This is a genomic window from Shinella sp. GW821-FHT11G07, from assembly GCF_058808115.1.
Window position 1 is genome coordinate 113,152 of sequence record NZ_JBXARJ010000017.1, and the last position, 44,895, is coordinate 158,046.

Consider the following 44,895-nt stretch of genomic DNA (forward strand, 5'->3'; position numbering starts at 1 on the left):
ATGAACACGCATGCTTCCGCCATGCTCGATCCCTCTTCCGATACCCTCGACATCGATATCCTCGTGCTGCCCGAGACGAACCTCATCCTCGTCGCCTCGGTCATCGAGCCCCTGCGCGCCGCCAACCGCATTTCCGGCCAGGCGCTTTACCGCTGGCGGATTTTTTCCCCCGACGGCCAGCCGGTCGAGACGCGGAGCCGCATTCCGGTGCCGGTCGACGGCCTGTTCCGGCCGGAGCGGGAGAAAGAGCCGCTCTTCGTGCTTTCGAGCTATCAATGGCAGATGAGTGCGACGCCTCTGTTGCGGCGCCAGCTTTCGCAGACGGCGCGCCATCGCACGATGATGGCTGGTATCGAATCGGGGAGTTGGCTGCTCGCCGAGGCGAGCCTGCTGAACGGCCATTCCGTGACGATCCACTGGGAGGACATGGAGGAGTTCGCCTCCCGTTATCCGCAGATCGCGGTGATGCGCGAGCGCTACGTCATCGATGGAAAGCGCATCACCACCGGCGGTTCCTTGCCGACGCTCGACCTGATGCTGGAGATCATCCGCCGCCGGCAGGGTTATTCGCTGGCGCTCGAAGTGTCCCGGTTGTTCATCTACGAACACGAACGGACCGGCGGGCTGCTGCAGGTGCCGGCCCTTGGCAACATGCGCATCGCCGACCAGCGCGTCAGCCAGGCGGTGCGGCTGATGGAGGAGACGGTGGACGCGCCGTTGACGCTGACACGGCTGGCAAAACGCGTCGGCATCAGCGCACGCCATCTCCAGGACCTGTTCCAGGAATCGATGGGTGTCGCGCCGCACCAGCACTATCTGGCGCTAAGGCTGAACGCCGCCCGGCGGAAGGTCATTGAGACCAAGGCCGAGTTCGCCGATATCGCGGCGCTCACCGGCTTCAACTCCTCCTCCGCCTTTTCGCGCAGCTACCGCGCGCACTATCACGAAAGCCCGACGGAGACCCGGCGGCGGTTGCGGGCTGGGGCCAAAGGCTAAAGTTTCGAAAGGAGCGCGAAAATCGTTTCGGCTGCCTGCCGCGATAGCGCATCGCGTGGCCAGACGAGGCTCAGCGATTGCTGGTAGGCGGCATCCAGCGGCAACAGCGTCGGCGGCGGGTTGATGTTGGCCACGGAATGCTCCGGCAGAACGGAAAGATGGCCGTGGTCCAGCACGAGATTGATGATGACCGGGATCGAATCGACCTCGACAAGCGTCAGGCGTGCGCGTTCGGCTGTGGACAGCGTGGCTTCCAGGAAGCGGTCCGTCATCTGCCGCAGGCCGCTGCGGGGACTTGGCACGGCGATGGGGTGCCGACGCAAAAGTGCCGGGACATCCTGCCGCTCGATGTCATCCATCGTGCGCGGGCCGGCAAGTGCCAGTTGCGAACGGCCGATCAAACTGCCGTCGAATTCGGCGGGATACCGGTCCGTGTCGAGCAGGATCAGATCGAAACGGCGGTTTTTCAGGCCGGAGACAAGTTCGTCCGCCGTGGTGGAGGACAGGAAGAGCGGCTGGCGTGGTCGTGCTGAGCGCCATGCGACGGCAAGGCCCGCCAGCATTGCCGCAATCTCGCTTTCGTGGCCAAAGGGAATGATCGTGCCGAGGCGCCATGTGGCGGCACTGCGGCGGAAGCGTTCAGCGGAAGCGGCGAAAAGCAGGTCCCACGCGGCACCGATCTGTTCGGCGAGCGCCAGGGCCTCGAGGCCGGCGGGCGTGCAGCTTATGCCATTCGCCGAACGGTCGAGCATCTTGCCACCGATCGCCGCTTCCAGATGGCTGAGCTGGCGGGTGAGTTGCGGCTGGCCAAGGCCGAGGCTTTTGGCAGCGGCATTGATGCTGCCGGCCCTTGCTGTGGCCGCGAAGCGGGCGAGGGCAGCGAGCGAAATGGCGGGTCGTGTCCGTCCACCTTCGCCGAGGGCGGCCAGGGCGTCGGCAGCGCGGGCGATTTCGGCAAAGCGGGGCAGGCGCGCCTCGGCCTCCAGGGTGGGCACGAGCGCCTGGCCGTCGCGCCGCACAAGCGGCACGGAGAGAACGGCCTCGACGCGGCGGAGCGCGGCACTGGCGCTGGAGGCAGGGCGTCCCGCAACTGCCGCCGCCCTGCGGATGCCGCGTTCTTCGAGAATGCTGTGCACAAGGCAAAGCGTGGACAGATCCACAGGCGGCTCCTTTGGCTTGCGGCGAGTGTTCGGCTTATAGCATGAACCGTACGGACTTTGGGATATACGCTCGACCCGCGTTCCGCATAACATCCATCTTGAAAAACGGGTTCCTTTGAAAATGCTTGCTTCCGCCGACACGCTCTATTTGACCGGTCAACCGCTCGACTTCGCAACGCTGGAGGCGATCGGCGCCGCCACGCGCCGTCCGGTGGCCTGCGAGATCGGCATGGGGCGCATCGGCGCGTCGCGGCTCGTCATCACGGATCGCCTCGCCATCGGCCTGCCGATCTACGGCGCGAATACGGGCGTCGGCTCGATGAAGGACAAGCTCTGGACGGCCGACGACCTCGTCGAATTCAACAACAGCCTCGTCAGGGCGCACCATTTCGGCACCGGCGAGCCCTTTGCGTTGCCGATCGTGCGCAAGGCGATGGCGATCCGCGTCAACACCGCGCTCGGCGGCTATTCCGGCTGCAGCCCGGAACTGATCGATGCTTTCCTTGGCCTGCTCGAAAAGGATGTCGTGCCGGTCGTGCGCCGCCACGGCTCGATGGGCTGTGCCGATATCGGGCTGATGGGGCAGATCGCATCGGTCATGACCGGCGAGGGCGAAGCCTGGTATGGCGGCGAGCGCCTGCCTGCTGCCGAAGCGCTGAAGCGTGCCGACCTCAAGCCGTATCGCATGCAGCCGCGCGATGCGCTGGCAGCCCTCAGCGTCAACGCCATCTCGCATGCCGCCGCTGCCAACGTGGTGCGCGAGGCAGCCAAGGCGATCCGCAATCTCATGGTGACGGGGCTTCTCTCGTCGCTGGCGCTTGGCGCCTCTGCTGACCCGTGGCGGGTGGCCGCGCGGCTCTCGGCGCATGGCGAGGCGCTGGCCGGCACGTGGTTCGAGGCGCAGGCCTCTTCCGGCCATTGGCCAAAGCCGTCGGCGATCCACGATCCGCTCAGCCTGCGCATGACCGCGCAGGTCTTCGGCGCCTGCCTCGATACGCTGATGAACGCTGCCGAGCGCATCGTCGAGGCGACGGCGCAGTCGGATGACAACCCGGTTGTCATCGACAACCACGTCATGGCCTCCGGCGGTTCCCTGCCGCTGTCCACGACGCTCTACGTCGAGGCTGCGCAAACGGGTTTTGCGCATCTGGCGCGCAATGTGCTCAATCGCTGCGTCCTGCTCTCGAACGGCGTGCGTCGCAACCTTCCGGTCAACCTCGTTGCGCCCGGAGAGGCGGCGACGGGCTTCGGGCCGCTGTTGAAGCTCGCCGTCGAACTCTACATGCGCATCCAGTCGCTCGCCGTGCCGATCTCGGCGCAGTCGATCGTGGTTGCCGGCGGCCTCGAGGAAGAGGCGACCTTCCTGCCGCTGATCGTCGAGCGCATGGAGAGCCAGGTGCGGGATCTCCATCAGCTGGCGGCCCTCGAAGCCATGCTGTCCGCGCAGGCCATCGATCTTGCCGGCGACAATGCCGAGGGTGTTGCCGCCATCGTCTATCAGCGCACACGGGCGGTCAGCCCGTTCTATCGCAAGGATCGGCCGCTCTCCGCCGAAATCGAGGCGCTCGACCGTGATCTTGCGAGCCCCGAGGCGCTGGCCGCCTTCGTCGAGGCCGCGCCCATGGCAGGGTTCGATGCCTTCTTCGCCCTCACGCCGTAACGGAGACACGGGAATGGCCGATTTCGATCTCGTTCTGAAAGGCACCGTCGTTCTTGCCGACCGCATCGTCGAGGGCGGCCATGTCGCCGTGCGGGACGGCAAGGTAGTACATGTCGGACAGGGCGCGATGCCGGCGGCGAAGGAGCGGCATGACCTTTCCGGCACGCTGATCCTGCCCGGGGCGATCGACGCCCAGGTCCATTCCCTGTCGCAGAAGAACCAGGAAGATTTCATCTGGTCGACGCGTTCGGCCGCAGCCGGCGGTGTCACAACCATCGTCGACATGCCCTATGACGAGGGCAACCTCGTCTGCTCGGCGGAAGCCGTGAATATCAAGGTCGACCACGCCTCGCCGCAGGCGCACGTCGATTTCGCGCTTTATGGCACGGTCGATCCCGAAGAGGGGCCGGCGCGCATCGGCGAGATGGTCGAGGCCGGCGTCGCCGCCTTCAAGTTCTCCACCTTCGGTACGGACCCGAAGCGTTTCCCACGGATTCCGGCGGCTCTGCTGGAAGACTGCTTCCGCGCCATAGCGCCAACGGGGCTGACGGCCGGCGTACACAACGAAGACGACGAGGCGGTGCGCGCGGCAATCGCCAAGGTGAAGGCTGCGGGCATCACCGATTATCGCGCACACGGAATGTCGCGCCCGCCGCTGACGGAGCTGCTCGCCTCCAACCAGATCTACGAGACGGGCGCCGAAACGGGTTGCCCCGCCCATGTGGTGCATTGCTCGCTCGGCCGCGGCTACGAGATCGCTGCCGCCTATCGTGCACAGGGTTTTCGCGCGACGATCGAGTGCTGCATTCACTACCTGACGCTCGACGAGGAAAACGACGTCGCCCGGCTGGGCGGCAAGGCGAAGATCAATCCGCCGATCCGCCCGCGCGCCGAAGTCGAAAAACTCTGGCGGCATGTCGCCGAGGGCAATGTGACGCTCGTTTCCACCGACCATGTCAGCTGGTCGGAAGACCGCAAGACCAATCCAGACATGCTGGCCAATGCCTCCGGCGTGCCGGGGCTGGAGGTCATGGTGCCGCTCTTCGTCAAGGGCGCGCTGGAGCGCGGTATTCCGCTGACGCGTGCGGCCGAACTGATGACGTTGAACCCGGCGCGGCATTTTCGCCTCGACCATGTGAAGGGCGCGCTGGAAGCCGGCAAGGATGCCGACATCACCGTGCTGACGCCCGAGCCCTATACCTATGATGCGGCTGCAAGCGGCCACAACGTGGTCGGCTGGTCGCCCTATAACGGCATCAAACTGCCGTGGCGTGTCTCGGCCACTTATCTGCGTGGTGTGCTCGCCTTCGATGGCACCAGGGTGCTGGCCGAACCCGGCACCGGCGCGTTCGTGCGGCCGCTGCCGACGCTTGTTTCCTCCGGTGCCCACTGATGGCGGCACCAAAAACCAATCTGCCGGTCGATCCTGCCCGCATCGCGGATGTGATCGACGGGCTTGCCCGGCTTACCGAGCCCGGCCGGCCTTATACGCGGCGTGCCTTTACCGCTCTGTTCCCGGCGGGGCGGGATTTTCTTCTCGAAAAGTTTCAGGCTGCGGGGCTTGAGACACGCATTGATGCCGCGGGCAATCTCACGGCGCGTCGACGGGGAAAAAAGCCGGGCCTTGGCACGATCATGCTCGGCTCGCACTCCGATACGGTGCCGGATGGCGGGCGTTACGACGGCATTGCCGGCGTGGCGGTGGCGCTGGAAGTGGCCCGCGCTTTGGCCGACCAGGGCATCGAACTCGACCATGATCTGGAGGTCGTCGATTTCCTTGCAGAGGAGGTCTCGATCTTCGGCGTCTCCTGCATCGGCAGCCGCGGCATGGCCGGCGTGCTGCCGGAGGACTGGTTTTTGCGCGAGAGTAACGGGCTGACGCTGGAACAGGGCATCCGCGATGCCGGTGGCGATCCGGCACGCATCCAGACCGAGGCGCGCAGGGACATTGCGGCCTTCCTCGAATTGCACATCGAGCAAGGACCGGTGCTGGAAACCGAAAAGCGCGATATCGGCGTGGTGACGGCGATTGCCGGCATCACGCGCATCGAGATCATCGTGCAGGGCCGCGCGGACCATGCCGGCACGACGCCGATGGGCAACCGTGCCGATGCGCTTGCCGCCGCGGCGCGGCTGGTGACGGGCATTGAGGCGCTGGCGAAGTCGCTCTCCGACGGGCCAAATCATTTCACCGCGACGGTTGGCGAGTTCTCCATCGAGCCGAATGCCGCCAATGTCGTGCCGTCCCGCGCGCGCCTGCTGATCGATGCGCGGGCGGAGGATCGCACGGCGATGGAGCTGTTCGCGGCGTCGGTGGATTTGTTGGCGGAACAGCTTGCCCGTGAGACGGGCACCGTCATCGAGACGCCACGCCGCATCTCCGACAACATGCCGACACCTGGCGATCCGCTGCTGCTCGACGTGCTGGACATGGCCTGCGAAGCGGTGGGGGCAAGCCATCGCCGCATGGCCTCCGGTGCCGGGCACGACACGGCCTGGATGGCGCGGGTGACGCGGTCTGCGATGATCTTCGTGCCGTGCCTTGGCGGGCGCAGCCATGCGCCGGAAGAGTTCGCCGAGACGGACGATATCGCGCTTGGCGCGGCGGTGCTTCTTAACGCAGTGATTCAACTCGACGAAAAACTTCAGAAAGTGATTCAGGGAGACGTCTAATGGGCCGGATTCTAAAGGAAAAAGACGTCGAGGCGGCGGTCAAGGGCGGCTCGGTCTATGCGGCCGGTGGCGGCGGCTGGGCGGATCACGGCCGCATGCTGGGTTATGCCGCGGTGTCGATCGGCAAGCCCGAGCTTGTCTCCATCGATGAGCTTTCGGACGACGACTGGGTGGCGACGGCTGCCGCCATCGGCGCGCCAGCCTCGACCACGCCGTGGGAAATGCGCGGCGTCGATTATGTGAAGGCGGTGGAGCTTTTGCAGGAGGCGCTCGGCGAAAAAGTCGCGGCGCTGATGGTCGGGCAGAACGGCAAATCCTCGACGCTGAACGGCTGGCTGCCCTCGGCCATCCTCGGCACGAAGGTGCTCGACGCGGTGGGCGACATGCGCGCGCATCCGACCGGCGACATGGGCTCGATCGGCATGGCCGGCTCGCCCGAACAGATGATCCAGACCGCCGTCGGCGGAAACCGCGACGAGAACCGCTATATCGAGCTTGTCGTTCGCGGCGCGACCGCAAAAGTCTCGCCAATCCTGCGCACGGCCTCGGACATGTCCGGCGGCTTCATCGCCTCCTGCCGCAACCCGCTGCGCGCCTCTTACGTCCGCAGGAATGCGGCGCTCGGCGGCATTTCGCTGGCGCTGACGCTCGGCGAGGCGATCATTGCCGCGGAAGGCAAGGGCGGCTCGGCGATCATCGATGCGATGGTCAAGACGACGGGCGGTTCGATCCTCTCCGAAGGCACGATCACCGACAAATCGGTGGTCTACACCAAAGAGGCCTTCGACATCGGCACGGTGACACTTGGCACGGGCGACAAAGCGACGGTTCTGCATGTGATGAACGAGTATATGGCGGTGGAATCGGCCGAAGGAAAACGGCTAGCCACTTTCCCGGATGTCATCACCACGCTCTCGCCGTTCGGCGAGCCGCTGAGCGTTGGCCAGCTCCAAGTCGGCATGAACGTTTTCGTGCTGCATGTGCCGAAGACCATCATCCCGCTCGCCTCCAGCGTGCTCGACCCGACTGTCTATCCTTCGGTGGAAAAGGCGATGGGGATCGATCTGGTGAGTTATGCGCTCGCTTGAGGCAAAGCCGTACAGAGATTTTAGGAGATAGCGATGCCGAAGCCGAATGCGCGTCATCCGAACTACCCAATCCCCAGCGGTCCTACGCTGCGCGCCAAGGGCTGGCGACAGGAAGCTTTGCTGCGGCTTCTCGAAAACGTGCTGTCGGTCGGTGAGGATCCGGACAATCTCATCGTCTATGCCGCTCTCGGCAAGGCGGCACGCAACTGGGCGGCGCACAGGGCGATCGTCAAGGCGCTGACGGAAATGGACGAGGATCAGACGCTGGTCATCCAATCGGGCAAGCCGGTCGGGCTCTTGAAGACCCATGCCAAGGCACCGCTCGTCATCATGGCGAACTGCAATATCGTCGGGCAGTGGGCGAAGGCCGAGGTGTTTTATGAACTCCAGCGCAAAGGGCTGATCTGCTGGGGTGGGCTGACGGCGGGTGCCTGGCAATATATCGGCAGCCAGGGCGTCATTCAGGGCACCTACGAAATCTTCATGCGCATTGCCGAAAAGCGGTTCGCCGGCAGCCTTGCCGGGCGTTTCATCCTCACTGCCGGGCTTGGCGGCATGGGTGGCGCGCAGCCGCTCGCCGGCCGCATGGCGGGGGCAGCCATTCTCTGCGTCGATATCGATCCGGCACGCGCGGCGGCCCGCAAGGCCGTCGGCTATCTAGAACATGTGGCACCGGATCTCGATACGGCGCTCGCGATGGTCGATGAGGCCGTAAAGGACAAGCGGGCGACCTCGATCGGCCTTGTCGGCAATGCGGCGGAAATTTATCCGGAAATCGCCCGGCGCGGTATCGTGCCTGACATCGTCACCGACCAGACCTCGGCGCATGACCTCGTTTACGGCTATGTGCCGAAGGGCATGAGTATCGACCAGGTGAAGGGGCTGCGCGACGACGGGCAAGGGCAGTTGATGGCGGCAAGCCGGGCTTCGATTGTCGAGCATGTGTCTGCCATGCTGGACTTCCAGAAACGCGGCTCCGAGGTTTTCGACAACGGCAACCTCATCCGCACGCAGGCGCGGGAAGGCGGTGTTGCGAATGCCTTCGACATTCCGATCTTCACCGAAGCCTACCTCCGCCCGCTCTTTGCACGGGCCATAGGGCCGTTCCGCTGGATGGCGCTGTCCGGCGAGGAGAGCGATATCGCGCGTATCGACGACCTCGTCATGGACATGTTCCCGGACAACCAGATCGTCACCAACTGGATTCGCCTTGCCCGCGAAAACGTGCCCTTCGAGGGGCTGCCGGCGCGCATCGCATGGCTTGGCCATGGTGAGCGCACGCAACTGGCGCTGGCGGTCAACCGGCTGGTAGCGGCTGGCGAACTCAAGGGGCCGATCGCCTTTTCGCGCGATCATCTCGATGCCGGCGCCATGGCGCATCCGAACATCATGACGGAGCGCATGAAGGATGGATCGGATGCCATTGCCGACTGGCCACTGCTGGATGCCATGTTGCTCTGCTCCTCGATGGCCGATCTTGTCGTCGTGCATTCCGGTGGCGGCGGTTATGCTGGTTACATGACGAGCTGCGGCGTCACACTGGTCGCCGATGGCACGGAAGCCGGGGCAGAGCGGCTGGAACATGCGCTGACGAACGACACCTCGCTCGGGGCGATCCGCTATGCCGATGCCGGCTACGACGAATCGTTCGACGAGATCGAGAAGAAGCAGATCGGCCATGTCAGGATCGGCAACGCCTGAGGGGTGGAATGCTGTTCAAGGCGAAGATGCTTAAAAGGATCGGGAGAGGCGAGGTGACACTCGCCTTTCGGCGCTGGACGAAGCCCACCGTGCGGGCCGGCGGCACGCTGCGCACCGCGGCGGGCGTGCTTGCCATCGACAGCATTGAAAGGGTGGACCTCGATGCCATCACCGCAGGGGATGTCCAGGCGGCGGGTTACGTCTCACGGGAAGAACTCGCGCGGGATCTTCGGCCCGAGGGCGAGCTCTATCGGATCGCCTTTCATGTCGCCGGCAAGGACCCGCGAGAAAACCTGCGTGAAAACGATACGCTCGGCCCGGGTGAAATCGTGGCCTTGAAGGGGGTGCTCGCGAAGCTCGACCGGACGGGCGCATGGACGAGCGCGGCTCTTTGCATGATCGCGGAACGGGACGGTCGGACGGCCGCGGAGATGGCCGAACGCCTCGATATGGAGAAGCTGACGCTCAAGCGAAAGATACGCCAGCTCAAGGAGTTGGGGTTGACGGAAAGCCTGGCCGTCGGCTACCGGCTTTCGCCGCGTGGACACGCTTTCGTGAAGGGCAATCGTCAGGAATCGTGAGAGCTTTCGAGCCTAAGTACCTGAAATGTCGACTCCGCCGTAAACCTCGCATTTAACATTTCGCGGTAATCTTCCGTTAGTAATTCCGTCCATGTGTCGAAAGGGCGGGGCCTTCGGTTAGTTTTGCGTGCGAGTGCCTTATGCGTCTTTCGGTCCTTACAGCGGTCCTTCTTGGCTGTGCCTCCATGGCCGGCTGTGCGTCGAGCTCGAATCCCGAGGCGGTGCTATCCATAAAACCGTCGGCGGAAATCACCAGCTCCGTTTCCAAGGGCAATAGCCCCGTTCCTGAAGTCGCTGTCGGCGAAAGCCGGGTGACGGCGGATGGCGCGGAAATGCTGGCCTGGGCCGGGCCGGGGCCGGACGGCAAGGTCTTCGAATCCGTCACGAAACAATCGGCGGTTCCTTCCGAACGGCCGGAGGATGCGGTTTCTGCCATCGAGATGCCGTCCGAGGGGCGCTCGCGCAAGCGTTCGCGCGTCTACAGCCAGCAGTTCCGCGACGCGCACCCGATCAATTTCGGCAAGCGCGCGCCAAAACACTATCAGGTGCACGGCGTGGACGTCTCGCGCTGGCAGGGTGACATCGACTGGATGAAGCTGCGCACGCAGGGCGCCAACTTCGCCTTCATCAAGGCGACGGATGGCGGCGACCACCTCGACCCGATGTTCCAGAAGAACTGGCGCAAGGCCAAGGAAGCGGGCATGCGGCGCGGCGCCTATCATTTCTTCTACTGGTGCCGGGTCGCAAGCTCGCAGGCAGAATGGTTCATCCGCAACGTGCCGAAGGATCCCGATGCGCTGCCGCCGGTGATCGACGCGGAATACAATGGCGAATCGAGCTGCAAGAAGCGGCTGACGCGAGCGCAGTATGTCGAGAAGATCAAGGTCTTCTCCGACATGCTGGAACGCCATTACGGCAAGCGGCCGATCATCTATACGGCGCCGGATTTTTATGAGGACAACCTTTCCGGCGAGCTCCAGAACCATCCGTTCTGGCTGCGCTCGGTCGCCGCGCACCCGTCCAAGCGCTATCCGAACCGCCGCTGGATGTTCTGGCAGTATTCCGGCTCCGGCCTGTCGCATGGCGTCGAGGGCAAGATCGACCTGAACGTCTTCTCCGGCAGCGAGAACGACTGGCACAACTGGTTGAACGGCCAGTCCTGAGCGAACATAGGGCGGTCTATTTCTGCTTCTGCGGGTAGATCGTCTCGCCGCGCTTCAGCATGTCCACGAAGGTGTCGACGTTTCGCCTGCGCGCGGCATCCGTCTTGATGTTGTGCATGCGGAAGGCCAGCGCAAATCGGTTTTGCTCGGTGAGTTTGCCGAGCATCTCCTTCGCTGCTGGCTCCGCGTCGATGGCTGTCTGGAGGTCGGGCGGGATTTTCAAGTCCTTGCCGCTGCCATAGGCCTTGTCCCAGCGGCCGTCCGCCTTTGCTGCGTCCACCTGTTTGAGGCCGTGTTCGGTCATTCGGTTGTCTGTGATCAGCCTGCCGACGGTCTCGACATTCTTCTTGCTCCACACGCTCTTCTTGCCGCGCGGGCAATAGCGTTGGAAGAAGCTCTTCTCGTCCAGTCCCTTGCGGATGGCGTCGATCCAGCCCCAGCAGAGCACGGCCTCGATCGCCTCTTCAGGATTGATGGATTTCAGGCCGGAGCCGCGCTTGTGGATCTTGATCCAGACTTCGGGAGCGGAGTCATGGTTTTCAGCAAGCCAGCGGTAGAAGCTTTCCGGGTCGGTGAACTCCCGGACATGGGCGGGATTGGTTTCCACAGGTGCCATTGCGTTTTCCCCCTCATCGTTCTCCGGACGTGACTGCTTTGCATCGGTCGGGCGGAATGAATAACCGTTGCCGAAGATGTGATGCCGTTGCTTCTTGCCAGCCCGCTCACGGTCTGGCTAGCCATCACTCCTAACCAGTCTTTCCCATTGGAGTCTTATCGAGAATGCCTACGGTGTGCTCATTGTCGCGCAGGGCCTTTTTCCTCGGCGCTGCGGCGACGCTTGCGGGCTGCGCGACCACGGAACAAACGCCGGTCAAGATTGCGCCAGTCCCCCAGAAGGTCAGTTATCCCATCGTGCCGGCAGCGGACGAGGAACTGGTGGCGCGTTATGCGGCCGTCGAGGACGGCGGTCATCTCATCCCCGCCATCCCCTATACGAAGATCGACCCGAAATATTATCGCCAGCGCGTGAAGGACCCGACCGGCGAGGCGCCGGGCACCGTGGTCGTCGATACGCCCGGCCGCTTCCTCTATGTGGTGGAGCCGGGTGGCACTGCCATGCGCTACGGCGTCGGCATCGGCCGCGACGGCTTTGCCTGGGAAGGCGAGGGCATCATTCACTGGCGCCAGCCCTGGCCGCGCTGGAAGGTGCCGGCCGACATGATCGCGCGTACGCCGAGCCTTGCAAAGTACTCCGTCGAGAATGGCGGCATGGAGCCGGGCATCAAGAACCCGCTCGGTGCGCGCGCGCTCTACATCTTCCAGAACGGCAAGGACACGCTTTATCGCCTGCACGGCTCGCCGGACTGGGCGTCGATCGGCAAGGCGACCTCCTCCGGGTGCGTGCGGTTGATCAACCAGGACGTGCTCGATCTCTACAAGCGCGTGCCCTATCATGCCCGTATCGTCGTGCATCAGGGGCCGATGGGGGCTGCGGTCGGCGCTTAAAGCAATTCCAGCAAAAGTGCGTAGCGGTTTTGCGTCCGGAATTGCGTAAAAACAAAGAGATAGAGCTTTTCCGCGATTCGAAGAAAAGCGGAAATGTTCTAAGTGACGGTCTCGCCGCCGTCGACGACAAGGATCTGGCCGGTCATGTAGCTTGACCGGTCGGAGACGAGGAAGAGGATCGGTTCGGCGATCTCCTCCACATCGGCCCATCGGCCCATCGGCACCTTCTCCTTGATATAGGCCTCGATCGCCTCGCGCCCACCCATCTGGGTGATGAAGGGCGCGTTGAAGGGCGTGTCGACCCAGCCGGGGCAGAGCGCGTTGACGCGGATGCCGTGCCCGGCATAGTCGCCGGCCATCTGTTTCGTCATGGCGATGACGGCGTGTTTCGTCGTCGTATAGGCGATCATCTCGCGGTCGTAGAGCACGCCGGAGGACGAGGCGGTGTTGAGGATCACGCCCTTGCCCTGCGCCTTCATGGCCGGCATGACGAGGCGGGCGGCCATCAGATGGGCGCGCACGTTGAGGTTCCACGAAAGATCCAGCCCGTCGAGCGGCACGCTCTCAAGATCGCCGGCAACCTGGGCGCCGGCGTGATTGTGCAGGATATCGACCCGGCCATGGCGGGAGAGCACGGCAGCGATCGCCATCTTCAACTCCACATCGTCCGTCACGTCGACGATGACCGCCTCCGCCCTGCCGCCATCTGCGCGGATGAAATCGACAGTTTCTGCAGCGCGCGTCTCGTTGAGGTCGGCGACGCAGACCGTGGCGCCTTCGCGCGCCATGATGCGCGCGCCGGCCCGGCCAATGCCGGAGCCCGCTCCGGTGACGATGGCGACACGGTTCTTCAGGATCATCGGTCTCACTCCCCGGCAGTCGTTTTTCTGGTTTTTTCCCGCATCAGTAGGCGGGCGATCACGATCAACAGCAGCGATGCGACCAGCACCATGGTGGCGATGGCATTGACCTCTGGCGTCACACCGCGACGGATCGAGGCGAAGACGTAGATCGGCAGCGTCGTCTTCGAGCCCGCGACGAAGAAGGCCACGATGAAATCGTCGAAGGAGAAGGTGAAGGCGAGCAGGAAGCCGGCGAGCACCGAGGGCAGGATCTGCGGCAGCACGATCTGGCGAAACGTCGTCAGTGGCGTGGCATAGAGATCGGCCGACGCCTCGACGATATCGCGCCCGAGCGTGGCGATGCGGGCCTTCACGATCATGGTGACGAGCGCCATGGTGAAGAGGCCATGTGCGGCGATGATCGAGCCGTAGCCGAGGCCGAACTGCGGCGGCCTTTCGCCGGGCCACAGGCTGGCGATGGCCGGATTGATGACGCCGAAGACCGCGACGAGGGCGACGAGCGTGGCAATGCCGATGACGACGCCCGGCACGACGATCGCCGCGGCGAGCAGGCCGTCGAAGACGGCGCGGGCGCGGCTGCCCAGCCGTTCGAGGCCAAGCGCTGCCATGGTGCCGAAGACGGCGGCGAGCGTGGCGCTGGTGACGGCGATGATCAGGCTGTTCTGCAGCGCCGTGATGAGGAACGGATTGGCGAGCGCCTTGCCGTACCACTCAACGGAGAAGCCGGTGAACTCGCTCGCATTGCGGCCGGCATTGAAGGAGAACAGCACGACGAGTACGATCGGGGCATAGAGGAACAGATAGACGGAGGTGATCAGCGCGCGCATCAGACGAGATCCACCTGTCGTGTGCCGGAAATGCGCCAGGCGATGCGCATCGCGACCATCAGCACCACCACAACCACGGCGACGAGTGTCACGGCAATCGCCGAGCCAAGCGGCCAGTTGCGCGATTGCAGGAAGAGATCGACCAGCGCATTGCCGATGAAGAATACTTTGCCGCCGCCAAGTAGCTGCGGAATGAGATATTCGCCGAGCAGCAGGATGGTGACGAGTGCGACGCCCGTCATCACGCCCGGCAGCGAGAGCGGCAGGGTGACGGAGAAGAAGGTCGAGACCGGTTTTGCGCCAAGATCGGCGGAAGCCTCCAGCAACCGGAGGTCCAGCTTTTCGAGGCTGACATAGATCGGCATGATCATCAGCGGCAGGTAGCCGTAGACGATGCCGAGCAATACGGCGCCCGGTGTGTTGAGCAGGCGGACGTCGGCTATGCCGATCATGTCGAGCAGGTTCGGGAGGCCGCGCGAGCCGAGGATGTACATCCAGGCATAGGTCCGCACGAGCAGGCTCGTCCAGAACGGTACGACGACCAGCGAGACGAGCAGCAGGCGATACCGCGGGGGGGCCTTGACGGCGAGGTAATAGGCCGTCGGGTAGGCGACGATGAGGCAGACGAAGGCGCCGACCGGCGCCAGCATCAGCGTGTTCCAGTAGGCGGCGGCGCGGGCCGGCAGGTTGGCATATTGCGCGAAGGTGAAGGCCGGCTGATAGCCGCCCGCCGGTCCGCGCTCACCGACGGAAAACACCACCATGGCGATGAAGGGCAGGACGAGGAAGACGAACAGCCAGAGGGACGCCGGCGCCAGCAGCGCTGTCGTCACCAATCGTCTCTTCGTCGTCATCGTCAGGGGCATAACTTCGGGTCCTGTTGCGTATTCATCCGGCTAGCCGGTCATTTCTTCCCGCAGGCGGGGAGAGGAAACTGTGCTGCGCGCTCCGACCAATCTCCCCCCTTGTGGGGGAGATGTCGGCGAAGCCGACAGAGGGGGGTAGCGGCGGTACGGCAGAGAAGGCGGGCCGATGGCGGGTGCGACACCCCTCTGTCCTGCCGGACATCTCCCCCACAAGGGGGGAGATCGATTTGCCGAGATGCCTTGCCCTACGCCGACTTGAACCGCGCCATCAGCTCCGCACGCGCCGGGTCGGTCAGCGTCACCGCGGCGCCGAATTCCAGCGGCGTCAGGGCTGCTTCGTCCGGATAGACGATCTTGTTGCTGGTGATGTCCGCCGGCAGCAGCGACATTACGCGGCTGTCGGTCGTCGGCGCGCCGTTGGCGATGTGTTCCTTGACGGCGTTCTGCGGGTCCATCAGGAAGTTGAGCAGCGCATAGCCGGCCGGCTTGTTGGCAGCACTCTTCGGAACCGCGTAGAAATCCGACCAGATCTCGCCGCCGTCCGTGCCCAGCACGAACTGGATTTCCGGAATGTCGCGGTTGAGCTGCGCGCCGTCATTGGTCCAGCACATGGTCATCCACGCGTCGGAGGCGCGCATGGAGGGCTGGTAGTCGCTGTTGATGGCGTAGAGGTGCGGTTTGACCTTGATCAGCAGTTCTTCCGCCTTGGCGAGTTCTTCCGCCTTCACCGAATTGAACGAGAAGCCGAGCGAGACGAGCGCGTTGCCGATGGTGGTGAGCTGGTAGTCGTGCACCATGGCGCGGCCGTCGGCCTCGGTCATGGCGAGTTCGAAGAAGTCTTTCCAGCTGGTGACCTTCGACTTCATCTTGTCGGAGTTGAAGGCGATGCCCGTCGTGCCCCAGTTCTTCGGCAGGGCATAAACCTTGCCGTCGACCGTACCCTCGTTGGTAAAGCGGGTGTTCTGCGTCTTCGGGTCGAAGTTCGGCACCTTGGCAAGGTCGATCGGGTCGATGAGGCCGAGGCTCACATAGGTGGAGATCGTGTAGTTGGTCGGCACGAAGAGGTCCCAGCCGGTGCCGCCGGCCTGAAGCTTCGCCAGCATCTCTTCGTTCGAACCGAACACATTGACCTCGACGGCCACGCCGGTCGCTGCCGTGAAGGCTTCGAAGGTCGCCGGGTCGTGGTAGTTCGGCCAGGTGGCGAGCGACATGGTGGAGCCGAGGTCTTCGGCCGCATGGGCTTCGGAGGTGAAGAGGCCCGGCTGGCGGGCGAGGACCGCCGCGGCAAGGCCAAGACCCGTGACGCCGAGGAAGTGGCGGCGCGTGACCGAGCCACGTTTCAGGCGCATGAATTCTTCCGTCAGGTCACGGGCGCTGATCGGGGCATTCTCTCTGAACCATTTCGACATCACACTGTTCCCTTGTTGTTGTGACGGGCCTGTTTCCCTCAGGCTGGAAAGATATGCGCAGTGCCGGGATCGAAGCTTATTGCGACCCGCTCGCCCGGTGCGACGAGGTCGTTTTCTGATTGGCTGTGGCGTTCGGCGGTGACCAGCAGGTCGCCGAGACCGGCGACGGAGACGGAATATTCGGCGGCCGAGCCGAGAAAGATGCGATGGGTGACGATGCCTTCGAGTGTGGCGCCCTCGGCCTGACGGGACAGGCGGATTGCCTCCGGCCGTAGTGCGACGGTGACGGCGCCGGGGGCAAGCTCGCTGCGGGAGGCGGCAAGCGCCGAACCGTTGCGGAGGCGCACGGTGCCGCCGGCTTCCAGCATGCCATCGAGGCGGTTCGTCTTGCCGACGAAGTCGGCGACAAAGAGATCGGCCGGACGGTCGTAGACTTCCTGCGGCGTGGCGAGCTGGCGGATGTTGCCGGCGCTCATCACACAGACAAGGTCGCTCATCGAGAGCGCTTCTTCCTGATCGTGGGTGACGAGCACGAAGGTGATGCCGAGATCGCGTTGAAGGGTTTGAAGCTCGATCTGCATGGCGGAGCGCAGCTTCTTGTCGAGGGCCGCCAGCGGTTCATCGAGCAGCAGCACCGAGGGCTTGTTGACGAGGGCGCGGGCGAGCGCCACGCGCTGCTGCTGGCCGCCGGACATTTCATGGATGCGGCGCTTGGCAAAACCGGAAAGGCGGACCATCTCCAGCGCCTCGCCGACGCGGCGGGAGATTTCCGCGGTCGGCAGTTTCGGCCGAAGCTGCTTCAGGCCATAGGCGACGTTCTGCTCGACATCGAAATGTGGGAAGAGGGCGTATTGCTGGAACACCATGTTGACGGGGCGTCGGTAGGCCGGCACGCCGTTGACGACGCTGCCGGCAATCATCACGTCGCCTTCGCTCGGCTGCTCGAAGCCGCCGATCATACGCAGACAGGTGGTCTTGCCGCAGCCGGAGGGGCCGAGAAGCGCCACGAAGGCGCCCTTCGGCACGGCGAGGTTGATGTCGGAGACCGCGGTCACCGCGCCATAGCGCTTGGTCACCGAACGGAACTCGATGTCGTTCGTTGGGGCGGATGTCACGTCTGTTCCCTGCGGTTGTTGGTCTCTCAGCGATCTTTGCCGCCATGGCCACCGTCAACTCGAATGCTAGTCAGCGGCCGGCCGGTTGGTATATACCCCGAGAGAGGTATTTTATCCATAAATCGGCTGTGGGAGGAGTATACCCCTGCGACGGCGGCAGAGGTTTACCGCGCGCGGAACTGGGGAGCAGAAACGCCATGCAGGTCGATTTCAAGGCACTTTTCCATACGCTTGCCGACTGGACGGGCGCTGCGGAGACGTCTGATCGGAAGACTGGCGAAACCTTGCTGGCGATGATGCGGGCGCTCGTGCGCTTCGACGACATGGTCATCTTCGCCTACCGCGACAAGGCCCGGCCGATCGACCTGTTCAGCACCTTCGATGCGGATGACCATCATGTCTTTGTGACGCTCTATCAGGCCGGCCCCTACCTGCTCGACCCGTTCTACCACACGAGCCGCGCGGCCCGGGCCGGCGTTTTCCGCATGCGGGAGCTGGCGCCGGATCGCTTCTTCTCGAGCGAATATTACCGCACCTACTACTCTCAGACCCGGCTTGCCGAAGAGCTCGGCTTCTTTGTGCCGACCGCCGATGGTGTCACGGTCGTCGTCTCGTTGATGCGGCGGGAGAAGACCGGCATCTTCCCGGCTGCGGAATACGGGTTGCTCAACGATGTGGAACCCTTCGCCACCGCCTTCGTGCGCCGGGCCTGGGGTGATCTCGCGGGGCGCTTTGCGGATACGGGGCAGGGGCGCGGACGGCGCAGTGAGCCGGTGAGTGCGGCGGACCGCGTCTGGCGTAGGCTCAATCTTACGGACCGCGAGGCCTCGATCATCGAACTGGTGCTGCAAGGCCATTCGTCGGAATCGATCGGGCTGAAGCTCGATATCTCCACCGGCACGGTGAAGGTCCATCGCCGCAACGTCTACCGCAAGCTCGGGATTTCCTCGCAGATCCAGTTGCTGTCGATTTATCTGAAGAACTTGCAATCCTAGTCAGGACGACAAACCCTGGTCAGGGTTGGGAAAGCACGCTTCGTCCTCCGTCATCCTCGGGCCTGCCCCGAGGATCCATGCGGCAGGTGTGGCGTGGATGGTCGGGTCAGGCCCGACCATGACGGAGAGTGGGGCGGAGCTCGCCAACAAAAAAGCCCGGTATTGCTGCCGGGCTCCCTTGAGTCTTTTCAACGGTTTGCCATCTCATCCTGTCGGATTGAGTCAGGCTGTTGAGACGTTGATTCAAGCGACGGAAGCGAGCGCCACCTGTGCGCGGGCGTCGATGATCTGGCGGGCGGCGTTGGCGGCTTCCTTGCCCTTGAGGACGAAGTGCTCGCGGAAAAACGCGATGTGGGCTTCCGATTCCTGGAAATTGTGCGGGGTCAGCACGGCGGAGAGCACCGGCACATTGGTGTCGAGGCCGACGCGTACGATGGCATCGACGACCGTGCCGGCGACGAAATCGTGACGGTAGATGCCGCCATCGACGACGAGCGCAACGCCGAGGATGGCGGAGTAGCGGCCGGTCTTTGCAAGAAGCTGGGCGTGCAGCGGGATTTCCAGCGCGCCCGGTACGTCGATCACATCGACATCTTCGGCGCGGCCGCCGAGCGCTGCCCATTCGGCAACGAAGGAGTTGACCGCCTGGTCGACGATGCCGGCGTGCCAGCGGGCACGGATGACGGCGATCCGGGAGGAGGGGGTGGCATTCGCATTCATGTCTAGGCCTTTCAAGGGTTGAGCCATTTTTCAATGATCCCCTTGGGCGAACACGCATGAGGCACGCTGACCCACCTTGCGGCGGGTGCCTCCTGCTTGCTCTCTTCCATCCGGACTATGACCGTCGGCTCCGGCATCGCACCGGATCTGCTGACCCTTCCGTTTTGGCGGAAGGCGCTCGCGGGCTCCGGAATGCTTCCTGTCGGGAAGAATGGCCGATACCGCCGGTGGGGAGTTTCACCCCGCCCTGAGAACGATGGAAGCTTAGCCGGCCACCGCACGGAGATCAAATCCGCAGGCGACGGAAAACGCACAATTCACGACAGATTTTTCCAAGCCTTCTGCAAGGCTTGGAATGAAACTGCCGTCTTAGTCGCGGATGATGAGGAGGTCGCCTGCGGTGAAGCGCAGCGTCGACGTTTCGCCGACGGCCGGCGGCACCAGGCCGGGGCTGTTGAACATGTCGAAGGAGATGATGGCATCCCCCACCTTCATGCGGGTGCGGATGACCGAACCGAGGAAGTTGGAGGAGGTAACCTCGCCGGTTAGCGCCGTGTCGCCCTTGGCGTCAGGTGCCGTCGAGCCGGCTTCCGGACGCAGCGCCAGCGAAACCGTGTCGCCGGCCTTCAAGGCGCCGAGCGGCTCGCGCAACGTCACACCCTGGTCGCCGATCGAGATGCGGTTCGTTGCCGGATCGACGACCTTTGCCTCGATGAGATTCAGCGTACCGACGAAGTTCGCGACGAAGCGGGTGGCCGGGCGGTTGTAGATATCGGCCGGCTTGCCGATCTGGTCGGCCTTGCCGGCGTTCATCACGACGATGCGGTCGGAGATCGACAGGGCTTCTTCCTGGTCATGCGTGACGAAGACCGTGGTGATGCCGAGCTGCTGCTGGATCATGCGGATTTCTTCGCGCAGCGAGACGCGGATCTTGGCGTCGAGCGCGGAGAGCGGTTCGTCGAGCAGTAGAACCTGCGGCTTCGGGGCGAGTGCGCGGGCGAGCGCCACGCGCTGCTGCTGGCCGCCGGACATCTGGTAGGGGTAACGGTCGGCCAGATGATCAAGCTTGATGAGGCCGAGCATTTCCTTGACGCGGGCGTCGATCTCGGCTTTCGGCCGGCCGGCGACCTTGAGGCCGAAGGCGACGTTTTCCGCGACGTTCATGTTGGGGAAAAGCGCGTAAGCCTGGAAGACCATGCCGATGTTGCGCTGGTTCGGGCGCAGGTTCACCTGGCTCTTGCCATCGATGGTGATGCCGCCGCCCGAGGGGGTCTCGAAGCCGGCGATCATGCGCAGCACGGTGGTCTTGCCGCAACCCGATGGTCCGAGGAACGAGACGAACTCGCCCTTTTCGATCGACATGTTGAAGTCCTTGACGACCTGCACGGGGCCAAAGGACTTCTGGATGCTGGTGAGGGTGAGAAAGCTCATGAAAGATCCTTAGGCGGCGCTTTGCGCGCCCTTCTGGAAACGGGAAACAAGCTGGATCAAGCCGAGGCAGCCCCAGGTCAAGGCGAAGGACATCACGGCGAGCGCCGCCGGTTCATAGGCACGGTTGGCGCCGAGCAGCTGCATGTAGGGCCCGAATGCCGGACGATTGAGCAGGGCGGCCATGGTGAACTCGCCGATGACGATGGCGAAGGTCAGGAAGGCGCCGGAGAGAACCGCGACCAGCACGTTCGGCAGGATGATCTTTGCCAGGATCGTCGTCCAGCCGGCGCCGAGGCTCTGGGCGGCTTCGGTCAGCGTGGCTATGTCGATGGAGCGCAGACCGGTATCGACCGAGCGGTACATGTAGGGCAGCGACAGCGTTGCGTAGCCGAACATCAGGAGGATGTTCGTGCCGGTGATCGAGCCGGTCAGCGGCAGCCAGCTCGACGTGTTGTAGAGCCGGATATAGCCGAAGACGATGACGATCGCCGGGATGACCAGCGGCAGCAGCGTGATGAACTCGATATAGGGGCGAAGGCCCGGCAGCTTCAGACGCACCCAGTAGGCAGTGGGCACCACCAGCAGCACGCCGAAGATGATCGTCGCGAGCGCCATCAGGATGGAATATGTGAAGGTTTCCTGGAAGCGCGGGTCGCCGAGCACGACCGCATAGGCGTCGAACGAATAGACGCCGCGACGCATCTTCAAGGAGAAATTGGTCATGCCGAGCAGCGGCAGGATGAAATAGAGCAGCCCGAAGATGAGGGCGCCCCAGGCCCAGAACTTCTTCATTTCAGCCACCTTTCGCTGCGGGCGCGAAGCCAAATGTAGATCGTGTTGGCGATGCCGGTCACAACGATCATGCCGAAGGCCAGCGCATAGCCGAGATGCGGATTGCCAAGCACGTCACCGCGGATCTGCGCGAACAACAGGATCGGCACGATGTTGAGCGAGGAGCCGGTCAGCGCGATTGCCGTCGCAACAGCGCCGAAGGCATTGGCGAAGAGCAGCGCCAGCGTACCGAGGAAGGAGGGCAGCAGGATCGGGAAGGCGACCATGCGCCAGTATTGGGTATTTGTCGCGCCAAGGATCTGGGCGGCTTCGCGCCACTCGCGCTTCAGGCCGTCGAGGGCCGGCGTAATGATGAGGATCATCAGCGGGATCTGGAAGAACAGGTAGGTGACCGTCAGGCCCCAGAAGGAGAGGATGTTGAAGCCGAGTGCGCGCAGGTCGATGCCGATCTGCGTCTTCAGGAACACGGTCAGAAGGCCGACCGGGCCGAGCGTCGCGAGAAAGGCGAAGGCGAGCGGTACGCCGGCAAAGTTGGAGGCGACGCCGGAAAAGGTCAGCAGCGGGCCGCGGATCCACTTCGGTAGGCCACCGAGTACCGCGGCGGCAGCGACGGAAAAGCCGATCAGGCAGCCGAGAAGCGCGGAGGCGATGCTGATCTTGATCGAGATCCAGTAAGCCGAAAGGATCGACGTGGTGAAGAGGCCACGGATGTTGTCCAGGGTGAAGCTTCCGTCCGGTGTCTGGAAGGCGCCGATGACGATGCGCATCGTCGGCATGATCAGGAACAACAGGACGAAGATCGCGAACGGTGCCGCGCCCAGCCAATGCAGCGGGAGGCGGAAGGGCGCTCGCGTTTGAGGTGTCGCGGCTGAGCTGTCTGATGACATTAAGAAAACCTCGAGAGGGTTGCCGTCATTGGCATACCGCAGACGTCGCCCCGGCCTGATGACCGGGGCGACGCAGGATGTCGTTTACTGCACGTTCGCGCCGACGACGGAATCCCAGGCGCCGGTGACGGCAGCCTTGTTGGCGTCTACTTCCTCGAGCGTCGGGAAGTAGGCCTTTTCATAGGATGCTGCCGGCGGCAGGGCGTCGATCAGGTCCTGCGGAACCTTGCCGGCCTTGACCATGGCGTTGAAGCGTGCCGGGTGGCAATAGCCCTTCAGCCAGCCGAGCTGACCTTCGTCGGAGTAGAGGTGCTCCATCCACAGCTTGGCAGCGTTCGGGTGCGGCGCGTAGGCCGAGATACCCTGAACGTAGACGCCGGCGAGGACGCCCGATGCCGGAACGACGACTTCGGTCGGGGGGTTGCCGTTGAGGGTCTTGGCCCAGCCGAGTGCGTTGTAGTCCCAGGCGATGACGATCGGGGTCGAACCCTGAGCGAGCGTGCCCGACTTGCCGATGACCGGAACGAAGTTGCCGGCCTTGTTCAGCTCGGCGAAGTAGGCGAGGCCAGCTTCACCGGCTTCCTTGCCGGACTTTGCACCCTTGCCGAGACCGGCGGCGAGAACACCGAGAATGGCCTGGTTCGACGCGCGCGGGTCGCCGGCGAGGGCAACCTGTCCGGCATATTCCGGCTTCAGGAGGTCGGCCCAATCCTTTGGCGTGTTGGCAACGAGGTCCTTGTTCACCAAAAGCGACATCACGCCGTAATAGTCGCCGTACCAGAAGCCTTCGGCGTCCTTGATGGTATCCGGGATCTCGTCCCAGGTGGAGACCTTGTAGGGCTGCAGCAGGCCTTCGGCCTTTGCCTGCGGACCGAAGGCGAGACCGACGTCGATTACGTCGGGCGACTGCGGGCCCTTGTTGTCCTTGTTGGCCTTGATCGCTTCAACTTCATCGGCCGAACCGGCGTCAGGGTTCAGTTCGTTGACCTGGATTTCCGGATACTTCGCCTTGAAGGAGGCGATGACGTCACCGTAGCCGCACCAGTCGTGCGGCAGTGCGATCGTCGTCAGCATGCCTTCCTTTTTCGCAGCTTCGATGAGCTCGGCGCTCGGCTCGGCGAGGGCGAGTGACGGAAGCGCGATCGCCAGGGCAGTGGAGAGCGAAAGCAGACGTTTCGTTTGTGACATCACGGGTGTTCTCCTTTGGTGTGTCAGTCAACTTCGGCGAAGCTGATACTGGTGGCAGATGAAGGTTATGTGACAGTTTTGTTTCGGTTTTTTCGTATGTCTGTCAGGATTTGCCGGGCGCCTCCGGCCGAGGCTTGCGGAAAAGCCGGCTGGCCTCGAAGAGGCCCTCCAGCGTCTTCATTCGGCCGCTGGTTTCTTCCCAGCCCGAACTCTGCACCGCTTCGATCAGCGCTTCGACGATGAACAGCGTCACGACGGACGAATCCCACGCTGACGGCGCCTCGATATGGACCCGGAAAACCTTCGCAGCCACCTTGGCGACGGGCGAGGCCCATTGGTCGGTGAAGAGGACGATTTCCACGCCGCGCTCGCGCGCCACCCGGCCGAGCGTCTCCATTTCCTGCTCGTAGCGGCGGATATCGAAGATCACCAGCACGTCGCCGGCCTTCATGTTCAGCACATAATGCGGCCAGGAGCTGGGATTGGAGGCGATCTGCGTGACGTTCGGGCGGATGACCTGGAGATGCGTGAAGAGATAGTCGGCAAGCGCCTTCGTGATGCGGCCGCCGATGATGTAGATGCTGCGCTGGCGATCGGCCAGCAGGGTGGCGGCGCTGTCGAATTCGGCGGTTTCCATCTGCGAGAGCGTCTGGCGCAGATTGGTCATGATCGCGTCGGCGAAGCGGTTCAGGATATGCGTGCCCGGCGCCTTGGCCGCCCAGCGGTCGTGCTTGGTGATCGGGTTCGAAAGCGTGGCTTCCAGCTCATGGTGCAGGCGGGCCTGGAAATCCGGAAAGCCGCGAAAGCCGAGCTTCTGCACCATGCGCGCAACGGTCGGCGTGGACACGCCGGCGTTCTCCGCGACAGTCGTGATGCTGCCGAGGCCGGAGACGGGGTAGTTGTCGAGCAGTGACGTGGCCAGCTGCCTTTCGGCGCGCGTCAGCGAGTCGAAATGGGCATTGATCACATCCGACACCGTCATGGATGCTTGGTTGAGAGTCAAATTGTTCCCCTGCACCCGGTCTTCGCCGGGGTTTTCGAAATAAAACGCGCTGTCACAATTCGAGTCAAATGTTTTTTTGAAGAGATTTTTTCATTCCCCCGTTGACAGCGGCCGAACTGTGAAGAATTCTTTTCAGTAATGACAAAAGCCGGTCGAGGGGATCAGGCTCATGGGAATTCTGACTGGAGAGGAGGGCGACCCTGTCGCCCTTGAAAACGCGTCTGCACGGGGCCGGGTCATTCTTGTCTGCGAGCACGCATCGCGTCTTCTGCCCAAATCGCTCGGCACGCTCGGCCTGTCCGACGAGGCGCTGGCGAGCCACATCGCCTGGGATCCGGGTGCGCTCGCCGTGTCGCGCTTGATGGCGAAGAGCCTTGATGCCACACTGATTTTCCAGCGTTTTTCCCGCCTCGTCTATGATTGCAACCGCCCGCCGGAATCGCCGGCCGCCATGCCGGAAAAGAGCGAGGTCTTTGATGTTTCCGGTAATATCGGCCTCGACCAGGCGGCGCGCGACGCCCGCACGGAAGCGCTCTACCTGCCGTTCCGCGAAAAACTGTCCCGTTTGGTGAAGGACCGGGTCGCAGAGGGCAGGGCGCCTGTCATCGTGACCATGCACAGTTTTACGCCGGTCTATTTCGGCAAGCCGCGGGCTGTCGAGATCGGCGTCCTGCATGATGCGGATACGCGCCTCGCCGATGCGATGCTGGCTGCGGCCGGCACCGGTGGCCTCTACGATACCCGTCGCAACGAGCCCTATGGACCGGAAGACGGCGTGACGCATACGCTGAAGGAGCACGGCCTTTCCAACGGCCTGCTGAACGTGATGATCGAGGTCCGCAACGACCTCATTCGAGATGAAGTCGACCAGAGGGTCGTGGCCGACTATCTGACGGGATTGCTCATCGAGAGCCTTCCCGCCGCATAACAAAGAAAAAGACCCGGGGAGCGGCATGTCCGCGGCGCATATCCCACGCATTTCGTGGGCCTCAGACACAGGCGGACCTCGGCAATTCCGCCAGGGACCAGTCGATACAGGGGAAAAACATGTCAGGTTATTCGGATAACGATAAACATGAGGATATGCAGGTCCTGCATTCCATGGGCTATGCGCAGGAACTCGAGCGGCGGATGAGTCAGTTCTCGAACTTTGCCGTGTCCTTTTCGATCATTTGCATTCTTTCCGGCGGCATCAATTCGCTGGCGCAGGCGACATCCGGCGCGGGGGGCGCTGCGATCGGCATCGGCTGGCCGCTCGGCTGCTTCATTTCGCTCGTTTTCGCCGTCGCCATGGCACAGATCAGCTCGGCCTATCCGACGGCCGGCGGCCTTTACCACTGGGGTTCGATCCTCGGCAACCGCTTTACCGGCTGGCTGACCGCCTGGTTCAACCTGCTCGGTCTCGTTACCGTGCTCGGCGCCATCAATGTCGGCACCTATTATTTCTTCATGGGTTCGTTCGGCACGCCGTATTTCGGTCTTGAGGACACGACCACGACCCGCATCATCTTCCTGGCGGTCATCACCGGCGCGCAGGCGCTCGTGAACCACATGGGCATCGGCCTCACGGCCAAGCTGACGGACTTCTCCGGCTACCTGATCTTCGCCACGTCGATCCTGCTCGCCATCGTCTGCCTCATTGCAGCCGACAGCTACGATATCGGCCGCCTCTTCACCTTCTCGAACTATTCCGGTGCGGCTGGCGGCAACGTCTGGCCGGAAAATTCCGGCACCTGGGTGTTCCTGCTGGGTCTGCTGCTGCCGATCTACACGATCACCGGCTACGACGCCTCGGCGCACACCTCGGAAGAAACCGTCAAGGCGGCGACGTCCGTGCCGCGCGGCATGGTCTCCTCCGTGCTGTGGTCTGCCCTTTTCGGCTACATCATGCTGTGCTCCTTCGTTCTGATGATCCCGGCTTCGGTCACCAATGCCGACGGCACCACCACCGAAGGCATGGCGGCTGCGGCAGCGCAGGGCTGGAACGTCTTCTTCTGGACGATGGACACGCAGGTTCATCCGGTGGTGAAGGATGTTCTCTACTTCTTCATCCTGATTGCCCAGTGGCTGTGCGGCCTCGCAACGGTCACGTCCGTTTCGCGCATGATCTTCGCCTTCTCGCGTGACGGCGGCCTGCCGTTCTCGCGCGGCCTGTCGAAGGTAAGCCCGAACTACCGCACGCCGGTTGCCGCCATCTGGACCGGTTCCATCCTGTCGGTGCTGTTCGTCTGGGGTTCGTCGCTCGTCTCGATCGGCGAGACGCCGGTCTATACGGTCGTCGTATCGTGCACGGTCATCTTCCTGTTCTTCTCCTTCGCGATCCCGATTGCGCTCGGCCTCTTCGCCTGGGGCACATCGAAGTGGGACAAGATGGGTCCGTGGAACCTCGGCGAAGGCGTCTTCAAGCTGTTCGCCATCCTGTCGATCATCGCCATGGTGCTGATCTTCGTTCTCGGCATCCAGCCGCCGAACGACTGGGCGCTCTACATCACCGTCGGCTTCCTCGTCCTGACCGCGATCATCTGGTTCGGCCTTGAAAACCGCCGCTTCAAGGGCCCGCCGATCGGTGCCGAAGTCGCCCGTCGCCAGGCCGAGATCGCTGCCGCCGAAAAGGCTGTCGGCCAGGTCTGACTATTTTTAGCGCGGGGGCCGTGCATGCGGCCCCCGTTTTCATTTCCGACCGACGCGCGGCGAATGCCGGGCACCATTTCTGGGACCAAGAACCATGAGCATGACCTACACATTCGATGATCTGAAGAAGGATGTTGCCGAGGGCCGCATCGACACCGTTCTCGCCTGCCTCGTCGACATGCAGGGCCGCCTCATGGGCAAGCGTTTCCAGGCAGAATATTTTGTCGAGAGCGCCTACGAGGAAACGCATAGCTGCAACTACCTGCTCGCCACCGACATGGAGATGGAGACTGTCTCCGGCTACAAGTCGACGAGCTGGGCTGCCGGTTACGGCGACTACACGATGAAGCCCGACCTTGCCACGCTGCGCAAGCTGCCCTGGCTGGAGGGCACGGCGCTGGTGCTGTGCGACGTGCTCGACCACCATACCCACGCGGAAGTGCCGCATTCGCCGCGCGCCATCCTCAAGAAGCAGGTGAAACGGCTGGAGGCCCTGGGCCTCAAGGCCTTCATGGCGAGCGAACTCGAATTCTTCCTCTTTGACCAGACCTTCGACGATGCCCGCGAAAGCGGCTACCGCGATCTGCGCACCGCGTCCGGCTACAACGAGGACTACCACATCTTCCAGACCACCAAGGAAGAAGACGTCATGCGCGCGCTGCGCAAGGGCCTGCAGGGCGCCGGCATCCCTGTGGAAAACTCCAAGGGCGAGGCGTCGCCCGGCCAGGAGGAAATCAACGTGCGCTATGCCGAGGCCGTCACGATGGCCGACCGGCATTCGATCATCAAGAACGCCACCAAAGAAATCGCCTGGCAGCGCGGCAAGTCCGTGACCTTCCTTGCCAAGTGGAACTACACCGCCGCCGGCTCCTCCTCGCATATCCACCAGTCGCTGTGGAGCCTGGACGGCAAGGAAGCAAAGTTCTTCGACAAGGACGCCAAGTACGGCATGTCGGAGCTGATGCACAACTATGTGGCCGGCCTGCTCGCGCATGCCAGCGAGATTACCTATTTCCTCGCGCCCTATATTAACTCCTATAAGCGCTTCGTTGCCGGCACCTTTGCGCCGACCAAGGCGATCTGGAGCAAGGACAACCGCACGGCCGGCTACCGTCTGTGCGGCGAGGGCACCAAGGGCATCCGCATCGAATGCCGCGTCGGCGGGTCCGACCTCAACCCCTATCTCGCCATGGCGGCGCTGCTCGCGGCCGGTATTGCCGGCATCGAGGAGAAGCTGGAGCTCGAAGCGCCCTTCGTCGGTGACGCCTATGGCGGCAAGGACGCCCGCGAGATTCCGAAGACGCTGCGCGGCGCAACCGCTGCACTGACCGGTTCCAAGATGCTGCGCGAAGCCTTCGGTGATGACGTCATCGATCACTATGTCCGTGCTGCCGAATGGGAGCAGGAAGAGTACGATCGCCGCATCACCGACTGGGAGGTGGCGCGCGGCTTCGAGAGAGCGTAAGGCTGCGGCCAGTCAAGGTCGAACCGGCCCCGGCGTAATCCTTCAGGGATATTTGCCGCGTGGCTGGATCGGCTATTGTCCGGCGCTAAAGTTCATAATCTGAAACAGGAAGTCGATCATGACTGTGATCAAATGCATATCCCCCGTGGATGGCTCGGTTTATGCCGAGCGCGAGGCGATGCCGCTTGCGGCCGCGCAAGAGGTCGTTGCCCGCGCCAAGAAGGCACAGAAGAGCTGGGCGAAGCGTCCGCTTGAAGACCGCATCCAGCTGGTGCTGAAGGGCGTCGCCCGCGTCAACGAGATGGCCGACGAGATCGTGCCGGAAATCGCCTGGCAGATGGGCCGCCCGGTCCGCTACGGCGGTGAGTTCAAGGGTTTCAACGAGCGCTCCAACTATGTCGCGGAGATTGCCGGCTCGTCGCTGGCGCCGATCGTCATCGAGAACAGCGCGCGCTTCGAGCGCCGCATCGAGCGCGAGCCGCATGGCGTCGTTTTCGTCATCGCGCCGTGGAACTATCCCTACATGACGGCGATCAACACGATCGCTCCCGCGCTGATGGCTGGCAATGTCGTCATCATCAAGCACGCCGCCCAAACGCTGCTCGTGGGCGAACGCCTCGTGCGTGCCTTTGCCGAGGCCGGCGTGCCGGAAGACGTCTTCCAGAACGTCTTCCTCGACCATGACACGACCTCCGCGCTGATCGCCGGCAACAGCTTCGACTTCGTCAACTTCACCGGTTCCGTCGAAGGCGGCCGGTCGATCGAGCGCGCCGCCGCCGGTACCTTCACGCCGGTCGGCCTGGAGCTTGGCGGCAAGGATCCGGGTTACGTCATGGAAGACGCCGACCTCGACGCCGCCGTCGACACGCTGATGGACGGCGCCACCTACAATTCCGGCCAGTGCTGCTGCGGCATCGAGCGCGTCTATGTGAACGAGAAGCTTTACGACGCCTTCGTCGAAAAGTCCGTCGCCTGGGTGTCGAACTACAAGCTCGGCAATCCGCTCGATCCGGACACCACCCTCGGCCCGATGGCGCACAAGCGCTTTGCCGCGACCGTGCGGTCGCAGATCGCCGATGCCGTCTCGAAGGGCGCCAAGGCGCTGGTCGACCCGAAACTGTTTCCGGCCGATGACGGCGGCGCTTATGTCGCCCCGCAGGTTCTCGTCGATGTCGATCATTCGATGGAGTTCATGACGGAAGAGACCTTCGGCCCGGCCGTCGGCATCATGAAGGTGAAGAACGACGCGGAAGCGCTCGCGCTGATGAACGACTGCAAATACGGCCTCACCGTCTCGCTCTGGACGAAGGACAGCGACCGCGCCGCGACGATCGCTCGCGATCTGGAGACTGGCACGGTGTTCCAGAACCGCGCCGACTATCTCGACCCGGCGCTCTGCTGGACCGGTGTGAAGGAAACGGGCCGCGGCGGCTCGCTCTCCGTCATCGGCTTCCACAACCTTACCCGACCGAAATCCTACCATTTCAGGAAAGCTTGAAGAGCATGACCATCACCGCCAACTGGAGCTACCCGACCGCGATCAAGTTCGGGGCGGGCCGCATCAAGGAACTCGCTGACCACTGCAAGGCGGTCGGCATGAAGAAGCCGCTGCTCGTCACCGACCGCGGCCTTTCGACGATGCCGATCACGCAGGGCGCGCTCGATATCCTCGCTGCCGCCGGTCTTGGCCGCGCGATGTTCGCCGAGGTCGATCCGAACCCGAACGACAAGAACCTCGAAGCCGGCGTCAAGGCCTACAAGGATGGCGGCCATGACGGCGTCGTCGCCTTCGGCGGTGGCTCCGGCCTCGATCTCGGCAAGGCAATCGCCTTCATGGCCGGCCAGACCCGCCCGGTCTGGGATTTCGAGGATGTCGGCGACTGGTGGACGCGTGCCAATTCCGATGGCATCGCGCCGATCATCGCCGTGCCAACGACGGCCGGCACCGGTTCGGAAGTCGGCCGCGCCTCGGTCATCACCAATTCCGAGACGCACACCAAGAAGGTGATCTTCCATCCGAAGTTCCTGCCTTCGGTGACGATCTGCGACCCGGAACTGACGGTCGGCATGCCGAAGGTCATCACGGCCGGCACCGGCATGGACGCGTTTGCCCATTGCCTCGAAGCCTATTGCTCACCGTTCTACCACCCGATGAGCCAGGGCATCGCGCTTGAAGGCATGCGCCTCGTCAAGGAATACCTGCCGCGCGCCTACAAGGACGGCACGGATATCGATGCCCGCGCCCATATGATGTCGGCCGCCGCCATGGGCGCCGTCGCCTTCCAGAAGGGGCTAGGTGCCATCCACTCGCTGTCGCACCCGGTTGGCGCGATCTACAACACGCACCACGGCATGACCAATGCCGTCGTGATGCCGCCGGTGCTGACCTTCAACCGCCCGGCCATCGAGGCGAAGATCGTCAGCGCTGCCGCCTATCTCGGCATTGCCGGCGGCTTCGACGGCTTCTTCGACTACGTACTGCGCCTGCGCGAAGAACTCGGCGTGCCGGACAAGCTGTCGGCGCTCGGCGTCGGCACCGACCGGATCGACGAAATGTCCGAAATGGCGATCGTCGACCCCACGGCCGGCGGCAATCCGGTGGAGTTGACGCTCGACGCGGCCAAGCGTCTCTTCGCCGAGTGCATCTGAGTTTTGCTTTGACGATCGGGGTGGCGATCAGGAGATCGCCACCCCGATTTTTTTATTACAATTATTACGAATTGCGCCGCATGATGTTTGTCATCAGAATGTCATGCAACTGTCATGATTTGCGCCGCTCCCTGGTGCAGCCTGGCGGTGTGGTGCGGTGTTAGCGTTATGGCAGTCATATCGGTAGCGAACGCCAAGGGCGGTTCGGGCAAGACGACGGCGGCGGTTTTACTTGCCACCGAACTCGTGCAGCGTGGTGCGCGCACCGCTCTTCTCGATTGCGACGAGCTGAAACTGGCGGCAAGCTGGGCGCGCGCCGCACGGCTCGGTGAGGGGCTGAGGCTGCTGGACAATATTGCAGTCTCCAATTTCGCCGGCAATCTCAAGGCCCTGCGCGGCAGCCACGACCACGTCATCATCGACCTGTCGGGCGCGCGCGATGCCTTGGTCGCTTTTGCCGCCAGCCTTTCCGATCTGGTGCTGGTACCCGTCCAGGGTTGCGCGATGGATAGTCGTGGTGCGGCGCATGTGCTGGAACTGGTCGATCTCGTCAGCGCCAATGCCCATCTGCCGATCAAGCGGGCGGTCGTGCTCTCCCGTGTCAATCCGCTCGTTACCACCCGTGCCTTGCGCAATGTGAAGGCCGTGCTCGATGCGGCACGGATTCCTGTCGTCGGTACGCCTGTCATCGAGCGCAGCGCCTTTCGCGACATGTTCGAGACGGGCGGCACGCTCTATTCGATGAATGGTGGCCGGGTAAGCAATCTCGACAAGGCGATCCTCAATATGCAGGTCCTTGCCGATGACGTGCTGCGGCTTGTCGGCGTCGGGGAGGGCGGCAAGACGTGGGCGAAGACCGCCGTTGCCGCTCCTGCGCGCACTGGCCGGTCTTCTTCACCGCCGGAGAGCGTGCCGGCCGGCCCCTGAATTCTTACCGTTAATAATTGACACACGCCCGGAGAATGCTGGTTTTCCGGGCTTTTTTCTTGCGGCCGGCAAACGCTGTTCGTCGTCTCATTAATCTTCGCGATACGAAAATTTCCATTTCGTTAACCATGTTTTGAAAGGTTTGAGTAAGCGGGCGCCATTTGCACAGGGTCGCCTGACGAGAGCGATGAGCAAGCTCGTAGAATTCACGGGGAAAGACATGCCAGTCATCACATTTGCCAATGCCAAGGGCGGCGCGGGCAAGACCACCGCGGCCCTCATCCTGGCCACCGAGCTTGCAAGCCAGGGGCATCGCGTCACCATTCTCGACGCGGACCCGCAGCGCTGGATCAGCCATTGGCACGAGATTTCCGGCCGCCAGCACAATATTGCCGTCATCTCGGAAGTCTCGATGGCCTCCATCCAGTGCCATATCCGCGAGAACCGCGACACGACCGACTATTTCATCATCGATCTCGCCGGTGCCCGCGATGCGCTGGTCGCCACCGCGATAGGCCTTTCGGACCATGTGATGATTCCCGTGCAGGGCTGTGCGATGGACGCACGCGGTGCCGCACAGATCCTTGAACTGCTGAAGCAGCTCGACGAGAAGGCGGGCATCCGCATCAACCACTCGGTCGTGCTCACCCGCATGAATTCGATGGTGACGACGCGTGCCATGACGGCCATCAAGGCCTTGCTCGCATCGCGCGGCGTTGCCGTGCTGGACACGCCGATCGGCGAACGCACCGCCTTCCGTGATATTTTCGACTGCGGCGGCACGCTGTATTCGATGGACCCGGCCAGGGTGAGCAACCTCGACAAGGCCCGCGAAAACGCGCGGCTTTTTGCCGAGGAAGTGCTGCGCCTCATGCCGACGCGCAAGCGGGTTTCCCCGGCACGCGGCTTCTTCCGCACGATCCCGCGCGCGGCCTGAGCGAACAGATTTGACGAACGGCAAAAACGGCTGCGACCAAATGCGCAGCCGTTGTCCCCAATAGGCGCATGGCTTGGTAATGAACAATTTACCATGCCTAACCTAGTGATATTGCGTCTGAAAGCTATTCTCGAAGGCTTTGTGTCTTCGGCGTGATCCATGAGGGGTCGCGGGCGCGAGCGTGCCATTTGGCATTGCCGTCCCGATAGAGCGTTGTCGCTTTCCCCAGTTTCTCGTGTTGCCAGGATACCCAATCAGAATGAAGTCAGCCCCGCAGACTGCCAGCCAGAACCACGATATCGCGCGCCGTCTGGATTATCTCGGCCTCGACGAGCCGGCGCTGAAGCGGTTGCGCAGCCTGAAGCCCTTCATCGAGAAGGAGCTCGGTCCGGCGCTCGACAAGTTCTATGCCGTCGTGCGCAAGAGCCCGGAGGTCAACCACCTCTTCTCCAGCGATGCGCACATCAATCGCGCCAAGACTGCGCAGCTCGGTCACTGGGCAAACATCGCTGCCGGCGATTTCACGCATGACTATGCCGCGAAGGTGCAGACGATCGGCCATGTGCATGCGCGCATCGGCCTGGAGCCGCGCTGGTATATCGGCGGCTATGCGCTGATCGTCGAGCATCTCCTGGCGGAAGCGGTGAAATCACTTTGGCCGAAACAGGGGTTTTTCAGCCGCCAGGAAATCACGCCGGAGGAGTTTGCGGCGAAATTTTCCAGCCTGCTCAAGGCCATGTTCCTCGACATGGACCTTTCCATCTCCGTCTATATGGACACATCCGACGTCACCAAGCAGCAGGCAGTGCAGGCGCAGGTCGTTGCCGAGGAGCGCAAGATCGTCGGCGACAGTTTCGGTGCGGCGCTGAAGCGGATTTCGGATGGCGACCTCACCGCGCGCATCACCGGGCCGCTGCCGGAAGCCTATGAGACGCTGCGCGAAGATTTCAATCACGCCATTTCCACGCTCTCGCAGGCCATCGGCAGCATCGGTGTGGGGGCGGGCTCCATCCATCTGAGTGCCCAGGAGATTGCGGCGGCCTCCGACGACCTCGCCAAGCGCACGGAGCGGCAGGCGGCCAATCTCGAGGAAACCGCGGCCGCCGTCGAAGAGGTGACCACCACGGTGCGCCAGACGGCGCAGAGCGCCAACGAGGCGAATGCGCTCGTCATGGCGGCGCGCGACAATGCGCAGCGCGGCGGCGAAGTCGTGGAACATGCAATTGTCGCCATGGGCGAGATCCAGGCCTCTTCGTCGGCGATCGCCAACATCGTAGAGGTGATCGACGAGATTGCCTTCCAGACGAATCTGCTGGCGCTCAATGCCGGCATCGAGGCGGCGCGGGCAGGCGAGGCGGGACGTGGCTTCGCGGTCGTGGCGTCGGAAGTGCGCGCATTGGCCCAGCGCTGCGCCGATGCCGCCAAGGACATCCAGGACCTGATCGCCAAGTCGCATGGTCAGGTCGAGGATGGGGTGCGCTCGGTCAACGAGGTCGCGCAGTCGCTGCGCCAGATCGTGTCTCAAGTCGTGGACGTAAGCGCCGTCTTCAACACCATCCGCTCCAGCACTGCGGAGCAGGCAACGGGTCTTCAGGCGGTCAACCAGGCGGTCAACGCCATGGACCAGATCACCCAGCAGAATGCGGCGATGGTCGAACAGGCCAATGCCGCGAGCCAGGCGTTGACGCAGGAGGCCGCCTCCATTGCCGCCCAGCTCAGCGCGTTCCGCACCGGCGGTACCGCGCAGCCGGCACACGGTTCAGGTTATCGCCGCGCTGCCTGAGCGTTTTGACGGACTGAAAAGGAAGGCCGGGCGGCGTTTGCATTGCCCGGCCCTTTCTTACTCCTGCATTCGCGCCTTCAGCATATCCATGAGTTTGCCATCGCGGGGCAGCTTTCCAGCCTTGCCTTGTCCGGAGAGCCAGTAGAACTGCCCCGGTTTCACCTTCTCCGGCAGCTCGTAATCCATGCCTTCCCACTCGTCCTCGCGGAAGGAGTAGAAGGCCCAGTGCCCGCCCTTTGCCTCGACAGCATCCATGACGTCGGTGAGATAGGTGCCGCAATCGGCCCACAGCCGCATGCAGCCGAACTCGGCAGCGACCACGCGGGTCGGCGGCAGGCCTTGCGTCTTCGCCCAATCGAAGGCCGTGTTGATGTGGTCCGCAACAGCCTTGCGGTCCCACGTCGTCGTGCTGCCGGCATAGTCCGTTTGCGCGCCGGGATACCGAAGCGGCGTCTCGCGCTTCATGTTCGGCGCGCTCGTCGCGTCATAGGGCTCGTACATGTGGAAGGCATAGAGCACCTTGTCATCAGCGAGCCGCTTCGGCCAGGCGACGAGTGCGCGCGGATTGGCGTAGTAACCGCTATCCACCATCACCGGCGTCACCGGATCGACGGCGCGGATCGCCTCGATGATGCGCGTGTAGAGTTTTGGCAGGTCGCGCGTGCCGCCGGCGTGCTTTTCCTGCCAGGCCCGGATGTCGGCCATCGCACCGTTTTCGGCAAGCCCGGTGGTCTTTTCCGGTGCCGGCTCGTTGATGAGATTGTAGCCGGCGACCGCCGGGTGGTCCTTCAGCGCGGCGGCGAGATCGCTCCAGAATTTCACGGCCTGATCGGCAAAGGCAGGAGCCGACCAGAGCCGGTCGTCGAACTTTTCGCCGTTCTGCTGTTTCCAGCGCGCGCCCGGCAGGCTGAGCGGCGTTATCACGACCTTGAGCCCGGCGGCGTGTGCCGCATCGAGCGTTTCCCGCAACGTGGCGAGGTCCTTCGGCGGTAGATTCTTGTAGTGGTCGGCATCGCCGAGCAGAAAGTCGCGGCCTTCGCCTTTCCATTTGCTGAAGGTGAGGCGGACCCAGGTTGCGCCGGTTGCGGCGAGCGCCTCGAAATAGGCCTTGTCCGGCTCGGAGGCGTTGAAGCTGTTGCCGCCCTTTTGCGGCGTGTCCCAGAAGGTCATGAGATCGGCGGCGGAGGCGGCCTGCGGCATCGCTCCGGCAAGGGTGAGGCAAAGGAGGGTGGTGCGGAATTTTTGCAGCATGGGATACCGGATTGACGGTTGGAAGCGAGATGGTCGCCGCGTTGGGCGACCGTTCGGCTGCTTCGCCGCAAAAACAGGCGTTTTCCGGTTCGCATCATGGCGGAACCGGATTTTCCCCCAGGAAAACAAAAAGCCGGCCCTGAAAGACCGGCTTTGCTTGTTCGTCTTCGATGTTCGTCAGTCGACGAACTCGACCGTCACGCCGGCGCTGGTCATCTTGGCGAGCTCGGTCGCATCCCAGTTGGTCAGGCGGATACAGCCGTGGCTCTGGGTCTTGCCGATCTTCGACGGTTCCGGTGTGCCGTGGATGCCGTAGGTCGGCTTGGAAAGCGCGATCCAGACGGTGCCGACCGGGCCGTTCGGACCGGGCTGCAGCGTCAGCACCTTGTTGTTGGCGCCCTGCTGGAAGTTGATCTTCGGATTGTAGGTGTAGCCGGGATTGAGCGCGATACGCTCGACGGTCACCAGACCTGATGGTGAGGGCGTATCGGCGGAGCCGATGCTGGCCGGGTAGGCGGCAATCAGCGTGCCGTTCTCGTCATAGGCGAGCACCTGCTTGCGGCCCTTGTCGGCGAGGATCTTCGCCACCTTGCCGGTCTTCTTTTCACCGGTATCGACGACCTTGATGATCGTGCCTGGGATCGTGAAGTCGACGCCCGGGTTGATATCCTTCAGATAGGCCTCGTCCATGTGGAACTTTTCGGCCAGCATTTCGATCGTCGAGGTGTAGGAGAGGTGCGGCAGCGCCGCTTTTTCCGCATAGTCGTTCGGAATGGAGGCAACGTAGGGGCCGGCCGCGTCGACAGCGGTGATTTCGTAGGTGGTGAAGGCCATGCCGCCGGAGAGACGCAGGCGCTCCAGAATGTCGTCGGCATTGTTCGGGTCGAGCGTTTCGCCGGTGCCGTTCTGCCAGGCCTCGATCGCCTTGGTGACGTTGGAACCCTTTTTGCCGTCGATCACGCCCGGCGAATAGCCTTCGCGGTCGAGGAAGACCTGAAGCGCCGTAATCTCCGCGGAGGACAGCTTGCCGAGCGCCGTTGCTGGCACGAATTTCGGGCCGGGCACGAATTCGGCGTTGGGATCGACGCTGTTTTCGGGGAGGGCGGCGTTGTCGTCGTTTCCGTTGAAATCCGGCAGAGGCTGCGAACCGCCGAAATCGGCATCCGGCAGGGTCTGGCGCTCGATATCGCCCGGCAGGGCCTCGCGCATTTCCGGCACGGAGCTGGTCGTCAGTTCATCGCCATAGTCGGATTCGGGCGCTGGCGGGAAATAGTCCGGGCTGGTTTCGGGATAGCCGCGCACTTCGCGGTAACGGTCCCGGCGCGGGCGATAGTCGTCGCCGCCACGAGCGAAATAGCGGTCGGCGGGCATGACGGTCGCAACCACATTGCCCCAGTCGTCGACATAGACCGTGCGGCCGCGATTGTCGCGCATCACACGCATGCGGTCGTCGGGAACGTAGTCCAGAATATCGCCATTCGGCGTGATCAGCACCGTGTCGGGTGAGGAATAGCGCTGCTGGGCAACGGCAGGCGTGACGGCGATTCCCAGGATGGATGCCGCTGCGAGGAGCGAAATGCTTGTTTTAATAATAGAATTCACGGCTCTTGACCTGCCAGCTTGCACGTATCGTGCGGACGGAACACTTCAATTCGGACCTTAATATGGAAAAACTGAATCGATGGTGAACGTTACGTCAACACATACTGCAAAAACTTGTGATCGGCCGCGATGGTTCCGTGGAAAGATCGGGACCGAGGTGCTGCACCCCATGGTCTTGCGAACGCCTTGCCACTAGCATGGGTTCCTTTCATCGCTTTCCACCGGAGCCGCGGATGCCCTTCGCCTTGACCGCCGACACGCCCGAGCAATCGTTTCGCCTCGACCTGACGCCGCAATCGGTGCTCGATGTAGGCAGCGCGGTCTTCCATGGCGTCGATCTTTCGCCGGGCTCCGCCGTTCCCACGGATGGCGATCCGCGCATCGACAAGGCGCTGCCGGGTTTCCTGTTCACCTGCGGGCCGGATCACATCCGCCATCCGGTGCCGATCGAGGGGGCTTCCGACGGGCGGCGTTACCCGCTGCATGGTTCGCTGTCATCGAACCCTGCACAGGACATCCTGATCGAGGAGGACGAGGGCGAGGTGATCTGCGAGGCGCGCGTCGCCGTTTCGCTGGCGCAGGGCGGGGCCGCTGCGCTTGCCCGTCGCTGGCGTGCGGACCGCCGCGTCGGCCATATCACCCTCGACGACATCATCAGTAATGTTGGTGACACGCCCTGGCCGCGGTTCGCCATGTACCACATCAATTTCGGCACCGGCCTTTTCGACGAAAACACCCGGCTGAGCGGGGCCATGCTGCCCGGCGGTAGCCTGCCGTGGCGGTTCGGCGATGGTGCTACGCAGATTTTCTGCGTACCGGCGGCCGAGACGGCGGAGCACGGCTGGGCGGAAATCACTGTTGGGCCGATCGCAGCACTTGATGGGCGCAGCGTTCATATCCGCTTCCGCACCGATAGCCTGCCCTATCTTCAAGTCTGGCGGAACCAGTCGCCGGGTTCGGCCGTGCTGGGTATCGAGCCGGTCTCGCATCGCTTTGCGCCGCGCGACGAGTTGATTGCGGCCGGCGACGCGCCGGACTTCGCCCCGGGAGAAAGTGCCAGCTACGGCCTTGCCTTCGAGGTTCGCTAGATTTCGCACGATTGACGCTCTGGCAGTGCGCGCTTAAACGGTGAGCGCCCCTATTTCGGAAAGGACCCATCCATGGATATCCGTGAGATCAACGACGAATATTCCGTCTCCGGCCAGATCACCGTCGAGGATCTCGACGCCGTTGCGGCTATGGGCTTCAAATCCATCGTCTGCCACCGCCCGGACCACGAGGAAGCGGGCCAGCCGGAATTTGCGGCGATCGCCGCCCGTGCCAAGGAACTCGGCATCGAGACGGCCCATGTGCCCGTCGGACCGATGGGTGTCACAGCGGAAGCGGTGAACGGCATGGTCGACGCGCTTGATGACTTGCCGCGCCCGATGCTGGGATATTGCCGCTCCGGTATGCGCTCGACGAAGACCTACGAACAGAGCCAGCGTCTTCGCGGCTGAGGGGACGGAGGGGATTAGCCCCTCATCCGCCTGCCGGCACCTTCTCCCCGCAAGCGGGGCGAAGGATTGTGCCGAACCGGTTTCCTGAAAATATCATCCTGCGAAAAAGAATGGGACAGTGCCTCATCTCCCTTCTCCCCGCTTGCGGGGAGAAGGTCGCAGCAGCGGGATGAGGGGCATCCACGCCCCCGCACAAAGCTATTTCCCGCTGCGAATATCCGAAAGCGTGCGCGTCGGCGTAATGGCTTCCGGATCGAGTTTCACCTCAATGATCGCCGGCTTGCCGCTGGCGCGGGCACGCAGGAATGCGGCGGCGAAATCTTCCGTCTTCTCCACCGTCTCGCCGTGGCCGCCGTAAGCGATGGCGAGTGCTGCAAAGTCCGGATTGGTGAGGTCCGTGGCGCTGACCCGGCCCGGATAGTCCCGTTCCTGATGCATGCGGATCGTGCCGTATATGCCGTTGTTGACAACGACGGTGATGATCGGGAGCTTGTAGCGCACGGCGGTCGCGAATTCCTGTCCGTGCATCATGAAGCAGCCATCGCCGGCAAAGCAGATGACTTCGCGGTCGGGGTGAAGCTGCTTGGCGGCGACCGCGGCCGGCAGGCCGTAGCCCATCGAACCGGAGGTCGGGGCGGCCTGCGTGGCGAAGCGGCGGAAGCGGTGGAAACGGTGCACCCAGGTGGCATAGTTGCCGGCGCCGTTGGTGAAGATCGTGTCCTCCGCTGTGTTTTCCTCCAGCCAGGCCATGATCGGCCCCATCTGCACGTCGCCGGGGCCAGTCATCGGCGGGGTCGACCATTTGAGATAGCTGTCATGCATAGCGGCGGTGCGGGCGGCCCAGCGTGGTGCGGCCTTCGGCGTCAGGGTTTCCAGTGCAGCGACGAAATCGTCCGGCGCGGCGCAGATCGCCAGATCCGGGCGGTAGACACGGCCGAGTTCCGACGGATCGGGATAGACATGCACCAGCTTCTGCTGCGGGTAGGGAACCTTGAGCAGGCTGTAGGTCGAGGACGGCATTTCGGAGTAGCGACCACCGAGCAGGACCACGAGGTCCGCCTCGCGGATTTCCTTGCCCAGTGCCGGGTTGATGCCGATGCCGGAATCGCCTGCGTAGTTGGGGTGCTGGTGATCGAACAGCATCTGCCGGCGGAACGAACAGGCGACCGGCAACGACCAGCGTTCGGCAAAGGCCGTGAAGGCCGCAACGCTCGTCTGCGACCAGCGGGTGCCGCCGAGGATGACGAGGGGGCGTTCGGCCGCTTCGAGCAGGCCTGCGAGTTCTTCCATCTGCTTGCGGCCCGGATGGGCCTCGACCGGCATGTAGGCCTTCGCGGCGACCGTCTCGACCGTATCCGTCAGCATGTCTTCCGGCAGCGCCAGCACGACAGGGCCGGGCCGGCCGGAGGTGGCGACGGCGAAGGCGCGGGTGATGAATTCCGGAATGCGGCGCGCATCGTCGATCTCGGCCACCCATTTGGCGACCTCGGTGAAGGCGCGGCGGTATTCGACCTCCTGGAAGGCCTCGCGCTCGCGCGCATCGCGCTGCACCTGCCCGATGAACAGGATCATCGGAATGGAATCCTGCCGCGCGATGTGCAGGCCGGCTGATGCGTTGGTGGCACCGGGGCCACGCGTGACCATGCAGATGCCAGGTTCGCCGGTAAGCCGGCCCCAGCAATCCGCCATCATCGCCGCCCCGCCTTCCTGGCGGCAGACGAGCACGTCGACATCCGTATCATGCAGCGCATCGAGCACCGCGAGATAGCTTTCGCCCGGCACGCAGGCAACACGCTTGACGCCGTTGGCTACGAGGGCGTCGACGATCAACTGGCCACCGGTCTTCATGCGCTGTTCTTTCCTGCTTCGAGAATGCTGAGTTCCGCCATAACGGCATCGGTATGTTCGCCAAGCCGCGGGCTCGGCCGGTCGTAGGCGAGCGGTGTGCCGGAAAACACGATGGGTGTGCGCACGCCCGGGATAAGGTTGCCGTCGGCATCCGGCAGGTCGACGCGAAGCCCGCGCGCTTTCACCTGCGGGTCATCGAAGGTTTCGGCGATGGAGTTGATCGGCCCGGCGGGCACGCCCTCGCGCTCGCAGGCGTCGAGCAGGTCGGCCTTGGTGATGCGCGCCGTCGCACCCGTGACCAGGCGGCGAACCTCGTCGCGGTTGGCGACACGGGCGCGGTTCGTGGCGAAGCGCTCATCCTCGCCGACACCATCGAGCTTCAGGATGCCGCAGAGCTTGCGGAACTGTCCGTCATTGCCGACCGCAAGGATGATGTGCCCATCGGCTGTCGGCACGACCTCGTAGGGCGAGATGTTCGGATGTGCATTGCCGAGCCGGTTCGGCGCCTTGCCGGAGGCGAGAAAATTCATGTTCTGGTTCGCCATGACGGCCGACTGCACATCGAGCAGCGCCATGTCGACATGCTGGCCTTCGCCGGTCTTCATGACATGGATGAGGGCAGCCTGGATGGCGGTGACGGCATAGATGCCGGTAAAGATGTCGGCGATGGCGACGCCCGCCTTCATCGGCTCGCCGTCCGGGGCGCCCGTCACGGACATGAAGCCGGACATGCCCTGCACGATATAGTCGTAGCCGGCGCGGGCCGCGTAGGGACCGTCCTGGCCGAAACCGGTGATCGAGCAATAGATGAGTTTGGGGTGCTTTTGGGCGAGGCTCTGGTAGTCGAGCCCGTATTTCACGAGGCCGCCGACCTTGAAATTCTCGATGACCACATCGGCGGTGGCAATCAGCCGGTGGACGGTGTCGCGGCCTTCCTCCGTCTTGAGGTCAACGGCGATGGAGCGCTTGCCGCGGTTGGTGGAGTGGTAGTAGGCGGCAGACAGGTTTGCGCCGTCCTTGCCCATCACGAAGGGTGGCCCCCAGGCGCGCGTATCGTCGCCGCCATCGGGGTTTTCGATCTTGATGACGTCCGCACCGAGATCGGCCAGCATCTGGCCGGCCCAGGGACCGGCGAGAACCCGCGCCAGTTCGATGACCCGGATACCGGCAAGCGGCAGGTTCGTTTTCTCCATCGTGCACTCCTCCTCGACGGGTGCCGGGCACGCCGCCGGGCTTTTCGCCCATTTTCACTCTGGATAACAAAAAGCCGGCGGGCACGATAGCGGCAGGGGATAAGGACATCATGACGGCTGAGACTGACATGATGCCTTCCACGTTCGCCGGTCTCCACTCTCGTCAGACCGGCATGGAGACGGGTGGTGTCGTTGCCGTCTTGTTCAGTTGCCGTTCGCGCCAGATGACGTAGAGGCCGGAGGCGATGATGATCGCGATGCCGAGCCATTTCACCGCATCCGGCAGGTGGCCGAACACCCACCAGCCGAGAATGGTGGCCGAGACGATCTCGAGATATTGCAGCGGGGCCAGCGTGGAGGCGGGTGCTGCACGATAGGCATAGACGCCGAGCACGCCGGCAATGGTGGCGGCGACGGCGGCACCGGCAATGTAGAGCATATTCGTCATGTCCGGCATGACGGGGGTCAGGAAGGAGATGCCGGCACTGCTGCCGACGAGGAGCAGCGCGCCCGAGAACAGCCCACCCCACAGGCCTGCGTAGAACTGCATCGACCAGGGATCCTCCTTCTGCGCGACGAGCCGAGTCAGCATGAAGAAGAGCGCAAGCGAGAAGGCCGAGACGACCGGCAGCAGTGCGATCAGGCCGACTTCCTGCAGGCTCGGCTGGATGACGAGGAGGGAGCCGAAGAAGCCGACGCCGCAGGCGGTGTAGCGCCGCCAGCCGATGGTTTCCTTCAAAAAGATCGAGCCGAGGATCGTCAGGATGATCGGCTCGACGAAGAAGATGGCGATGGCATCGGCCACTTCCATCACGGCAAGCGGCGTCACGAAGGTGATCATGGTGATGGCCATCAGCAGGCCGCGGGTGGCATGCAGGCCCATCTTTTTCCAGGTCACGTCGAAAAGCGTGCCGCGCATCAGACAGATCGGTACAAGCACCGTCATCTGGAAGAGCAGGCGCACGAAAGTGATTTCGGTCGCGGGCACCGTGGTGACCGCGAGCTTGGCAAAAATGTCGATGATCGGCGAGATCAGCACCGAAAGCACCATGAGGAAAAGCCCGAGACTGACCTCGTGGCGCAGCGGCGTGATGGCGGACATGGTCATGCGTGTTCCGGGGTTCGGGGTCTTTCGCCTGCGACGCGCCGGCACCAGCCGGCAAAGGCTTCGATTGCGGGGTCGCGCAACGCCGGGCTTTCGTTCAGCGTTTCGTGGCGCATGCCGGGATAGACGATCGTGGTCACGTCCTCAAGCCGCGATTTTTTCAGTCGCTCCGCAAAAGCCAGGGTTGCGCGCCCGAAATCCGTCGCGGGATCCTCGGCGCCGCCGACGAGATGGATCGGCAATCGCTTGGGGAGGCGGGCGAGCCCGGCGGCGGAGGCATCGGCGAAGGTGACGGCGAAGATATCGATCCACATCGAGACATTGACGTCGAAGCCGCAGAGCGGATCGGCAATATAGGCATCGACTTCGGCTGGGTCGTGCGACAGCCAGTCGAACGCCGTGCGTCGCCCGGTAATGGATTTGCCCCAGGCATCGAAGGTAAGGCGCGGCAGTACACCGCTGGGAACGTCCGAGCCCTTCAGCATGCGCTCCGCCGCCAGCACGGTTTGCGCGAGGCGTCCCGCCAGTCCCGGTTCTAGGTTCGAGTTCCAGACGGCGAGCCCGTCGATAGCGCTCGGATGGGCCTCGGCGAAGGCGAGGGCAAATAACCCGCCCATCGAATGGCCGAAGAGCACGACGGGCAGACCCGAATGCCGGCTGACCGCATGGTCGCGCACCGTGCGCATGTCGGCGAGGACACGGCTCACGCCATCTCGTGGGGCAAACTGCCCGAGGGGTGCATCCGGCGCTGTGGTGAAGCCATGGCCGCGATGGTCATGCGCATAGACGTGAAAACCTTGCGATGCCATTTGCGCGGCAAAACGGGCGTACCGTGCGCTGTGCTCGGCAAGGCCATGGCTGATGAGCAGGATGCCGCGTGCCTCCCCGCGAGCGGTTTCGTGCCGCAGCGCAAGCGTCGCCCCGCTCGGGCTTTTGAGCGTCTCGGCCTCTGAAAACACGGCTGTTCCTCCCGTTTCCAAAAGGTCAACGCGATTTGCCGTGCAAAGACAATGGGATGCGACGTGTATTTTTTGTGCGCCTCCCGTTTTTCGCGATTTTTCAGATTCCTGGTTGCATTTTCCTGATTTTTGGTTGCATATGATCTTGTTTTGTTCTCGTGCGGGGGGCTGGTCATGAAGACGAATGCTGCACTGACTTTCAACACCGTTTTGTTCTTTTGCGTCATGTGTCTCTCGTGCCTCGTCGGAGGAGTTGGCCTTGCCGTCGCCCAGTCGGCGCCCGCTGGCGGCGGCCAACGGGAAGTCCTCGCCGTCAGTTGGCTGCCCGGCTATTGCGCGGCGCGACTGACCTTGCCCCCAAGTTTTATCCAGTTTTGAGTTCGCTCCAGCGGTTTTTGGTTTCGGTGTTTGCGGCGGTAGCG

The 44,895-nt window shown here is 63.4% G+C and carries 39 protein-coding genes and 1 riboswitch; of the genes, 20 read left to right on the forward strand and 19 right to left on the reverse strand.

The annotated features are described in order from the left end of the window. The first annotated feature begins 21 nt into the window (after positions 1 to 21). Positions 22 to 996 carry a GlxA family transcriptional regulator gene (locus AC1RT2_RS26815; RefSeq protein ID WP_069061332.1) on the forward strand — a complete coding sequence of 325 codons (975 nt, stop codon included), beginning with the start codon at positions 22 to 24 and terminating at the stop codon, positions 994 to 996. Here the strand turns inward: AC1RT2_RS26815 and AC1RT2_RS26820 are convergent. Continuing rightward, complete coding sequence (locus AC1RT2_RS26820) at positions 993 to 2,156, reverse strand: LysR family transcriptional regulator (RefSeq protein ID WP_493106894.1); 1,164 nt, start codon at positions 2,154 to 2,156, stop codon at positions 993 to 995. The genes AC1RT2_RS26815 and AC1RT2_RS26820 overlap by 4 nt on opposite strands. Before the next feature lie 121 nt (positions 2,157 to 2,277). Here AC1RT2_RS26820 and AC1RT2_RS26825 point away from each other — a divergent pair, with 121 nt between their 5' ends. From AC1RT2_RS26825 to AC1RT2_RS26855, 7 genes are all read left to right on the forward strand, one after another. Then, positions 2,278 to 3,816: an aromatic amino acid lyase gene (locus AC1RT2_RS26825; protein ID WP_493106896.1), complete on the forward strand. Its 1,539-nt coding sequence runs from the start codon at positions 2,278 to 2,280 to the stop codon at positions 3,814 to 3,816. Positions 3,817 to 3,829: 13 nt separating this feature from the next. Further along, on the forward strand, positions 3,830 to 5,209 hold the full coding sequence (ertD, locus tag AC1RT2_RS26830; RefSeq protein ID WP_493106898.1) for a hydantoin-5-propionate amidohydrolase: 1,380 nt from the start codon (positions 3,830 to 3,832) through the stop codon (positions 5,207 to 5,209). Continuing rightward, the gene (locus AC1RT2_RS26835; protein ID WP_493106900.1) at positions 5,209 to 6,489 is read left to right on the forward strand and encodes a Zn-dependent hydrolase; all 1,281 of its coding nucleotides are present in this window, start codon (positions 5,209 to 5,211) and stop codon (positions 6,487 to 6,489) included. The genes ertD and AC1RT2_RS26835 overlap by 1 nt, the downstream gene beginning before the upstream one ends. Next, the gene (ertC, locus tag AC1RT2_RS26840; protein ID WP_493106902.1) at positions 6,489 to 7,577 is read left to right on the forward strand and encodes a thiohydantoin desulfurase; all 1,089 of its coding nucleotides are present in this window, start codon (positions 6,489 to 6,491) and stop codon (positions 7,575 to 7,577) included. The genes AC1RT2_RS26835 and ertC overlap by 1 nt, the downstream gene beginning before the upstream one ends. Before the next feature lie 33 nt (positions 7,578 to 7,610). Continuing rightward, on the forward strand, positions 7,611 to 9,278 hold the full coding sequence (gene ertB / locus AC1RT2_RS26845; RefSeq protein ID WP_493106904.1) for a thiourocanate hydratase: 1,668 nt from the start codon (positions 7,611 to 7,613) through the stop codon (positions 9,276 to 9,278). 8 nt (positions 9,279 to 9,286) lie between these two features. After that, entirely contained in the window at positions 9,287 to 9,859 is a 573-nt protein-coding gene (locus tag AC1RT2_RS26850; RefSeq protein ID WP_493106906.1) for a hypothetical protein, read from the forward strand. A 140-nt stretch (positions 9,860 to 9,999) separates the two neighbouring features. Beyond that, positions 10,000 to 11,022, forward strand: a complete 1,023-nt coding sequence (locus AC1RT2_RS26855; RefSeq protein WP_493106907.1) for a glycoside hydrolase family 25 protein — start codon at positions 10,000 to 10,002, stop codon at positions 11,020 to 11,022. A gap of 16 nt (positions 11,023 to 11,038) precedes the next feature. Here the strand turns inward: AC1RT2_RS26855 and AC1RT2_RS26860 are convergent, their stop codons facing one another. Then, positions 11,039 to 11,638: a YdeI/OmpD-associated family protein gene (locus AC1RT2_RS26860; protein ID WP_493106908.1), complete on the reverse strand. Its 600-nt coding sequence runs from the start codon at positions 11,636 to 11,638 to the stop codon at positions 11,039 to 11,041. Positions 11,639 to 11,802: 164 nt separating this feature from the next. On the opposite strand from AC1RT2_RS26860, the gene AC1RT2_RS26865 reads away from it, so the two are divergent. After that, entirely contained in the window at positions 11,803 to 12,528 is a 726-nt protein-coding gene (locus AC1RT2_RS26865) for a L,D-transpeptidase (RefSeq protein ID WP_493106909.1), read from the forward strand. 98 nt (positions 12,529 to 12,626) lie between these two features. Here AC1RT2_RS26865 and AC1RT2_RS26870 read toward each other — a convergent pair whose 3' ends face one another. The 5 genes from AC1RT2_RS26870 to AC1RT2_RS26890 form a co-directional block, all read right to left on the reverse strand. Next, on the reverse strand, positions 12,627 to 13,388 hold the full coding sequence (locus tag AC1RT2_RS26870) for an SDR family NAD(P)-dependent oxidoreductase (protein ID WP_493106911.1): 762 nt from the start codon (positions 13,386 to 13,388) through the stop codon (positions 12,627 to 12,629). A gap of 5 nt (positions 13,389 to 13,393) precedes the next feature. Next, positions 13,394 to 14,218 carry an ABC transporter permease gene (locus AC1RT2_RS26875; RefSeq protein ID WP_493106913.1) on the reverse strand — a complete coding sequence of 275 codons (825 nt, stop codon included), beginning with the start codon at positions 14,216 to 14,218 and terminating at the stop codon, positions 13,394 to 13,396. Then, on the reverse strand, positions 14,218 to 15,084 hold the full coding sequence (locus AC1RT2_RS26880) for an ABC transporter permease (RefSeq protein WP_493106915.1): 867 nt from the start codon (positions 15,082 to 15,084) through the stop codon (positions 14,218 to 14,220). The genes AC1RT2_RS26875 and AC1RT2_RS26880 overlap by 1 nt, the downstream gene beginning before the upstream one ends. 245 nt (positions 15,085 to 15,329) lie before the next feature. Beyond that, positions 15,330 to 16,493, reverse strand: a complete 1,164-nt coding sequence (locus tag AC1RT2_RS26885) for a polyamine ABC transporter substrate-binding protein (protein WP_493106917.1) — start codon at positions 16,491 to 16,493, stop codon at positions 15,330 to 15,332. Positions 16,494 to 16,531: 38 nt separating this feature from the next. After that, positions 16,532 to 17,608 carry an ABC transporter ATP-binding protein gene (locus AC1RT2_RS26890; RefSeq protein WP_493106919.1) on the reverse strand — a complete coding sequence of 359 codons (1,077 nt, stop codon included), beginning with the start codon at positions 17,606 to 17,608 and terminating at the stop codon, positions 16,532 to 16,534. Between the two features lie 197 nt (positions 17,609 to 17,805). Between AC1RT2_RS26890 and AC1RT2_RS26895 the strand changes: the two genes are divergently transcribed. Continuing rightward, positions 17,806 to 18,603 carry a helix-turn-helix transcriptional regulator gene (locus AC1RT2_RS26895; protein ID WP_493106921.1) on the forward strand — a complete coding sequence of 266 codons (798 nt, stop codon included), beginning with the start codon at positions 17,806 to 17,808 and terminating at the stop codon, positions 18,601 to 18,603. Between the two features lie 243 nt (positions 18,604 to 18,846). Here AC1RT2_RS26895 and AC1RT2_RS26900 read toward each other — a convergent pair whose 3' ends face one another. From AC1RT2_RS26900 to AC1RT2_RS26925, 6 genes are all read right to left on the reverse strand, one after another. Then, on the reverse strand, positions 18,847 to 19,323 hold the full coding sequence (locus tag AC1RT2_RS26900) for a 6,7-dimethyl-8-ribityllumazine synthase (protein ID WP_069058268.1): 477 nt from the start codon (positions 19,321 to 19,323) through the stop codon (positions 18,847 to 18,849). A gap of 94 nt (positions 19,324 to 19,417) precedes the next feature. Then, positions 19,418 to 19,582: riboswitch (FMN riboswitch) on the reverse strand. A 110-nt stretch (positions 19,583 to 19,692) separates the two neighbouring features. Beyond that, positions 19,693 to 20,754 carry an ABC transporter ATP-binding protein gene (locus AC1RT2_RS26905; protein WP_069058269.1) on the reverse strand — a complete coding sequence of 354 codons (1,062 nt, stop codon included), beginning with the start codon at positions 20,752 to 20,754 and terminating at the stop codon, positions 19,693 to 19,695. A gap of 9 nt (positions 20,755 to 20,763) precedes the next feature. Continuing rightward, on the reverse strand, positions 20,764 to 21,546 hold the full coding sequence (locus AC1RT2_RS26910; protein WP_069058270.1) for an ABC transporter permease: 783 nt from the start codon (positions 21,544 to 21,546) through the stop codon (positions 20,764 to 20,766). Beyond that, on the reverse strand, positions 21,543 to 22,433 hold the full coding sequence (locus AC1RT2_RS26915; RefSeq protein WP_069058271.1) for an ABC transporter permease: 891 nt from the start codon (positions 22,431 to 22,433) through the stop codon (positions 21,543 to 21,545). Before AC1RT2_RS26915 ends, AC1RT2_RS26910 begins: the two co-directional genes overlap by 4 nt. Before the next feature lie 84 nt (positions 22,434 to 22,517). Continuing rightward, a complete protein-coding gene (locus tag AC1RT2_RS26920) occupies positions 22,518 to 23,621 on the reverse strand; it encodes an ABC transporter substrate-binding protein (protein WP_493106925.1) in 1,104 nt (367 codons plus the stop codon). 103 nt (positions 23,622 to 23,724) lie between these two features. Next, the gene (locus AC1RT2_RS26925) at positions 23,725 to 24,603 is read right to left on the reverse strand and encodes a MurR/RpiR family transcriptional regulator (RefSeq protein WP_493106953.1); all 879 of its coding nucleotides are present in this window, start codon (positions 24,601 to 24,603) and stop codon (positions 23,725 to 23,727) included. Between the two features lie 190 nt (positions 24,604 to 24,793). On the opposite strand from AC1RT2_RS26925, the gene AC1RT2_RS26930 reads away from it, so the two are divergent. The 8 genes from AC1RT2_RS26930 to AC1RT2_RS26965 all read left to right on the forward strand — a co-directional run bounded on the left by AC1RT2_RS26930 (position 24,794) and on the right by AC1RT2_RS26965 (position 35,016). Then, positions 24,794 to 25,552, forward strand: coding sequence for an N-formylglutamate amidohydrolase (locus AC1RT2_RS26930; protein WP_493106927.1), 759 nt, complete (start codon positions 24,794 to 24,796; stop codon positions 25,550 to 25,552). A gap of 119 nt (positions 25,553 to 25,671) precedes the next feature. Next, the gene (locus tag AC1RT2_RS26935) at positions 25,672 to 27,255 is read left to right on the forward strand and encodes an amino acid permease (protein WP_493106929.1); all 1,584 of its coding nucleotides are present in this window, start codon (positions 25,672 to 25,674) and stop codon (positions 27,253 to 27,255) included. A gap of 100 nt (positions 27,256 to 27,355) precedes the next feature. Then, on the forward strand, positions 27,356 to 28,720 hold the full coding sequence (locus AC1RT2_RS26940) for a glutamine synthetase family protein (RefSeq protein WP_150130017.1): 1,365 nt from the start codon (positions 27,356 to 27,358) through the stop codon (positions 28,718 to 28,720). 118 nt (positions 28,721 to 28,838) lie between these two features. Beyond that, complete coding sequence (locus AC1RT2_RS26945) at positions 28,839 to 30,218, forward strand: aldehyde dehydrogenase family protein (protein WP_493106931.1); 1,380 nt, start codon at positions 28,839 to 28,841, stop codon at positions 30,216 to 30,218. A 5-nt stretch (positions 30,219 to 30,223) separates the two neighbouring features. Further along, positions 30,224 to 31,369 carry an iron-containing alcohol dehydrogenase gene (locus tag AC1RT2_RS26950; protein ID WP_493106933.1) on the forward strand — a complete coding sequence of 382 codons (1,146 nt, stop codon included), beginning with the start codon at positions 30,224 to 30,226 and terminating at the stop codon, positions 31,367 to 31,369. 168 nt (positions 31,370 to 31,537) lie between these two features. After that, complete coding sequence (locus AC1RT2_RS26955; RefSeq protein ID WP_493106935.1) at positions 31,538 to 32,296, forward strand: AAA family ATPase; 759 nt, start codon at positions 31,538 to 31,540, stop codon at positions 32,294 to 32,296. A 220-nt stretch (positions 32,297 to 32,516) separates the two neighbouring features. Further along, positions 32,517 to 33,233, forward strand: coding sequence for an AAA family ATPase (locus tag AC1RT2_RS26960; RefSeq protein WP_493106937.1), 717 nt, complete (start codon positions 32,517 to 32,519; stop codon positions 33,231 to 33,233). A gap of 259 nt (positions 33,234 to 33,492) precedes the next feature. Beyond that, complete coding sequence (locus tag AC1RT2_RS26965; protein WP_069058280.1) at positions 33,493 to 35,016, forward strand: globin-coupled sensor protein; 1,524 nt, start codon at positions 33,493 to 33,495, stop codon at positions 35,014 to 35,016. 57 nt (positions 35,017 to 35,073) lie between these two features. On the opposite strand, the gene AC1RT2_RS26970 is transcribed toward AC1RT2_RS26965, so the two are convergent. Together AC1RT2_RS26970 and AC1RT2_RS26975 are read right to left on the reverse strand one after the other, a co-directional pair. Continuing rightward, positions 35,074 to 36,267 (reverse strand): glycoside hydrolase family 5 protein, encoded by a 1,194-nt coding sequence (locus AC1RT2_RS26970; protein ID WP_493106940.1) that lies wholly within the window; start codon positions 36,265 to 36,267, stop codon positions 35,074 to 35,076. Positions 36,268 to 36,444: 177 nt separating this feature from the next. Then, entirely contained in the window at positions 36,445 to 37,821 is a 1,377-nt protein-coding gene (locus AC1RT2_RS26975; RefSeq protein WP_493106955.1) for a L,D-transpeptidase family protein, read from the reverse strand. A gap of 281 nt (positions 37,822 to 38,102) precedes the next feature. Between AC1RT2_RS26975 and AC1RT2_RS26980 the strand changes: the two genes are divergently transcribed. Both AC1RT2_RS26980 and AC1RT2_RS26985 read left to right on the forward strand, forming a co-directional pair. Then, a complete protein-coding gene (locus AC1RT2_RS26980) occupies positions 38,103 to 38,957 on the forward strand; it encodes a DUF4432 family protein (RefSeq protein WP_493106942.1) in 855 nt (284 codons plus the stop codon). Positions 38,958 to 39,029: 72 nt separating this feature from the next. Next, on the forward strand, positions 39,030 to 39,368 hold the full coding sequence (locus AC1RT2_RS26985) for a protein tyrosine phosphatase family protein (protein ID WP_444797039.1): 339 nt from the start codon (positions 39,030 to 39,032) through the stop codon (positions 39,366 to 39,368). 198 nt (positions 39,369 to 39,566) lie between these two features. Here AC1RT2_RS26985 and AC1RT2_RS26990 read toward each other — a convergent pair whose 3' ends face one another. The 4 genes from AC1RT2_RS26990 to AC1RT2_RS27005 all read right to left on the reverse strand — a co-directional run bounded on the left by AC1RT2_RS26990 (position 39,567) and on the right by AC1RT2_RS27005 (position 44,473). After that, positions 39,567 to 41,216 carry a thiamine pyrophosphate-binding protein gene (locus tag AC1RT2_RS26990; RefSeq protein ID WP_069058285.1) on the reverse strand — a complete coding sequence of 550 codons (1,650 nt, stop codon included), beginning with the start codon at positions 41,214 to 41,216 and terminating at the stop codon, positions 39,567 to 39,569. Then, entirely contained in the window at positions 41,213 to 42,409 is a 1,197-nt protein-coding gene (gene caiB, locus AC1RT2_RS26995) for a succinate--glutarate CoA-transferase (protein WP_493106944.1), read from the reverse strand. The genes AC1RT2_RS26990 and caiB overlap by 4 nt, the downstream gene beginning before the upstream one ends. A gap of 163 nt (positions 42,410 to 42,572) precedes the next feature. Continuing rightward, positions 42,573 to 43,517, reverse strand: a complete 945-nt coding sequence (locus AC1RT2_RS27000) for a DMT family transporter (RefSeq protein ID WP_493106946.1) — start codon at positions 43,515 to 43,517, stop codon at positions 42,573 to 42,575. Next, on the reverse strand, positions 43,514 to 44,473 hold the full coding sequence (locus AC1RT2_RS27005; protein WP_493106957.1) for an alpha/beta hydrolase: 960 nt from the start codon (positions 44,471 to 44,473) through the stop codon (positions 43,514 to 43,516). The genes AC1RT2_RS27000 and AC1RT2_RS27005 overlap by 4 nt, the downstream gene beginning before the upstream one ends. Positions 44,474 to 44,895 lie beyond the last annotated feature (422 nt).

Coding starts and splice junctions, on each gene's coding strand:
- AC1RT2_RS26815 (WP_069061332.1), top strand. CDS start 22: ATGCTCGATCCCTCTTCCGATACCCTCGACATCGATATCCTCGTGCTG.
- AC1RT2_RS26825 (WP_493106896.1), top strand. CDS start 2,278: ATGCTTGCTTCCGCCGACACGCTCTATTTGACCGGTCAACCGCTCGAC.
- ertD (WP_493106898.1), top strand. CDS start 3,830: ATGGCCGATTTCGATCTCGTTCTGAAAGGCACCGTCGTTCTTGCCGAC.
- AC1RT2_RS26835 (WP_493106900.1), top strand. CDS start 5,209: ATGGCGGCACCAAAAACCAATCTGCCGGTCGATCCTGCCCGCATCGCG.
- ertC (WP_493106902.1), top strand. CDS start 6,489: ATGGGCCGGATTCTAAAGGAAAAAGACGTCGAGGCGGCGGTCAAGGGC.
- ertB (WP_493106904.1), top strand. CDS start 7,611: ATGCCGAAGCCGAATGCGCGTCATCCGAACTACCCAATCCCCAGCGGT.
- AC1RT2_RS26850 (WP_493106906.1), top strand. CDS start 9,287: ATGCTGTTCAAGGCGAAGATGCTTAAAAGGATCGGGAGAGGCGAGGTG.
- AC1RT2_RS26855 (WP_493106907.1), top strand. CDS start 10,000: ATGCGTCTTTCGGTCCTTACAGCGGTCCTTCTTGGCTGTGCCTCCATG.
- AC1RT2_RS26860 (WP_493106908.1), bottom strand. CDS start 11,638: ATGGCACCTGTGGAAACCAATCCCGCCCATGTCCGGGAGTTCACCGAC.
- AC1RT2_RS26865 (WP_493106909.1), top strand. CDS start 11,803: ATGCCTACGGTGTGCTCATTGTCGCGCAGGGCCTTTTTCCTCGGCGCT.
- AC1RT2_RS26870 (WP_493106911.1), bottom strand. CDS start 13,388: ATGATCCTGAAGAACCGTGTCGCCATCGTCACCGGAGCGGGCTCCGGC.
- AC1RT2_RS26875 (WP_493106913.1), bottom strand. CDS start 14,218: ATGCGCGCGCTGATCACCTCCGTCTATCTGTTCCTCTATGCCCCGATC.
- AC1RT2_RS26880 (WP_493106915.1), bottom strand. CDS start 15,084: ATGCCCCTGACGATGACGACGAAGAGACGATTGGTGACGACAGCGCTG.
- AC1RT2_RS26885 (WP_493106917.1), bottom strand. CDS start 16,493: ATGTCGAAATGGTTCAGAGAGAATGCCCCGATCAGCGCCCGTGACCTG.
- AC1RT2_RS26895 (WP_493106921.1), top strand. CDS start 17,806: ATGCAGGTCGATTTCAAGGCACTTTTCCATACGCTTGCCGACTGGACG.
- AC1RT2_RS26900 (WP_069058268.1), bottom strand. CDS start 19,323: ATGAATGCGAATGCCACCCCCTCCTCCCGGATCGCCGTCATCCGTGCC.
- AC1RT2_RS26905 (WP_069058269.1), bottom strand. CDS start 20,754: ATGAGCTTTCTCACCCTCACCAGCATCCAGAAGTCCTTTGGCCCCGTG.
- AC1RT2_RS26910 (WP_069058270.1), bottom strand. CDS start 21,546: ATGAAGAAGTTCTGGGCCTGGGGCGCCCTCATCTTCGGGCTGCTCTAT.
- AC1RT2_RS26915 (WP_069058271.1), bottom strand. CDS start 22,433: ATGTCATCAGACAGCTCAGCCGCGACACCTCAAACGCGAGCGCCCTTC.
- AC1RT2_RS26920 (WP_493106925.1), bottom strand. CDS start 23,621: ATGTCACAAACGAAACGTCTGCTTTCGCTCTCCACTGCCCTGGCGATC.
- AC1RT2_RS26925 (WP_493106953.1), bottom strand. CDS start 24,603: ATGACGGTGTCGGATGTGATCAATGCCCATTTCGACTCGCTGACGCGC.
- AC1RT2_RS26930 (WP_493106927.1), top strand. CDS start 24,794: ATGGGAATTCTGACTGGAGAGGAGGGCGACCCTGTCGCCCTTGAAAAC.
- AC1RT2_RS26935 (WP_493106929.1), top strand. CDS start 25,672: ATGTCAGGTTATTCGGATAACGATAAACATGAGGATATGCAGGTCCTG.
- AC1RT2_RS26940 (WP_150130017.1), top strand. CDS start 27,356: ATGACCTACACATTCGATGATCTGAAGAAGGATGTTGCCGAGGGCCGC.
- AC1RT2_RS26945 (WP_493106931.1), top strand. CDS start 28,839: ATGACTGTGATCAAATGCATATCCCCCGTGGATGGCTCGGTTTATGCC.
- AC1RT2_RS26950 (WP_493106933.1), top strand. CDS start 30,224: ATGACCATCACCGCCAACTGGAGCTACCCGACCGCGATCAAGTTCGGG.
- AC1RT2_RS26955 (WP_493106935.1), top strand. CDS start 31,538: ATGGCAGTCATATCGGTAGCGAACGCCAAGGGCGGTTCGGGCAAGACG.
- AC1RT2_RS26960 (WP_493106937.1), top strand. CDS start 32,517: ATGCCAGTCATCACATTTGCCAATGCCAAGGGCGGCGCGGGCAAGACC.
- AC1RT2_RS26965 (WP_069058280.1), top strand. CDS start 33,493: ATGAAGTCAGCCCCGCAGACTGCCAGCCAGAACCACGATATCGCGCGC.
- AC1RT2_RS26970 (WP_493106940.1), bottom strand. CDS start 36,267: ATGCTGCAAAAATTCCGCACCACCCTCCTTTGCCTCACCCTTGCCGGA.
- AC1RT2_RS26980 (WP_493106942.1), top strand. CDS start 38,103: ATGCCCTTCGCCTTGACCGCCGACACGCCCGAGCAATCGTTTCGCCTC.
- AC1RT2_RS26985 (WP_444797039.1), top strand. CDS start 39,030: ATGGATATCCGTGAGATCAACGACGAATATTCCGTCTCCGGCCAGATC.
- AC1RT2_RS26990 (WP_069058285.1), bottom strand. CDS start 41,216: ATGAAGACCGGTGGCCAGTTGATCGTCGACGCCCTCGTAGCCAACGGC.
- caiB (WP_493106944.1), bottom strand. CDS start 42,409: ATGGAGAAAACGAACCTGCCGCTTGCCGGTATCCGGGTCATCGAACTG.
- AC1RT2_RS27000 (WP_493106946.1), bottom strand. CDS start 43,517: ATGACCATGTCCGCCATCACGCCGCTGCGCCACGAGGTCAGTCTCGGG.